Annotated in this window: 53 protein-coding genes (2 of these 53 running past the window's edge); 33 read left to right on the top strand and 20 right to left on the bottom strand. The window is 71.1% G+C overall.

From position 1 onward, the window contains the following. The 3 genes from phoA to AC07DI_RS31620 all read left to right on the top strand — a co-directional run. Nucleotides 1–1,024, top strand: partial view of an alkaline phosphatase gene (gene phoA, locus AC07DI_RS31630; protein WP_478907793.1) — the 3' portion only. The gene continues 365 nt to the left of window position 1, outside the view; the window shows 1,024 of its 1,389 coding nt (coding positions 366–1,389); its start codon lies off the left edge, out of view; it ends in the stop codon at nt 1,022–1,024. A gap of 212 nt (nt 1,025–1,236) precedes the next feature. Beyond that, nucleotides 1,237–2,103 (top strand): aminoglycoside adenylyltransferase domain-containing protein, encoded by an 867-nt coding sequence (locus AC07DI_RS31625; RefSeq protein ID WP_478907791.1) that lies wholly within the window; start codon nt 1,237–1,239, stop codon nt 2,101–2,103. Between the two features lie 304 nt (nt 2,104–2,407). Next, entirely contained in the window at nt 2,408–3,088 is a 681-nt protein-coding gene (locus AC07DI_RS31620) for a DUF4232 domain-containing protein (protein ID WP_478907789.1), read from the top strand. Nucleotides 3,089–3,373: 285 nt separating this feature from the next. On the opposite strand, the gene AC07DI_RS31615 is transcribed toward AC07DI_RS31620, so the two are convergent. Continuing rightward, a complete protein-coding gene (locus tag AC07DI_RS31615) occupies nt 3,374–3,568 on the bottom strand; it encodes a hypothetical protein (RefSeq protein WP_478907787.1) in 195 nt (64 codons plus the stop codon). A gap of 40 nt (nt 3,569–3,608) precedes the next feature. Then, entirely contained in the window at nt 3,609–4,892 is a 1,284-nt protein-coding gene (locus AC07DI_RS31610) for an MFS transporter (RefSeq protein WP_384252202.1), read from the bottom strand. A 235-nt stretch (nt 4,893–5,127) separates the two neighbouring features. On the opposite strand from AC07DI_RS31610, the gene AC07DI_RS31605 reads away from it, so the two are divergent. Together AC07DI_RS31605 and AC07DI_RS31600 are read left to right on the top strand one after the other, a co-directional pair. Then, a complete protein-coding gene (locus AC07DI_RS31605; protein ID WP_478907785.1) occupies nt 5,128–8,703 on the top strand; it encodes an AfsR/SARP family transcriptional regulator in 3,576 nt (1,191 codons plus the stop codon). 1 nt (nt 8,704) lies between these two features. Beyond that, nucleotides 8,705–9,070 (top strand): PH domain-containing protein, encoded by a 366-nt coding sequence (locus AC07DI_RS31600; protein ID WP_384252207.1) that lies wholly within the window; start codon nt 8,705–8,707, stop codon nt 9,068–9,070. Nucleotides 9,071–9,185: 115 nt separating this feature from the next. Here AC07DI_RS31600 and AC07DI_RS31595 read toward each other — a convergent pair whose 3' ends face one another. The 3 genes from AC07DI_RS31595 to AC07DI_RS31585 form a co-directional block, all read right to left on the bottom strand. Beyond that, a complete protein-coding gene (locus AC07DI_RS31595) occupies nt 9,186–9,977 on the bottom strand; it encodes an ABC transporter permease (RefSeq protein WP_478907782.1) in 792 nt (263 codons plus the stop codon). Further along, a complete protein-coding gene (locus AC07DI_RS31590; RefSeq protein ID WP_478907780.1) occupies nt 9,974–10,942 on the bottom strand; it encodes an ATP-binding cassette domain-containing protein in 969 nt (322 codons plus the stop codon). Before AC07DI_RS31590 ends, AC07DI_RS31595 begins: the two co-directional genes overlap by 4 nt. A 132-nt stretch (nt 10,943–11,074) precedes the next feature. Next, entirely contained in the window at nt 11,075–11,743 is a 669-nt protein-coding gene (locus AC07DI_RS31585; protein WP_478907778.1) for a DUF4097 family beta strand repeat-containing protein, read from the bottom strand. Between the two features lie 256 nt (nt 11,744–11,999). Between AC07DI_RS31585 and AC07DI_RS31580 the strand changes: the two genes are divergently transcribed. The 4 genes from AC07DI_RS31580 (at nt 12,000) to AC07DI_RS31565 (ending at nt 15,809) form a co-directional block, all read left to right on the top strand. Further along, a complete protein-coding gene (locus AC07DI_RS31580; RefSeq protein WP_478907776.1) occupies nt 12,000–12,719 on the top strand; it encodes a helix-turn-helix domain-containing protein in 720 nt (239 codons plus the stop codon). 212 nt (nt 12,720–12,931) lie between these two features. After that, a complete protein-coding gene (locus tag AC07DI_RS31575) occupies nt 12,932–14,128 on the top strand; it encodes an abortive phage infection protein (RefSeq protein WP_478907774.1) in 1,197 nt (398 codons plus the stop codon). A 104-nt stretch (nt 14,129–14,232) separates the two neighbouring features. Next, nucleotides 14,233–15,192 (top strand): SGNH hydrolase domain-containing protein, encoded by a 960-nt coding sequence (locus AC07DI_RS31570; protein WP_478907772.1) that lies wholly within the window; start codon nt 14,233–14,235, stop codon nt 15,190–15,192. Between the two features lie 149 nt (nt 15,193–15,341). Beyond that, nucleotides 15,342–15,809 carry a DUF7144 family membrane protein gene (locus AC07DI_RS31565; protein WP_384252222.1) on the top strand — a complete coding sequence of 156 codons (468 nt, stop codon included), beginning with the start codon at nt 15,342–15,344 and terminating at the stop codon, nt 15,807–15,809. Nucleotides 15,810–15,856: 47 nt separating this feature from the next. Here the strand turns inward: AC07DI_RS31565 and AC07DI_RS31560 are convergent, their stop codons facing one another. Further along, nucleotides 15,857–16,765 (bottom strand): LysR family transcriptional regulator, encoded by a 909-nt coding sequence (locus AC07DI_RS31560; protein ID WP_478907770.1) that lies wholly within the window; start codon nt 16,763–16,765, stop codon nt 15,857–15,859. 165 nt (nt 16,766–16,930) lie between these two features. Between AC07DI_RS31560 and AC07DI_RS31555 the strand changes: the two genes are divergently transcribed. Then, nucleotides 16,931–18,283 carry an SGNH/GDSL hydrolase family protein gene (locus AC07DI_RS31555; RefSeq protein WP_478907768.1) on the top strand — a complete coding sequence of 451 codons (1,353 nt, stop codon included), beginning with the start codon at nt 16,931–16,933 and terminating at the stop codon, nt 18,281–18,283. Nucleotides 18,284–18,328: 45 nt separating this feature from the next. Here the strand turns inward: AC07DI_RS31555 and AC07DI_RS31550 are convergent, their stop codons facing one another. Both AC07DI_RS31550 and AC07DI_RS31545 read right to left on the bottom strand, forming a co-directional pair. Next, nucleotides 18,329–18,751, bottom strand: a complete 423-nt coding sequence (locus AC07DI_RS31550) for a hypothetical protein (protein ID WP_478907766.1) — start codon at nt 18,749–18,751, stop codon at nt 18,329–18,331. Nucleotides 18,752–18,860: 109 nt separating this feature from the next. Next, the gene (locus tag AC07DI_RS31545) at nt 18,861–19,289 is read right to left on the bottom strand and encodes an SH3 domain-containing protein (protein WP_478907764.1); all 429 of its coding nucleotides are present in this window, start codon (nt 19,287–19,289) and stop codon (nt 18,861–18,863) included. A 134-nt stretch (nt 19,290–19,423) separates the two neighbouring features. Between AC07DI_RS31545 and AC07DI_RS31540 the strand changes: the two genes are divergently transcribed. Beyond that, nucleotides 19,424–20,332 carry a hypothetical protein gene (locus tag AC07DI_RS31540; RefSeq protein WP_478907762.1) on the top strand — a complete coding sequence of 303 codons (909 nt, stop codon included), beginning with the start codon at nt 19,424–19,426 and terminating at the stop codon, nt 20,330–20,332. 14 nt (nt 20,333–20,346) lie between these two features. Here the strand turns inward: AC07DI_RS31540 and AC07DI_RS31535 are convergent, their stop codons facing one another. Continuing rightward, nucleotides 20,347–20,763 carry a MarR family winged helix-turn-helix transcriptional regulator gene (locus AC07DI_RS31535; protein ID WP_384252233.1) on the bottom strand — a complete coding sequence of 139 codons (417 nt, stop codon included), beginning with the start codon at nt 20,761–20,763 and terminating at the stop codon, nt 20,347–20,349. A 305-nt stretch (nt 20,764–21,068) separates the two neighbouring features. Here AC07DI_RS31535 and AC07DI_RS31530 point away from each other — a divergent pair, with 305 nt between their 5' ends. From AC07DI_RS31530 to AC07DI_RS31520, 3 genes are all read left to right on the top strand, one after another. Then, nucleotides 21,069–21,437 (top strand): VOC family protein, encoded by a 369-nt coding sequence (locus AC07DI_RS31530; protein ID WP_478907760.1) that lies wholly within the window; start codon nt 21,069–21,071, stop codon nt 21,435–21,437. A gap of 126 nt (nt 21,438–21,563) precedes the next feature. After that, entirely contained in the window at nt 21,564–22,595 is a 1,032-nt protein-coding gene (locus tag AC07DI_RS31525) for an endonuclease/exonuclease/phosphatase family protein (RefSeq protein ID WP_478907758.1), read from the top strand. Nucleotides 22,596–22,639: 44 nt separating this feature from the next. Beyond that, nucleotides 22,640–24,679 (top strand): FUSC family protein, encoded by a 2,040-nt coding sequence (locus AC07DI_RS31520; RefSeq protein ID WP_478907756.1) that lies wholly within the window; start codon nt 22,640–22,642, stop codon nt 24,677–24,679. A gap of 107 nt (nt 24,680–24,786) precedes the next feature. Here AC07DI_RS31520 and snpA read toward each other — a convergent pair whose 3' ends face one another. Next, the gene (gene snpA, locus AC07DI_RS31515) at nt 24,787–25,464 is read right to left on the bottom strand and encodes a snapalysin (RefSeq protein WP_478907754.1); all 678 of its coding nucleotides are present in this window, start codon (nt 25,462–25,464) and stop codon (nt 24,787–24,789) included. 220 nt (nt 25,465–25,684) lie between these two features. Between snpA and AC07DI_RS31510 the strand changes: the two genes are divergently transcribed. Both AC07DI_RS31510 and AC07DI_RS31505 read left to right on the top strand, forming a co-directional pair. Next, a complete protein-coding gene (locus AC07DI_RS31510) occupies nt 25,685–26,659 on the top strand; it encodes a LysR family transcriptional regulator (RefSeq protein ID WP_478907752.1) in 975 nt (324 codons plus the stop codon). Between the two features lie 196 nt (nt 26,660–26,855). Continuing rightward, on the top strand, nt 26,856–27,893 hold the full coding sequence (locus tag AC07DI_RS31505; RefSeq protein ID WP_478907750.1) for a hypothetical protein: 1,038 nt from the start codon (nt 26,856–26,858) through the stop codon (nt 27,891–27,893). 63 nt (nt 27,894–27,956) lie between these two features. Here the strand turns inward: AC07DI_RS31505 and AC07DI_RS31500 are convergent, their stop codons facing one another. After that, nucleotides 27,957–30,074 (bottom strand): PhoX family protein, encoded by a 2,118-nt coding sequence (locus AC07DI_RS31500; RefSeq protein WP_478907748.1) that lies wholly within the window; start codon nt 30,072–30,074, stop codon nt 27,957–27,959. A 578-nt stretch (nt 30,075–30,652) separates the two neighbouring features. On the opposite strand from AC07DI_RS31500, the gene AC07DI_RS31495 reads away from it, so the two are divergent. Next, complete coding sequence (locus tag AC07DI_RS31495) at nt 30,653–32,068, top strand: VWA domain-containing protein (RefSeq protein WP_478907746.1); 1,416 nt, start codon at nt 30,653–30,655, stop codon at nt 32,066–32,068. Nucleotides 32,069–32,333: 265 nt separating this feature from the next. Next, nucleotides 32,334–33,962 (top strand): methionine--tRNA ligase, encoded by a 1,629-nt coding sequence (gene metG, locus AC07DI_RS31490; RefSeq protein ID WP_478907745.1) that lies wholly within the window; start codon nt 32,334–32,336, stop codon nt 33,960–33,962. Between the two features lie 87 nt (nt 33,963–34,049). Here metG and AC07DI_RS31485 read toward each other — a convergent pair whose 3' ends face one another. Next, complete coding sequence (locus AC07DI_RS31485) at nt 34,050–34,964, bottom strand: hypothetical protein (RefSeq protein WP_478907743.1); 915 nt, start codon at nt 34,962–34,964, stop codon at nt 34,050–34,052. Nucleotides 34,965–35,229: 265 nt separating this feature from the next. Here AC07DI_RS31485 and AC07DI_RS31480 point away from each other — a divergent pair, with 265 nt between their 5' ends. From AC07DI_RS31480 to AC07DI_RS31465, 4 genes are all read left to right on the top strand, one after another. Then, nucleotides 35,230–35,475 carry a Scr1 family TA system antitoxin-like transcriptional regulator gene (locus AC07DI_RS31480; protein WP_478907741.1) on the top strand — a complete coding sequence of 82 codons (246 nt, stop codon included), beginning with the start codon at nt 35,230–35,232 and terminating at the stop codon, nt 35,473–35,475. A gap of 8 nt (nt 35,476–35,483) precedes the next feature. After that, complete coding sequence (locus tag AC07DI_RS31475; RefSeq protein WP_478907739.1) at nt 35,484–35,672, top strand: DUF397 domain-containing protein; 189 nt, start codon at nt 35,484–35,486, stop codon at nt 35,670–35,672. Next, nucleotides 35,669–35,857, top strand: coding sequence for a DUF397 domain-containing protein (locus AC07DI_RS31470; RefSeq protein ID WP_478907737.1), 189 nt, complete (start codon nt 35,669–35,671; stop codon nt 35,855–35,857). Before AC07DI_RS31475 ends, AC07DI_RS31470 begins: the two co-directional genes overlap by 4 nt. A 109-nt stretch (nt 35,858–35,966) precedes the next feature. Further along, a complete protein-coding gene (locus AC07DI_RS31465) occupies nt 35,967–36,875 on the top strand; it encodes a hypothetical protein (RefSeq protein WP_478907735.1) in 909 nt (302 codons plus the stop codon). Between the two features lie 39 nt (nt 36,876–36,914). On the opposite strand, the gene AC07DI_RS31460 is transcribed toward AC07DI_RS31465, so the two are convergent. Continuing rightward, nucleotides 36,915–37,514: a TetR/AcrR family transcriptional regulator gene (locus tag AC07DI_RS31460; protein ID WP_384252265.1), complete on the bottom strand. Its 600-nt coding sequence runs from the start codon at nt 37,512–37,514 to the stop codon at nt 36,915–36,917. Between the two features lie 122 nt (nt 37,515–37,636). Here AC07DI_RS31460 and AC07DI_RS31455 point away from each other — a divergent pair, with 122 nt between their 5' ends. From AC07DI_RS31455 to AC07DI_RS31445, 3 genes are all read left to right on the top strand, one after another. Next, entirely contained in the window at nt 37,637–38,548 is a 912-nt protein-coding gene (locus AC07DI_RS31455; RefSeq protein ID WP_478907733.1) for an NAD(P)-dependent oxidoreductase, read from the top strand. Nucleotides 38,549–38,714: 166 nt separating this feature from the next. Beyond that, the gene (locus AC07DI_RS31450; protein WP_478907731.1) at nt 38,715–39,416 is read left to right on the top strand and encodes a TetR/AcrR family transcriptional regulator; all 702 of its coding nucleotides are present in this window, start codon (nt 38,715–38,717) and stop codon (nt 39,414–39,416) included. Between the two features lie 92 nt (nt 39,417–39,508). Continuing rightward, a complete protein-coding gene (locus AC07DI_RS31445; protein WP_384252272.1) occupies nt 39,509–39,688 on the top strand; it encodes a hypothetical protein in 180 nt (59 codons plus the stop codon). Between the two features lie 149 nt (nt 39,689–39,837). On the opposite strand, the gene aspS is transcribed toward AC07DI_RS31445, so the two are convergent. Beyond that, nucleotides 39,838–41,616 carry an aspartate--tRNA ligase gene (aspS, locus tag AC07DI_RS31440; protein WP_478907728.1) on the bottom strand — a complete coding sequence of 593 codons (1,779 nt, stop codon included), beginning with the start codon at nt 41,614–41,616 and terminating at the stop codon, nt 39,838–39,840. Nucleotides 41,617–41,779: 163 nt separating this feature from the next. On the opposite strand from aspS, the gene AC07DI_RS31435 reads away from it, so the two are divergent. Beyond that, complete coding sequence (locus AC07DI_RS31435; RefSeq protein WP_478907726.1) at nt 41,780–43,996, top strand: SpoIIE family protein phosphatase; 2,217 nt, start codon at nt 41,780–41,782, stop codon at nt 43,994–43,996. Between the two features lie 170 nt (nt 43,997–44,166). Here the strand turns inward: AC07DI_RS31435 and AC07DI_RS31430 are convergent, their stop codons facing one another. The 3 genes from AC07DI_RS31430 to AC07DI_RS31420 form a co-directional block, all read right to left on the bottom strand. After that, nucleotides 44,167–45,216: an AI-2E family transporter gene (locus AC07DI_RS31430; RefSeq protein ID WP_384252280.1), complete on the bottom strand. Its 1,050-nt coding sequence runs from the start codon at nt 45,214–45,216 to the stop codon at nt 44,167–44,169. Nucleotides 45,217–45,287: 71 nt separating this feature from the next. After that, nucleotides 45,288–46,244, bottom strand: coding sequence for a pirin family protein (locus AC07DI_RS31425; RefSeq protein WP_478907724.1), 957 nt, complete (start codon nt 46,242–46,244; stop codon nt 45,288–45,290). A gap of 255 nt (nt 46,245–46,499) precedes the next feature. Continuing rightward, nucleotides 46,500–46,991 (bottom strand): SseB family protein, encoded by a 492-nt coding sequence (locus tag AC07DI_RS31420; RefSeq protein ID WP_055563227.1) that lies wholly within the window; start codon nt 46,989–46,991, stop codon nt 46,500–46,502. A gap of 131 nt (nt 46,992–47,122) precedes the next feature. Here AC07DI_RS31420 and AC07DI_RS31415 point away from each other — a divergent pair, with 131 nt between their 5' ends. From AC07DI_RS31415 to AC07DI_RS31395, 5 genes are all read left to right on the top strand, one after another. Continuing rightward, entirely contained in the window at nt 47,123–48,949 is a 1,827-nt protein-coding gene (locus AC07DI_RS31415; RefSeq protein WP_384252290.1) for an acyl-CoA dehydrogenase, read from the top strand. Between the two features lie 133 nt (nt 48,950–49,082). After that, nucleotides 49,083–49,694, top strand: a complete 612-nt coding sequence (locus AC07DI_RS31410) for a Uma2 family endonuclease (protein ID WP_478907721.1) — start codon at nt 49,083–49,085, stop codon at nt 49,692–49,694. A 42-nt stretch (nt 49,695–49,736) separates the two neighbouring features. Continuing rightward, nucleotides 49,737–51,035 carry a M18 family aminopeptidase gene (locus tag AC07DI_RS31405; RefSeq protein WP_478907719.1) on the top strand — a complete coding sequence of 433 codons (1,299 nt, stop codon included), beginning with the start codon at nt 49,737–49,739 and terminating at the stop codon, nt 51,033–51,035. Nucleotides 51,036–51,152: 117 nt separating this feature from the next. Beyond that, complete coding sequence (locus tag AC07DI_RS31400; RefSeq protein WP_384252296.1) at nt 51,153–51,380, top strand: DUF6458 family protein; 228 nt, start codon at nt 51,153–51,155, stop codon at nt 51,378–51,380. 139 nt (nt 51,381–51,519) lie between these two features. Beyond that, a complete protein-coding gene (locus AC07DI_RS31395) occupies nt 51,520–52,017 on the top strand; it encodes an LURP-one-related/scramblase family protein (RefSeq protein ID WP_478907717.1) in 498 nt (165 codons plus the stop codon). Nucleotides 52,018–52,154: 137 nt separating this feature from the next. On the opposite strand, the gene AC07DI_RS31390 is transcribed toward AC07DI_RS31395, so the two are convergent. Further along, entirely contained in the window at nt 52,155–52,961 is an 807-nt protein-coding gene (locus AC07DI_RS31390) for a carbon-nitrogen family hydrolase (protein WP_478907715.1), read from the bottom strand. Between the two features lie 134 nt (nt 52,962–53,095). Here AC07DI_RS31390 and AC07DI_RS31385 point away from each other — a divergent pair, with 134 nt between their 5' ends. Further along, a complete protein-coding gene (locus AC07DI_RS31385) occupies nt 53,096–53,920 on the top strand; it encodes a maleylpyruvate isomerase family mycothiol-dependent enzyme (protein WP_478907713.1) in 825 nt (274 codons plus the stop codon). A gap of 109 nt (nt 53,921–54,029) precedes the next feature. Here AC07DI_RS31385 and AC07DI_RS31380 read toward each other — a convergent pair whose 3' ends face one another. Both AC07DI_RS31380 and AC07DI_RS31375 read right to left on the bottom strand, forming a co-directional pair. After that, nucleotides 54,030–55,340, bottom strand: coding sequence for an MFS transporter (locus AC07DI_RS31380; RefSeq protein WP_384252306.1), 1,311 nt, complete (start codon nt 55,338–55,340; stop codon nt 54,030–54,032). Further along, nucleotides 55,337–56,068, bottom strand: a complete 732-nt coding sequence (locus tag AC07DI_RS31375) for a GntR family transcriptional regulator (protein WP_478907710.1) — start codon at nt 56,066–56,068, stop codon at nt 55,337–55,339. The genes AC07DI_RS31380 and AC07DI_RS31375 overlap by 4 nt, the downstream gene beginning before the upstream one ends. A 169-nt stretch (nt 56,069–56,237) precedes the next feature. Here AC07DI_RS31375 and AC07DI_RS31370 point away from each other — a divergent pair, with 169 nt between their 5' ends. Further along, nucleotides 56,238–56,306, top strand: partial view of a D-alanyl-D-alanine carboxypeptidase family protein gene (locus AC07DI_RS31370; protein ID WP_384252312.1) — the start only. Its footprint extends 825 nt past the window's final position; 69 of the gene's 894 nt are visible here — the first part of the coding sequence; the start codon lies at nt 56,238–56,240; its stop codon lies off the right edge, out of view.

The following is a 56,306-nucleotide window of genomic DNA, read 5'->3' as shown; positions in this document are numbered from 1 at the left end:
CGGGCGGATATCGAAGACGCCGGGCAGCGACAAGGCCGTGCCGACCATCCTGGAGCTCGCCCAGAAGAAGGGGTACGCGACCGGATCGGTGACCACCGCCGAGCTCACCGACGCCACCCCCGCCGTCCTCGCCTCGCACGCCACCGACCGCAGCTGCCAGGGTCCGGCGGACATGGCCAAGTGCCCGGCCGACACCATCGCCAAGGGCGGCCCGGGGTCCATCGCCGAGCAGAGCGTCAACCACAAGGTCGACGTCCTTCTCGGCGGCGGAAAGCAGCGCTTCGACCAGAAGGTCACCGACGGCAAGTACAAGGGCCTCACGGTGACGGAGCAGGCGAAGCGGCTCGGATACCAAGTCGTCAGCAATGAGCGGGAGTTGAAGGCGGTCAAGTCCGTCAAGGGCGGCAAGCCGGTCCTCGGGCTCTTCGCACCCGGCAACGTACCCGTCGAGTGGACCGGCAAGGCCGCCGCCAAGGGCGGCACCGACCCGCAGCGCTGCACCACCTCCAACCCGGGCCGCCCGGCCGGCACGCCCGCCCTCGACGACCAGGCCGCCAAGGCCATCAAGCTGCTCGAGGCCAAGCAGCGGAGCGCGAAGGGCGGCAAGAGCAAGCAGGGCTTCTTCCTCCAGGTCGAGGGCGCCTCGATCGACAAGCAGGACCACGCCGCCGACCCGTGCGGTCAGATCGGTGAGACCGCGGCGTTCGACCGTGCCGTGAAGGTCGCCCGTGACTACGCCGCCAAGCACCCCGACACGCTGGTCGTCACCACCGCCGACCACGCGCACACCAGCCAGATCGTGCCGCTGGACGCGCAGCCGCCGGGCCTGTCCTCCACGCTGGTCACGGACGAGGGCCAGCAGCTGAAGGTCAACTACTCGACCAACACGCCGGGCGCCTCGCAGGAGCACACCGGTACGCAGGTGCGGATCGCGGCGCAGGGCCCGCAGGCCTACCGCGTACTCGGCGTCACCAACCAGACCGACCTGTTCACGACGGTGCGGGAGGCGCTGCGGCTGCGCTGAGTGTGCGCGGCGGGGGCCGGTGGGGTGGCGGAGTTCGGCCGGGCGACGGGGGCCGTCCGGGTGGCAGGGTCCGTCCCGGGGGCGGGGCCCGTCCCGGTGGCGGGGTCCTTCGGGGGGACGGAGTCCGTCGGGGGGACGGAGTCCGTCGGGGGGACGGAGCATCCAGCTGAACCACCACCGCGGCTCAGAACGCGGCACTAGCCTGACCGGCGATGGACACACTGATCTCTCCGCTTCTCGAACACCTGGACCGGGAGAGGCCCGGGGATCTTCTCGGGGTCTACCTCTACGGCTCCGCCAGTACCTCGGGGCTTCGGCCGGACAGCGACATCGACCTGCTCATGCTCACCCGCCGCTCCCTGAGCATGTCCGAACGCGCCGCACTGGTCTCGTTGTTGTCCGGTATCTCCGGGTGGCGCGGTCACGCCGAACGCTTTCCCGACGCGGCGCACCGTCGGCCCATCGAGCTGACGAGCATCGTCGTCGACGAGATTCGGGGCGGGGTGCGGGACGAGACCCGGGACGGGATGCGGGCCCGGATCGACCTCTTGGGTGGGGGCGCGCCTCGTCGCGACTTTCAGTACGGCGAGTGGCTGCGCGCGGAGCTCGCCGAAGGGCGCCTTCCGCAGCCTGTGGACGACCCCGATGTCGTCGTCCTCCTGGCCACCGTTCGCTCGGGGCACCGGGTGCTCCGTGGCCCCGCCTTCGGTGACGTCGTCGCCGCCGTTCCGAGCGGGCTGCTCAGGGACGCCGTGCTCGCCGTCGTCCCGGCCGTCCTGGAAGAGATCGAAGGCGATGAACGCAACGCCCTCCTCACCTTGGCGCGCGTCCTCGTCACGCTCGACACCGGCCGGATCGTCTCCAAGGACGCCGCCGCAGAGGCGGTCGCGCGCACGCTCGCACCGGCCGACCGCCGGCTCCTGGAGCATGCCCGGGCCGGCTATCTCGGGACGGTCGCCGACGACTGGACCGGCCTCGCCTCGCGGGTGACCGCGCTCGCCCACGTACTGGCGGACCGGGCCCGGCGTCACCATGACGGGGCCGGTCCACCCGTCGGCGGCGCAGACGCTGCGGAGTGACAGTCCGGGGTGGGTTGGGGCCAACGTACGGCGGGGCCCGGGGTGGCGGCAGTGGGACGTCAGCGGCACAGCAGCGGGACGTGAGCGGGCGCGGGCAGAGTAGTGGATGTCAGCAGGTCAGGCGCTGGATGTCACAAGGCGCGGCGCTGGTTGTCACAGACCGGGCAACCGCCGCGCCACGTTTCTCGCGATCACTCACGTCATCACCGGCCGCTCGCGCCATCACCGGCCATTCGCTTCATCGCTGACTCGCTCACGTCATCACCGACTCTCGCTTCGCGTCATCACCTCCGGGGGAAGTTCCATGGGTACGTTCCGCAGCCGCCGCTCCACCGTCCTCGCCGTCACCGGCGCCGCCGTCTTCGCCCTGTCTCTCACCGCCTGTGGCGGGAGCGACTCCGACGCGAAGCCCGCCGCCACCTCCAAGTCCATCGGCTCGGCCCAGTCCGACGGCTCGGCCGAGCCCAATACCTCCGGCGAGACCATCAGCTCGGGTCAGTCCGCGCAGGGCGGCTCCGACGCCACGAAGGCCTCCGCCTCCCGGGACAAGAAGACGGTCGCGATCGCGCCCGCCTGCACCACCAAGGACGTGGCCATCAGCGCCGCGCGCCAGGACGGGCCGCCGTACACCCACATCGTCCTGACCGCCAAGAACACCTCGGGACGCAGCTGCACGATGACCGGCTTCCCGGAGATCCAGTTCCTGGAGAGCCACAAGCAGAACGTGCCGGCCGTCGCCAAGAGCAAGCCCGCCGCGCCCGTGGTTCTGAAGGCCGGTGCACCCGCGTACGCGCTGGTCAAGGTGTCGGACGGCGGGGTGGACGAGACCAACGAGCCCGTCTCGGCGTTCTCGGTGACGTTGCAGGGCGGCGGCGGTATGGCCGCGGTCCGGGCGCCGGGCAGCGGCGGCATCGCCGTCGACCCGGCGAAGGCGCTGACCGGCTACTGGACGTACCAGCTGCGCAACGGCGCCGACGACTTCTAGGCCACAGCCCTTTCCGGCCGGCACGGTGGTCGCGGGAGTGCCCGCCCGGGTCATCAGGACGATCGACTGAGCTCGGCCGGGCCGCCGGCCCGGCCGAGCAGCACCTCTAGCGGCCTGGTTCGGACGTGCTGCTGTTCCGCAGCGGAGACCAGCACCCCGTGCTGACCGCGCTACGCGATCATCTGCGCGCCACGGCCCCGCGAACCCCGCACGACGTATGGGCACCGGACTGGGTAGCCGGCTGACCGGACGAGCGCAGCAGGAGACCAGACACGCCACAGGTTCTCAGTCCGAGCCGCTGCCCGAACCGTTGCCGCGTCGTCGGTCCGACTTGGCCGCGGACGCGACCGCTTCCGCGCAGACCATCGTCACCTTCGCGACCCCGTGGACCCAGCGCGGGCCGCCCCGCGCCGCCCAGACCACCGCGGCCAGGCCCACCGCCGCGACCGGCACCGCGATGCCGAGCAGCACGATCACCATCGCCTCTCCCCCTTCCTCCGCACAGGGAGAGGCGATTTCCTCAGGCCGGGTTCCGTGCCGGGAAGCCGTGCCTGCGGGCCGCGACCACGGTCAGCAGGACGGGGGCCAGGAGCAGCAGGATCGTCCACGGGAAGGACGAGGTGCCGACGAGGCCGAGCAGGACGCCGCCGAAGACGCCGCCGCCCGCCATGGCGACGTTCCACAGGGTGACAAGCATGGCCTGAGCGGCATCCGCCGTGCCGCCCCCTGCATCACCATTCGCGTCACCCGCGGCGCCCGCGGCCGTCTGCAGAAGTGTGGGGGCGCCGCCCCAGCCCAGGCCCCACAGCGCCACGGCGACGTACACGAGGGCCGGGGTGTCGGAGAAGGCAGCGAGGACGGCGGCGGCCACCCCGATCAGGAGCACGCTCGCGAGCGTCAGCGCGCGCAGCCCTCGGTGGATCAGTGCGCCGGTGATCCAGATGCTGACCAGGGACGCGGCGCCGAAGAGGAGGAGCACGAGGTCGGTCGAACCGCCCATGCCGAGCGCGTCGAGGAACGTGGCGATGTACGTGTACAGGACCGTGTGCGCGAGGACGAGGAGCAGGGTGACGAGCAGGACCGGTGCCACGCCGGGTACGCGCAGGGTCCGCAGCATCGGGGTCTTCGCGCCACCCGGTTCCTGCCCGGGGAGGTCGGGGACGAGGGCGGCGATCCAGCCGAGCAGGCCGACGGTGAGGCCGGTCATGACCAGGAACGCCACCTGCCAGCTGAGCACCTTGCCGAGGAACGTGCCTGCCGGTACCCCGAGCGACAGCGCGACCGGGATGCCGGCCATCGCGACGGCGATCGCCTTGCCCTGGAGGTGGACGGGCGCCAGGCGGCGTGCGTACCCGGCGAGCAGCGCCCAGGCGAGGCCCGCGGCGACACCGGCGACGAAGCGGGCGCCCATCGTGAGGGTGTAGTTCCCGGAGACCGCGGTGACGGTGTTGGCGGCGGCGAATCCCGCCATCGCCACGAGCAGCAGCCGCTTGCGCCGCCAGCCCGCGGTGGCCGCGGTCAGCGGTATCGCGGTGAGTGCGGTGCCGATCGCGTAGACGGTGACGGTCTGCCCGGTCGCCGACTCGCTGACCCCGAGGTCGGCGCTCATCGCGGGCAGCAGGCCCGCGGGCAACGTCTCGGTGAGGCTGGTGATGAAGACGGCAGTGGCCAGGGCGAGGAGGGCCGGGAGGGGGAGCCTTTGGGGCGGGGTGGGGATGAGAGTGGGGGTGGGGTGATTCGGCGGTCGGGTGGGGGTGAGGGTGGCTTTCGCCGGGCTCTTCGCGGGGGCTCCTGGGGTGCGCATGGGGTGGGGTCCTTTTCAGTACGGGGGTTTCAGTACGGGGGTGGGGGCGGGTACGGGTACGGGAGGGGTACGGGTACGGGTACGGGAGGGATACGGGAGGGGTACGGGTACAGGTGGGTGTGCCGGGCCTCCGCTGCTGACGGGGACGACTCTGCTCGCGGGCGCTTCGGGATCGCTGACGGTCCGCTGACGGCCGTCGGACCCCGTGCGCGCGGCGGTGTGTACGGTGATCCGCATGCGGTTCGGGGTGCTGGGTCCACTGACGGTGTGGGACGGCGAGGGGGAGCCGGTCAGGGTTCCCGAGGCGAAGGTCAGGGCGCTCCTCGCCGACCTTCTCGTGCACGAGGGGCGGCCGGTCTCCGCCGACCGGCTCATCGACGACCTGTGGGGCGATGCCCCGCCCGGCAACCCCGCCAACGCCCTCCAGGCCAAGGTCTCCCAGCTGCGCCGCGCGCTCGGCCGCGACCGCGTGGTGCACCAGGCTCCCGGCTACCGGCTGCGCGTCGACACGGCCGCCGGTGACGAGATCGACGCCGACCGTTTCCGCTCCCTCGTCGACAGCGCGCGAGCCGGGGCCGACCCTCGCGCGCGGGCCGACATCCTCACCCGCGCCCTGGAGTTGTGGCGCGGGCCCGCCTACGCCGACCTCCGCGACGAGGAGTTCGTACGCGCGGCGGCCGACCGGCTGGCCGAGCAGCGGCTCGCCGTACTGGAAGAGCAGGCCGAGGCGCGCATCGCCGCAGGCGACCACACGTTGCTCATCGGGGAGCTCGCGGATCTTGTCGCCCAGCACCCGTTGCGGGAACGGCTGCGGGCCGTGCAGGTGCGCGCGCTGTACCTCGCGGGCCGTCAGAGCGAGGCGCTCGCCTCGTACGGGGCGCTGCGCGAGCGGCTGGCGGAGGAGTTGGGGGTGGGCCCCGGGCCTGAGCTGGCCGCGTTGCACGGGGCGATCCTGCGACAGGACCCGGCGTTGACGCATGTCGGGGGCTCAGGGGCTCGGGGCGTGGGGATCGGAGTCTCAGGCCCCGGGGGCTCGGGACCAGCCACCTCGGCACCCCCTGCTTCGCCCTCTCCTCCCTCTCCTCCCCCTGCTCCCTCTCCTCCCCTCACCCCCCGTACCAACCTGCCCGCCCAGCTCACCCCGCTCGTCGGGCGTGCGCACGCCGTGGCGGAGATCGGCGGGCTCCTCGCCTCCGCGCGCCTCGTCACGCTCACCGGACCCGGCGGTGTCGGCAAGACGCGCCTTGCGGTGGAGGCGGCGGTACGGCAGGCGGATACGACGTCGGCCACCACAGCGGTGCCCGGGGTGACGGAGAGGGGCGGGACGCCCGACGGGGTCTGGCTCGTCGAACTCTCCGGTCAGCGCGGCGGAAGCGGCGTCGACGACCTCGCCCAGGCCGTCGCCACGGCCCTCGGTCTGCGCGACGAGACACCCTCCGGGACGCTCTTGGACCACGTCACCCCGGCCACCGCCCCCACCGAACGCCTCGCCGCGACGCTCCGCGACCGCCGCACGCTCCTCGTCCTCGACAACTGCGAGCAGGTCGTCGAAGAGGCAGCCGAACTCACGGACGTACTCCTGCGTGCCGCGCCCGGCCTCCGCGTCCTGGCCACCAGTCAGGAGCCGCTCGGGCTCACCGGCGAGGCGGTGTTCCTGGTGGAGCCGCTCCCGGCGGCCGACGCGGTCGGCCTCTTCACCGCGCGCGCCGCCGCGGCGGCCCCCGGCTTCACGGTCGACGACCCCGCGGACGCGGCGGCCGTCGCGGAGATCTGCCGCCGCCTCGACGGCATTCCGCTCGCCCTGGAACTCGCCGCGACGCGGGTACGCGCCCTGGGCGTAGAAGAGTTGGCCGACCGGCTCGGCGACCGCTTCCGGTTGCTCACTTCGGGGCAGCGTGGCGCACCGGCACGGCAGCAGACGTTGCGGGCGATGATCGACTGGAGCTGGGAGCTGCTCAGCGTGCCCGAGCGCATCGTGCTGCGTCGCCTCGCCGTGCACCGCGACGGCTGCACGCTGGAGGCGGCGGAAGCGGTGTGCGCGGGGGAAGGGGTGACCCGGGACGAGGTGCTGGATTTGGTCACGCGCCTCGTCGACCGTTCGCTGGTCGTCATGGCACCTGGTCCCGCCGGGACGGCGCCGCGCTACCGCCTCCTGGAGTCCGTCGCCGCGTACGCCATGGAGCGGCTGCACGAGACGGAGGATCCGGCCGACGTCCGCGAACGGCATCTGTGCCACTACCTGGACCTCGCCGAACGGGCCGAGCCCCGGCTGCGCGACAGCGGCCAGTCCCGCTGGCTCGCCCGCCTGGACGCCGAGGCGGCGAACCTTCGCGGGGCGCTGGACGAAGCGGTACGCGGCCCGTTCCGGCCGGAGGCGGTCCGCCTGGCCACGGCACTGGCCTGGTGGTGGCTGCTCCGGGGCCGCCTGACGGAGGCACGCCGCGCGCTGACGACGACAGCGGGAGTGGTGTTCGGCGCGGCGTCCGGGGGTGCGGTGGGGCCCGGCGCCGGGTCCGACGACGTGGCGCCCGGCGCCGTGTCCGACGTGACTCCCGGCGCCACGCTCAGCGCCGAGGGCGTCACCCCGTCCGGCACCACGCCTGACGCCACATCTGCCGCCACCCCGTCCGACACCACCCCCAGCGCCACGCCCAACACCACCCCCGACCCCTCCGAACTCCTCGCCCTCCGCGACGCCTTCGCCCTCCTGACCGGTGAGCGGCCCACCCCCATACCCGCCGGTGAAGCCACCACCCACCACCCCCGCACCCTCTGGCTCACCGCCTACGGGCTCTTCTGCGCAGGCGACCCCCGCGCCAGTGAGGAGGTCAACGCGCGAGCCCTCCACCGTGCCGCCGAGACCGGGGACCGGTGGAGCACCGCCGCCGCGCTCGCCCTGCGCGCGATGCTCGCCCTGATCCGCGGGGACCTCGGCGCGATCGGCGACGACGGGCCGCGCGCCGCCGCGCTCTTCGCGGAACTGGGCGACCGCTGGGGCGAGTTGCAGACCGTCGCGCCGCTCGCCGTGCTCGCCGAGATCAAGGGGGACTACGACGAGGCCGCGCGCCGCCAGGCGGAAGGCCTGGTCATCGCCCGTGAGCTCGGGCTTCGGGCGGAGGTCGCGGCACGGCTCTCCGGGCTCGGCCGCCTCGCCCTCCTCACCCGGGAGTGGGAGCGGGCACGCGAACTCCACGAGCAGGCAAGGACCTTGGCGGCCGAACAGGGCTACCGCTACGTCGAGATCCACGCGGAGATGGGCCTCGCCCTCGGAGCCCGCCGCTCCGGCGACCTGGCCGCGGCCGAAACGTATCTGCTCCGCATCCGCGACCGCCACGCCGACGTGTCCTCACCGGCGGGCGACCACCTCCACCACGCCGAACTGGGCTTCATCGCCGAGCTCCGCGGTGACGGGCCCGGCGCCGAGGCCCACCATCTCCTGGGCCTCAAGGCCGCCCGCGCACTCGCCGAACCGCGCGCCCTCGCCCTCTCCTTGGAAGGTCTCGCGGGCGCGGCGGCCGTCTCCGGCAAGGCGGAACACGCCGCCCTGCTGCTCGGCGCGGCCGACGCGGCCCGGCGCGGCGCGGGGGCCCCGCTGCCGCCCGCCGAACGCGGTGACGTCGACCGGATCACCGCCGTGGCCAAGGCGGCGCTGGGAGAGCCTGCCTTCGCCGAGGCGTTCACGCGGGGCGGCACGGACCCGACACCGGACGAGCTGGCCCACCTTCGCCCCCCGGATACAGTGGCAAGATTCCGCGCTTCACCACTCATTACGTCCGCGGAGCACGGGAACGCATCCACAGGGGGGACCTGACATGGCACTGTTCGGCAACGCTCACACCGTCGACCCGGCCAAGGCGCAGAACGAGTACGCGCGCCTCCTCGGGCACGGCGAGCAGGTGCACGCCGCGTACACGCTGATACGCGACACCATGCTGTTCACCGACCGTCGGCTGATCATGATCGACAAGCAGGGCATCACCGGCAAGAAGGTCGAGTACCACTCGGTCCCGTACCGCAGCATCACGCACTTCGCGGTGGAGACGGCCGGGCACTTCGACCTCGACGCGGAGCTGAAGATCTGGATCTCCAGCAACCCGACGCCGATGCAGAAGACGTTCACCAAGGGCGTCGACATCTACGAGGTGCAGGCGATCCTGACGCAGTTCGTCGCCCGCTGAGCAGCGGCTGACGCCGAAGAGGGGCCGCTCACCGGGAGAACCCTCTCCCGGCCGGCGGCCCCTTGCTTCGTACCTCGTGCCCCGTGCCCCGCACCTGCGCCTGCACCCGCACCCGCTACTTCGGGTCCTTGTTGAACTTCGACGTCGACCAGAAGTAGCCGAGCACCGCCAGGCCCACGCACCAGCCGACGGCGAGCCACCCGCTGTTGCCGATCTCCGTGCCGAGCAGCAGGCCCCGCAGGGTCTCGATGGCCGGGGTGAACGGCTGGTACTCGGCGATCGGCTGGAACCAGCCCGGCATCGAGTCGACCGGGGTGAACGCGCTGGACAGGAGCGGGAGCAGGATCAGCGGCATCGCGTTGTTGCTGGCCGCTTCGACGCTGGGGCTGATCAGGCCCATGCCGACCGCGATCCAGGTGAGCGCCAGGGCGAAGAGCGCGATGAGGCCGAACGCCGCAAGCCACTCAAGGACCGTGGCGTCTGTGGACCGGAAGCCGATGGCCACACCGACCGCGCCCACCAGGACCACGCTCAGGACCGACTGCAGCACGCTGCCGATGACGTGCCCGACAAGCACCGACGGGCGGTGGATGGCCATCGTGCGGAAGCGGGCGATGATGCCCTCGTTCATGTCGTTGGAGACGGACACCGCGGTGCCGATCACGGTGCTGCCGATGGTCATGAGGAGCAGGCCGGGGACGACGTACGCGATGTAGTCGGAGCGGTCCGCCCCGCCGCCGGCGACACCCGTGCTCATCGCGTCGCCGAAGATGTAGACGAAGAGCAGCAACAGCATGATCGGGGTGAGCAGCAGGTTCAGGGTGAGCGACGGGTAGCGGCGGGCGTGCAGGAGGTTGCGGCGCAGCATCGTGGCCGAGTCGCGCAGGGCGAGGGAGAGGGTACTCATCGGACGTTCTCCTTGGGCTGGTCGGGGATGCCCGCGGTGGCCGGGCCTGTGAGGGCGAAGAACACGTCGTCCAGGTCGGGGGTGTGCACGGTCAGTTCGTCCGCCTCGACGCCGGCCGTGTCCAGCCGGTCGAGGAGGGAGCGCAGCGCGCGCTGGCTTCCGTCGCTGGGGATCTGGAGGGTCAGCGCCTCGTCGTCCCCGGTGACCTCGCGCACCGCGGAGGCAGCCGCCCGGTAGGCGGCCGGGTCGGTGAAGCGGAGCCGGACGTGCCCGCCGGGGATCAGCCGCTTCAGTTCCTCCGCGGTGCCCTGCGCCACGATCCTGCCGTCGTTGAGGACGGCGATCCGGTCGGCGAGTTCGTCGGCCTCGTCCAGGTACTGGGTGGTGAGGAAGACGGTCACACCGCCCGTGACCAGCTCCCGGATGATCTGCCACATGTTGTGCCGGGACCGTGGGTCGAGGCCGGTGGTCGGCTCGTCGAGGAAGATGATCCGCGGGTCGCCGACCAGGGTCATGGCGATGTCCAGGCGGCGCTTCATGCCGCCGGAGTAGGTCGAGGCCGGCTTCTTCGCCGCCTCCACCAGGTCGAAGCGCTCCAGGAGTTCGGCGGCGACCCGTCGCCCCTCGCTCTTGGGCAGGTGGTGCAGGTCCGCCATCAGGAGCATGTTCTCCTCACCGGTGATGAGGCCGTCGACGGCGGAGAACTGGCCGGTGACGCCGATCGCCGCGCGTACCGCCTGCGGGTCGGCGGCGAGGTCGTGGCCGCCGATGTGGATGCCGCCGGTGCCCGGGTCGGCGGAGATCAGGGTGGAGAGGATCTTCACGGCGGTGGTCTTGCCCGCGCCGTTCGGGCCGAGCAGGGAGAAGACCGTGCCTTCCGGGACGGCCAGGTCGACGCCGTCGAGCACGACCTTGTCGCCGTACGACTTGCGCAGCCCGTTCGCCGCGATGGCCAGGTTGGTCATGAGAGGTGCTCCTTCAGAGCTGCGGGGTGGGGGAGTTGACGGAGTTGACCGGGGGCCGTTCCGACACGGGGCCCGGTACAGGGCCCGACGGGGGGCCCGATGCAGGGCCCGTCACAGGACCCGTCACAGGGCCTAGAGGCTGCGGGCCACGATGTTGCCGTACGAGGTGGTCGCGTGGATGGCGAGGGCCGCCCCGGCGCCTTCGCTGTTCTTGAGGGTGTTGCTGATCCGGCCGTAGCTGGTGCCCGCGTCCAGCGAGGCGGAGACTCCACGGGCCGCGCCCACCGAGATGTCGCCGGCGTCGGTACGCAGCTCGACCGCGCCCCGCGCGGCCTCGTCGATGCGGATGGCGCCCTTCTTGACGCTGATCTCCGCCGGGCCGCCCAGGCGGCCGACCGAGATGTCGCCGTCGAGGAGGGCGATCCGCGCGCTCGCGGTCTCGTCGAGCTTGACCGGGCCCTGCGCCGCCTCGAAGACGACGTCGCCGAGCCGTCCGACGCCCCGGAGTTCGGCCCCGGCCGCCTTCGCCTCGACACGGGAGCCGGTGGGCAGCTGGACGGTCACCTCGACGGCACCGGAGGCGCCGAGCAGCTGGTTCTTCGCCTCGGCCTTGATCCGCAGGACGCCGTCGCCGTACTCGACCGCGGTCTGCTCGGCCGCCTTCACGTCGCGGCTCTTCGAGGCGTCCGCGGGCAGGACCTCGACCGTGGTGTCGGCCCGGTCGGCGGCGATGAAGCGGATGCGGCCCGCGGGGATGTCGATGGTGGCGGCGACCGGGGCGGGGGTGGCGAACTTCTGCATGATGTCTTCCTTCGGCTTGTCGTGCTTGTTTCTGATGACGTGAACGCTACGTTGCGTTCGCGTGCTCAGCAATATGCTTGTTGCATTGCGGCACGATTCCCGCAGGTCACCAAGCATATTTCGTTGCAACGGCTGGAAATCTAATGCAACAACATCCCTGAGCTTCGTTGCAATGGATGAGAAATGAACGCTATGCTGGGGTCAACGACGACCGCACGCGACGCCACATCAGGCAGTGCAACGTAGGGAGACCGCGGTGCCCGGAGGCAGGCTCACCCAGCAGGAACGCCAGCAGATCGCGCAGGGGCTGGCCGACGGCCTCGCCTACGCGGAGATCGCCAGACGGCTCGACCGCCCCACCTCGACGGTCACACGCGAGGTGATGCGCAACGGCGGCCCCACCGGCTACCGCGCCGACCTGGCCCACCGCGCCACCGAACGCCGCGCCCACCAGCGCAGGTCGGCCGCGCCGAGGGGGCGGCGGACGGCGGCCCCGCAGACCGGCGGGCGGGACCCCGAGGCCGTCCGCGAGTACGAGGAGACGTTCACGACGCTCCTCATGCAGGCCGGGCTGCCCAAGATGATGGCTCGGGTCCTGACCTGCCTGTACACCACCGACGCGGGCAGCCTCAGCGCGTCCGAACTCGTCCAGCACCTCGAGGTCAGCCCGGCGTCCGTCTCCAAGGCGGTCACCTTCCTGGCGGGCCAGGGCCTGATCCGGCGGGAGCGCGACGAACGCCGCCGGGAGCGCTATCTCGTCGACAACGACGTCTGGTACCAGTCGATGACCGCCGCCGCCCGGTCCCACGCCGAACTCGCCCGCACCGCGCGGCAGGGCGTCACCCTCCTCGGCCCCGAGAGCCCGGCCGCCGTCCGCCTCGAAAACATCGCCCGCTTCGTCGATTTCGTCGGCGAGAGCATGCTGCGCGCCGCGGAGCAGGCCCGCGAGGTCCTGTATACGAAGCCGACCGCTTGAGCGGCCCGGCCTGCTCGCCCACTCGACCGGCCCGCTCGCCCGCTCAACCGGCCGGCTCGCCTACTTAAGTAGCGCCGCCGGTACGGAAGTTCGGGCCGACGTCGGCCCCCCGTGGACCAAAGACCGATGACCGTACCCCCGGCCCCTCACGATCCTTGACGGCGTGCGGCGGCGCCTGGGCCGTCGTCTGGTCACTGGGTACGGGAGGCGCCATGCGGCACGAGGGCATCAGCAGGCAACGGTTTCTGGCGGGCGCGGGCGCGAGCGCCATGGGAGCGGTGGCGGTGGGCGCCGGGCTGATCGGAGCGGGGCGGGCAGGGGCCGCACCGGCCACCGCCCCGGCCCCCGCCACCAACCCGGCCCCGGCCCCGGCCCCGGCCCCGGCCCCGGCGAAGGGACTCACCTACCGAGGTGTCGGCTACGAGGTCATCGACGGCGAGTCCCCCGCGACCGGCTGGAACGCCGCCCGGATGCGCCGCGACATGCGGGCGATCCGGCACGAGCTGCACGCGGACACCGTCTCCGTATTCGGCACCGGCGTCGAACGGCTCGCCGCGAGCGCGGACGACGCCGCCGGGCGCGGCCTGCGCGTCTGGCTGCAGCCCCGCCTCGCCGACGTACCGCACCACGAGATCCTCGACCACCTCGCGGAGACCGGACGGCACGCCGAGCGGATGCGCCGCCACGGCGCGGACGTCCACCTCAGCGTCGGCGCCGAGTTCGTGCTGTTCGTCCCTGGGATCGTGCCCGGCGCCAACACCTTGGAGCGCGTCGAGAACCTCCTCAAGGGCAACTTCGACCCCGAGAAGATGGTCCGGCGGCTGCACGCCTTCATCGAACGCGCCGCGAGGACCGGACGTTCCGTCTTCCACGGCCCCCTCACCTACGGCGCCGCGCAGGACGACGACGTCGACTGGTCCCTCTTCGACGTCGTCAGCGTCAACTACTACGCGTACCACCGAACTCGGTCCGCGTACGTCAAGGAGCTCACGCCCTACCGGCGGTGGGGGAAGCCCGTGGCGATCACCGAGTGCGGCTCCTGCACGTACGCCGGGGCACCCCAGGACGGCGGCATGGGCTGGCACGACGCCGTCGACTACACCAAGGAGCCCCCGGAGATCGTCGGCGGCCTCCGGCGCAGCGAGCGTACGCAGGCCGCGTACCTGCTCGACGTCTTCGACGTCTTCGAGTCCATGAACCTGCACGCCGCGCTGGTCTACGACTTCGTCACCCCGGACGCCCCGCACCGCCCCGGCGATCCGCGCCACGACCTCGACATGGCGAGCTACAGCATCACCAAGACGCTCAAGGACCGGCCCGACGACCCGGACTCGGGCTGGCACTGGGAGCCGAAGGAGTCCTTCCACGCGCTGGCCCGCCACTTCCGACGGGCGTCGGCCCGCCGCTGAACCCGCCCGGCGCCCGCCCGACTTGGCGCCCCGATGCCTTCCGCCGTCCGCGCGGGTGTGCTTGCCTGGTGGCCATTTCGGCTGTCTGGGGCGGGAGTTGCCGCATGCGGAAGCGGACGCGGGAGCGGAATGTGTGGAGCGCCGGGTTACTGGCCGGGGTGCTGCTGCTCGGCGCGTGCGGGGACCCTGGCTCCGGGGACGCGGCGCCCGCCGACCTCCCGGACGCCCCCCACAGCGCGGCGCCGCCCGACCCCGGCGCGTCACCCTCCTCCGCCCCGCCCTCCGCCACGACCCGGCGGCGCGTCGCCGGGAACGATCCGGCCGAGGCACCCAAGGTGCTCTACCTCGGCGACTCCCTCGCCATGGAGAACCAGACGGTCCTCGGCGCACACCTCCGCGACGCCCTCGGCGCCCGCTACCGCAGCGCCCCCTACTCCGGCACCACCCTCTGCGACTACCTCGAAGGCACCGGTGAGGACTCCCTCGTCCCGGACAAGGACAAGGCCGCCGCCCTCGTGAGGGCCCAGCGGCCGGACTACGTCGTGCTGCAGTTCTGGGGCAACGCGTGGGGCTACACGCCGTGCATGGACGGCATCACGTACGACAAGCAGCGCGAGAAGTACTACGACCGGTACGCGGCCGACGCGCGGCGCCTCACCGCGCAGATCCACGGGGCGGGCGGGGCGCGCGTCGTGTGGGTCCTGCAAGGCCCCGACCCCATCACGCCCGACCGCGTCCGGGGCGTCAACGACATCTACGAGGCGCAGGCCAAGGCCTCGGACGACATCGTCGCCGACGCGGGCCGTTCGGTCGCTCCCGCGTCCGGCCGCTATACGTGGGTCGACACGTTGCCCTGCACGGCGTACGAGAAGGCCCACTCGGCGGCGTACTGCCGCGCGGGCCGCGCTGCCCTGCACCGGGGCAGGGAGGACTACCTGCACTTCTGCCTGGCGCCCACCACGGCCAAGTCCCGCCCCTGCCCGGTGCGTTCGCCGGGTATCCGGAGGATGGTCTCGGCGATCGCCGGGAGGATCAGCGCGGATCACGCGACTCCGCTCGGCTGAGAGCCTGTGGGGAGACGTGCGGGCCCACGCGGCCGGAACCGCTTCACCCGTTCGGCCCCACCCCGCTCGCCACCCCGTACGCGCCGCCGGACGCTGTGAACCAGCCTCCGGACAGGCCGGCAACCAGTCTCCAGAGAAGAGGGGTGGCCATGAGCAGCAGCGCGACCACGCCCGGCACGCCGGACCACGGCACACCCGGGCACGGGAAGCCGGACCACCACGGGACGAGGGCGCAGAGCCCGTGGGCGGCCGGCGGGACCATGTTCGCCGGTGTCCTGATGCTGGTGAACGGCATCCTCGGCATCTTCGAGGGCATCGCGGGCATCGCCAAGGACGACGTCTACGAGCGGATCGGGGACTACGTCTACAAGTTCAACCTCACCACGTGGGGCTGGATCCACCTGGTCCTCGGCATCCTCGTGGCCGTCGTCGGCTGGGGCATCCTCAAGGGTGCGAGCTGGGCGAAGGGGAGCGGCGTCGCCCTCGCGGCACTGGCGATCGTTGCGCAGTTCCTGTGGCTGCCGTACACGCCCGTCTGGGCCCTCATCTCGATCGCGCTCGGCGTTTTCGTCATCTGGGCGCTGTGCAACGACCGCTCCGACCTGGCCGGCCCCTAGGTCGTGCCCGCAGGCCCGTATGAGCGTAGGACCGCAGGGCCCAAGGGTCAGTACGCCGCCGGGCCGCCGTGCGACGCCACCGTGTCGGCGACGGCCCGGACGAACGCCTGAGAGCGCGCGTCGAGGCCCGCCGTGCGGTGGATCAGCGCCACTTCTGCGTCCGGGACGTCACGCAGAGGGACGAAGACGACGTCGGGCCGCACGTAGTACTTGCTCACGGACGCGACGACCGGCGAGATGCCCTGCCCCGTGCCGACCAGCGTCATCAGCTCCTGGAAGGACGCGACGGCCGGGCCCCGCCGTATCTCGCGCCCCGAGGGCGTGCGCGGCGGCACGTGGAAGTCCCACCAGTACGCGGGCGCGCCGTTGACGACGCCGAAGAACGTCTCGCCCGCCAGCTCCTCCAGAGAGACGGAGGCCCGCCCGGCGAGCCGGTGGCCGAGCGGCACCGCGAGCATGCGGCGCTCGGTGATGACGACCGGGCCGACGGTCAGGTCCGGCTCCCGGACCGGCAGGCAGGTGAAGAGCAGGTCGATCTCGGCGTCGCGCAGCGGGCCCAGCGGATCCTGGTACCGGGTCTCCCGCATCCGCACCTCGACCCCGGGGCAGCGCTCCCTGAACGACGCCAGGACGGGGCCCGTCAGCGTGCCCGCGCCCGAGCCGAGGAAGCCGACGTTCAGCTCTCCCTCGACGCCGCGCGCCGCGTCCTTGGCGCGCGCGACGGCCGCCTCCATGCCCGCGTGGAGCGGCGCCAGATCCTCGTACAGCCGACGGCCGAGCGGGGACATCCGCACCACCCGGCTGGTGCGCTCGAAGAGTGGCGCACCGATCCTGCGCTCCAGCCTCTTCACCGTCTGGCTGACCCGCGCCTGGGAGAGGACGAGACGCTCGGCGGTGCGGCCGAAATGCAGCTCCTCCGCCAGGGTCAGGAAGGTCTCCAGCTCCTGCCGTTCCACCACATACCCCCTGTGACCTGCATCGATAAGCGTGAGCGCGCCGATCGTTTCACGGATCGCCCTTGATGGCCGGTCGGGACCGGCGGATCTTGGAGGAGTCGGCCCGGCGGCCCGCCGGACCGGGCGTCCCCTCCCCGCCACCACCCCAACCCGCAGGAGCCTGTGATGATTTCGCGTGCCCGCACCTCCCTCGTCGCCACCGCGACCGCCACCGTCGCCGCCGCCACCGCGCTCGCCCTGACCACCGGGCTGACCGGCGCCGGTGCCCAGGCCGCCCCCGGCCGCCAGCGGGACGGAAAGGCGGCCGCCTCCGCCGCCGCCTGGACCGCTGCCTGGGCCGCCTCCCCGCAGCGCCCCAGCACCGGCTTCAGGCCCAACTGGTCGGAGGCGGGCTTCACCGGCCATACCCTGCGCCAGGTCGTCCGTGTCTCCGAGGGCGGCGCGAGAGCGCGGATCCGGCTGTCGAACGCGTACGGCGCCTCGCCGCTGCGGATCGCGGGCGCGACGATCGCCCGTACGGCGAAGGGGGCGTCAGTGGAGCGGGGCTCGGTCCGGCGGCTCACCTTCGGCGGGAAGTCGTCGTCCGTCACGATCCCCGCGTACGGGCAACTCTCCAGCGACGCGGTCGGGGTGGACCTCGATGCCTTCGAATCCGTGACCGTCACCCTCCACCTCGCGGGCACCACGGGGCCCGCCACCTTCCACGCCCAGTCCTTCGCGACCAGCTACCGCGCGGACGGGAACCACACCGCCGACGTGGATGGCCGGGCCTTCGACGAGTCGACCGAGTCCTGGTACTACCTCGCGGGCGTGGACGTCAGCGGCGGACAGCCCGCCCGGCACGACGGGCAACGGCAGGGGCAGGACCGGAAACCGCGGGGGCGCGCGGGCATCGCCCTCTTCGGCGACTCCATCACCGACGGCTTCGCCTCCTCCACCGACCGCAACCGCCGCTGGTCCGACGCCCTCGCCGAACGCCTCGCCAAGGCGGGCGACCGGCGTCCTGTCCTCAACGCGGGCATCGGCGGCAACCTCGTCCTCAACGACTCGGCCTGGTACGGCGAGCGCAGCGCCAACCGGTTCGCGCGGGACGCCCTCGACCTGCCCGGCGTCGGCACGGTCGTCGTCCTCGAAGGCGTCAACGACATCGGCTTCAGCGAGACCGACAGCCCCACGTACAAGCCGGCCCCGGTCGTCTCCGCCGCCGAACTCATCGACGGGCACCGGAAGTTGATATCGCAGGCCCGCGCCAAGGGCGTCCGCGTCGTCGGCGCCACGCTGATCCCGCTCGGCGGCTCCGACCACTACGGCAAGCACGCGGCCGCCGTCAGCGACGCGTTCAACCGGTGGGTGCAGACCTCCGGCGAGTACGACGCGTACGTGGACTTCGACAAGGCACTCGCCGACCCGGAGGACCCGGAGCGGATCGCGCCCGCGTACGACAGCGGCGACCACCTGCACCCGAACGACGCGGGCTACCGGGCGATGGCCCGCGCGGTCGAACTGGACGCCCTGTGAGCGGGGCGCCGCGGCGGCGGCACACCCGCTCACTCGCGCACCGGATCACTCCGTCGTGTAGTACCGGTAGAAGACCATCACGAACACCCCCGCGCCCACCACCAGGCCCAGGACAACCGACCACAGCACGCTGGAGCCGGTCAGGCTGTGCAGGAACCCGATGGCGATCCCCGTGAACGCCATCCAGGACAGTGCGCGCAGTTCGCGGGGGAGCGCGGGCGCCGTCCGGTGCAGGGCGAAGAAGACGACGGCGAAGATGACGCCGGTGACGACGCCGAGGACGACGTTGCCGGTGGTGATCGGGCCGCCGTCGCGGCGTATGCCGGAAGCCCAGATGCCGTAGACGACGCCCAGGAGCAGGGGAAGACCCGCCCAGAGGGCGCTCGTGCCGGAGCGGTGGGCGGAGTGGGTGGGGTGGGCGCCGGAGCCGGGCGCGGGTGCGGGGTAGGCGGGTGCGGCGTGTGCCATGACGGGGTCCTTCCGTAGGGGACGCGGCGGCCTGAGGGGGCATACAGGGGCATGGGCGGCGGGTCGGCGCCCGTGACCCCGGCGGACCCGTGGCCTCAGAGGCTGTGGCTCAGCGGTGGTCCTGGTTCCGGTGGTCGCAGGGGTCCTGGTGGCAGTCCCGGTCGCGCCACTGCGGGCACGGGTCCTTGGACGACGCGCAGCCCGGCACGTGCCGGCCGCCGGTGTCGACGTACGCCGCGCTCACCCAGCCGCGGACGCCCTCCAGCCAGTACCAGTGCGGGTCGCCGTGGACCGTGGTACCGGAGACGGCGCACCGGACGCGGTCCTCGCTTCCGTACGGCAGCTTCGCGAGGATCTCGCCGTGGGTGCTCGGCTCGTCCCTGACCTTCAGGTCGGGGCCGGAGACGACGGTGCCCCAGATGACGTCGCCGTGGTGGTGCGCGGGGATGGCCGCGGTCCCAGCGGTGGCCGTGGCGGCGTTCCCCGCCGTCAGCAGCGCCACGGCGGTCGCCGCCCCCAGGCTCAGAGCGATTCGCATGATCGACCTCCTCGCCCCCTCATCCAGGAAACACCCGTTCGGCCGAGCCCTCCACCGGAGCCGTCCCCGGCCCGTTGATCCATATGCAGTCATCCCGCTCGCACCCCGCCTGACCTGGGCCTTGCCTTGGAACCGTGCCGAAAAGCGTCCGCCTCGTCCCCCCTGGCTCCCGCGCCCGAGCCGCCCTGTCCGCCGCCCTCCTCGTCCTCGCCTGCCTCCTGACACCGCTCGGCGCGCTCTCCGCCTGGGCGAAGTTCGAGATCGGCGACCGGGACAGCTACGTCGCCACGATGGCGCCGCTCGCCTCGGACCCGGCGGTGCGGTCGGCGGTCGCGGACGCGGTGACCGGCTCGGTGATGAAGGAGATCGACGTGGGCCCGCTACAGGGCACGGTCGAGTCGTTCGTACGGGACGCGGTGCGGTCGTTCAGCGAGACGGCGGCGTTCAGGACGGCCTGGAACGCGGCGAACCGCGCGGCGCACGACGCGGTGCAGTCGGAGCTGAACAACGACACGAGCGGCGAGGTCACCATCGACCTCGCCCCCATCACCCAGCAGATCAAGCAGCAACTCCAGGACGACGGCGTGCCGTTCGCATCGAAGATCCCGGTGAACCACACCGAGGTGACGGTCCTTCAGTCCAAGGATCTGGGGTGGCTGTGGCGGAGCTTCCACGCGTTGCAGGTGGCCGGCGTCTGGCCCGCGGTGGCGGCGGCCGTCCTGGCCGTCACCGGCGTCCTGCTCGCCGCCCGGCGCCGCAGGGCCGTCGTGGCCACGGCACTCGGCATGGCCCTCGGCGCCGCGGCCCTCCTGATCGCCGTCGCGACCGGCCGCGCCCTCACCCTCGACGACCTCCCGTCCGACATCTCACGCGACGCGGCGGGCGCGGTCTACGACGCGCTGACGGAAACGCTGCGGTGGACGTCCTGGATCATCATCGCGGCGACCCTCGCGATCGCCGTCGGCGTGCGGCTCTCCTCCTTCCGCTCCTTCCGCTTCTTCCGCTTCTTCCGCTTCTTCCGCTTCTTCCATTCGGAACGCTAGGGCGTCGGGAGCCGTCACGTGCCCAGCGCTCGGGCGATGTTGTCGAAGTCCTTCAGGAGTGCTCGCAGGCGGTCGTCGGGGATGGCCTCGATCATGCGGGCCTCGATGGCGTAGACGGCTGCCTGGGCCGCCCTGAGGCGGCGCCGGCCCTCGGGCGTGAGGGTGGTGGGGCGGGCGCGGCCGGTCTCCACGGTGTCGGGGCGGTCGATGAGGCCGTCGCGTTGCAGGCCGCGCAGGACCACGTTCATCGACTGGCGGGTGACGAAGGTGGCGCGGGCGAGGTCGGCGTTGGACAGGCCGGGGCGCACGGCGAGCACTTCGAGGCAGGAGTACTGCGGCACGGTCAGACCGTGCTCGCGCAGCGCCGCGTCCATGGCGCCGCGCAGGGCGGCGTGGGCCTTCTTGAGGCGGTACCCGACGTGGTCGAGCACGTCCTTGGCGGGGTGGGGCGGTTCGTGCGGTGCTTCGTGGGGTGGCTGGTGTGGGGGCTCGTGAGGTGGCTGGTGTGGGGGTTCCACTGGCGGGCTTGCCCTTCGTGTTCGCGTTCGTGCTCGTGCTCGTGCTCGTCCGTACATGTTCGTGCAGGTCGCACATGTTCAGCGCTCGACCCGGAGGCGTCGCACGCCATGCATGTTCGTGCTTTGACATCCCGGTGGACGTGTTCTAGCGTCCACCACAGCCAGTATGTCAAAGTCCTGACATTGCGCCTGGCATCACCGGAACGAGGAGAACTCCCATGTCCGTCAGCATCAGCGGCCCCGACTTCCTGGCCCTTCAGGTCCGTGACGTGGAAGCCGCGGCCACGTTCTGCGAGAAGCACCTCGGTCTTGTCCGCATCCCCGCGAGCCCGCCCGGCGCGGTCGTGTTCGACACCAAGCCCTGCCCCATCGCGGTCCGCGAGCCGCTGCCCGGCACCGACCTCGACGCCGGCTGGCCCGGCCTGGACGTGGCCATGTGGTTCGCCACCTCCGACGCCCACACCCTGCACCGGCAGCTCACCGAGGGCGGCGTCGAGGTCCTCACCCCCGTGGCCGACAGCCCGTTCGGCCCGATGTTCTCCTTCGTCGGCCCCGAGGGCTACGTCCTGACGGCGCACGGAGCCTGACCCGCGCGGTCGCACGGAGTCCTGAGCCCGCGGCCCGCGCAACCGCCCCCGGCCCCGCCCCGTCTTTGAGGGATGATTCGGCAGAGCAGAACGCCGACGCAACACCCCGCGACGAGAGGCCGCCCCTTGGACAGCACGACGGTCACCCGCGACGCCGAGGACGAGGGTGAGGGTGAGGTCGGTGGCAGGGGAGGGCGGCGGCGCGTGGGGCGGGCCGCCGCGTGGGGGGCCGGGCTGCTGCTGGCCGCGGTCAGCGCCGTCCTCGGCTTCCGGATCGCCGACTCCGACGGGTTCACGCCCGTGCCGCAGGTGCTGGCCTTCCTGCCCTGGCTGCTCGTGCCCGCCGTCGCGGGGCTGCTCATGGCCGTGCTCGGGCGGTGGCGGACCGGCATGCTGTGGGGCGTCGTCGTACTCGGGCTGCTCGCCTGGTACATGGAGCCCTACGGGAACACGGACGCGCCGCGCGGGGACGCCGTGGCCGAGCTGCGCGTACTGACGTCGAACGCCGATCACGGCCGCGCCGCCGCAGGGTTGATCAGGGCCGTCCGTGAGGAACGGCCCGATCTGGTGTTCGCCGAGGAGTGCGACTACGCCTGCGCCGCCCTGCTCCGCAAGGAACTGCCGCACGCCGACTACCCCTACCGCGCGTCGGTCGACGCGTACGGCCCCGAGGGCTCGGTCATCCTCGCCAAGACCCCGCTGAAGAGCGCGGACGGCATCAAGGGCACCCTCGGCATGCCCGGCGCCGTCGCCGACGTGCAGGGCCACCCGGTGCGCATCCAGCTCGCCCACCCCATGCCGCCGCTGCCCCGCGGGGTCGGCCTGTGGCGCTCCGAGCTGCGGTCCATCCAGGAGTACGCCGCCGCCGGGGACGGGAAGTCCACCATCATCGCCGGGGACTTCAACGCCACCCAGGACCACGCCGCCTTCCGTTCGATCCTGGACGAGGGGATGCGCGACGCCGCCCGGCTCACCGGGTCCTCGCGCTCCCCGAGCTGGCCCACCGCCGTGCCCGCGCCGCTCGGCGCGCAGATCGACCACGTCCTCGCCACGCCGGACTTCGCCGCACGGGACGCCCGCTTCCTGGACATCGGCGAGACCGACCACCGGGCCCTCGCCATCACACTGATCCTGCACAAACCCGCAACGGAGCGTTGATCCCCGAGCCGGAGCAAGGCACGTAAAGCGCCGATAATGGGCGCATGCCCCGAGAGCCCCGTCCGGCCCGCTCCGCCCCACTGAGCCCGCTCACCCCACCCGACTGGCTGGTCAGGTCCCTCAAGCCGCAGTCCGCGCCCATCCCCTGGGCCGCCGTGGCCCGCGCCTCCGTCGCGATGGCGCTCCCCCTCGCCCTCGGAATCCTCGCGGACCGGCCCTCCTATGGAGCGCTCGCCTCCATGGGCGCCCTCTCCGGAGTCATCGGCGACACCGCGGACGCGTACCGGATGCGGATCTTCAACATCGCCGTGCCGCAGCTCTTCGGCGCCCTCGGCGTCACCCTCGGCACCCTCGTCTTCGGACACGGCTGGGTCGCGGTCGCCGCCGTCACCTTCGTCGCGCTGATCTCCGGGATGATGTCGACGATCGGCGCCGTCGCCTCCGTCGCTGGCCTGCTCCTGCTGCTCAACTCCGTGGTCGGCGCCGGGCTTCCGATGCCGGGGCAGTGGTGGCTCGCCCCGCTCCTGATGACCGGCGGCGGCCTCCTCGTCCTCGCGCTCGGCCTGCTCGCGTGGCCGCTGCGCTCCGGCGTCCCCGAACGCGCCGCCGTCGCCGCCACCTACCGTTCCGTCGCCGCGCTGCTCGACGCCGCGGGCACGGACGCGTACGGCGAGGCGCGGACCGCCGTGACGGCCTCGCTGAACCAGAGCTACGACCTCGTCCTCGCCCGGCGCACCCGCGACCACGGCCGCAACCCCGACCTGGTCAGGCTCGTCGCCCAGCTGAACGCCGTCACACCCATCGTCGAAGCGGCCCCCGCCGCCGACCAGGCCGCCCGGCACGCCTGCGTACGGCTGCCGCCCGAAGTCCCCGACGCGGTCCGCGCGCTGGCGGACGCGGTGGAGCGGGGCGAGAACGCGGTGGGGCGGGGCGAGAACGCACACGCACACGCGCCCGCCCACGGGAGCGGCCCCGGCGCGCGGGCCGCCGCCCGCATCCCCGAACCCCAGGACCACGCCGCCCGCGCCCTGGACCACGCTGTACTGCACGCCGCGGAGACCCTCGCCGACCCCGACCCGCTCGGTGTCATCGAGACCGAGGACCGCCTCGGCCGCCCCGCCGCACTGCGCGTCCGCGCCCGCCGCGCCGCCCGCAACGTCATCCTGTCCGGCGCCTCCTGGCGCTACGGCCTGCGCCTCGCGCTCTGCATCGGCATCGCCCAGGCCCTCGTCTCGCTCATCGACGTACCGAGGTCGTACTGGGTGGCGCTCACCATCACGTTCGTCCTCAAGCCGGACTTCGGCTCGGTCTTCTCGCGCGCGATCCTGCGCGCGCTCGGCACCGCGGCGGGCCTCGTCGTCGCCACCGCCGTCCTCAGCGAGGTGCCGCACGGCTGGTGGGACGTCCCGGTGATGATGCTGCTCGCACCGCTCATCCCGGCGCTCACCACGCGCGGCTACGGCTACCAGACGGCGGCGATCACCCCCGTCATCCTGCTGCTCTCCGACATCCTCAACCACCAGGGCCTCGGCCTCGTCGTGCCGCGCCTCCTCGACAGCCTGATCGGCTGCGGCATCGCGCTCGTCGCCGGATACCTGCTCTGGCCGGAGAGCTGGGGCACGCGGATCGGCGACCGGCTCGCCGACGCGGTCGCGGACACCGCGCGGTACGTGGAGTGCGCGTTCGGCGCCACGGGGGATCCCGCCGCCCGCGCCCGCATGCGCCGCGGCCTCTACCGCGACCTGTCCGTCATCCGCTCCGAGTTCCAGCGCGCCCTGACCGAACCACCGCCGACCGGCACGCGCGCGGCGGCCTGGTGGCCCCTGGTCGTGGCCGTGGAACGCATCCTGGACGCCACGACGGCGGCAAGGGTCCGCATCCGCCACGGCGCTCCCGGGCCGACCCCGTCCGAAGTGGCCGAGGTAGCCCAGGAACTGAACGCCCTGGCAGGCCGCCTACGCACGTCGGTCCTCCTGCAGAAGGGCCACGTGAATTTCACCCACGACGACAAACACAGCGTCCTGGAACCGCTACGCCAGGAGGTAAGCGCAGCAAGAACGATCGCGTCCCCGAAGGCGCCGTAGAAGGGGCGCGGGGAACTCCGCAAGAAAAGGGGCGCGGGGAACTGCGCGACCAGCCACAACCGGCCCGCAGCTCCCCGACAACCACTGAATCCCTTACGGCACCGCGCCTAGCGGCCCGCGGCGTTGACCTTGTGCAGCGCCTTGGCGAGCCCGTTCGCCCAGAGCTGCTCCACCTGCCCCCGCTCCGCGGCATCCGGCTGCGAGTTCGTGCAGGAAGGACCGGGCCCGCCCCCGGACATCAACTGGCTGCAAGGCCCGTCATACGTGTCCGGCAGCCCCAGCACGTGCCCGGTCTCATGCGCCGTGACACGGGTCGAGTCGTACTCCTGGTTCTGCGCGTAGTCCAGGAAGATGTAGCCGCTGCCGTGCCCGTCCGTGCTCGCGTACGAGCCGCGCGGGTCGTTGCCCTCGCGGTACTCGAAGCTCGCGCCGGAACTGCCCTCCTGCAGCTTCACGTTGGAGACGGCGCTGTTCCATATGGACGTGGAGCCGGCTATCTGCTGGGCGAAGGTGGGCGCGCCGGACGCGTCGTAGACGACGGTCACGGACTTCGCGCCGGGGTTGGCCGCCCGCTTCTCGGCGACCGCCTTCACGACGGCCTCGAAGAACGCCTTGTTGGCCTTGGCCTCCGCGGCCGAGCCCTGGTACCGGCCGGCGTACGAGGAGGTGGCGGCCGCGGACGAGGCGGCATCGTGCGTGGCGGTCGAGGCCGACGCCGAGGTCGCGCCGAGGCCGGTGACGGCGAGGCCGAGGACGGCCGCGACAGAGAGGTAACGCTTGTTCATGTGTGGGGGGCTCCCTACTCGTTCCACGACCGCGTGGGGCAGTCGATGAAAGGTGAACGGTTCGGTAGCTGTGAGTGTCGGGGAGCGTGAGGCGCGTGGGAATGATGGCAACTCGCGATAGCTCCGGGCTATCACCCGGACCCGCCCCGCCCAGAACGGCCGGTTCTCATGGGGTTTGAGCGTCTGGTGCGGCGGCCGTACCGGCTCTACGCTCACGGCCATGGAGCTCGACGTCAGGCACCTCCGCGCGCTGTGCGCCATCGCCGACACCGGCAGCCTGCACAAGGCGGCGCGCCAGCTCGGCATGAGCCAGCCGTCCTTGACGACCCAGCTGCGACGCATCGAGCACGCGCTCGGCGGCCAGCTCTTCTCCCGCGAGCGCACCGGTTGCCGCCCCACCCAGCTGGGCCGGGTCGTCCTCAGCCGCGCCCGCCCCCTCGTCACGGAGATGCGCGCCCTGGTCGCCGAGACGAGGGCCGCCGCCGCCCGCACCGCGGAGGGGCCGCAGCTGCGCATCGGCTCCACCGCGAGCCGCGCCATACCGGGATGGCTGCGCAGGCTGCGCGCACGGCTGCCCGGGACGGAGATGTCGCTCCAGATGGACGTCTCCGCGAACGCGCTGCTCCGCATGGTGGCGACCGGCCAGCTGGACATCGCCTTCGTGCACGAGGTGGAGGGCTGCCCGCTGCGCATGCCCGAAGCGCTGCGAAGACGCGTCCTGCTCGACCGGGAGCCGCAGTTCGTCTCCCTCGCCGCCGACCACCCGGCGGCGGACCGCCCCGTCGTCCGCCTCTCCGACCTCGCGGACGACCGCTGGATGGTGGACCCCACGGTCGACGGCGAGTGGGACGGCCTGCGCCGAGTCCTGACCGCGGCCGGTCTCAACCCCCGTGTCCTGCACGGCGATTACCTCACCGCGGCCTCCCTCGTCGCCACCGGCGAGGTCGTCGCGCTCTGTCAGCCCACGTCGCGTGGCAGGCCCGACATGGCCGTACGCCCCTTGTACGGCGACCCCCTCGGCGTACGCCTCATGCTGGTGGCCCGCGAGGAGGACGAGCTCGACGCGGTGTACGGCGAGCTGGAGGCCGCCTATTGGGAGGCCGCGCGCCAGGCGACCGCCTACACGGAGTGGCTGCTGCGGACCGGCGACGCGCGGGGGAGCACCGGCGGGACGTTGGTCCCGGCCAGCCGGTGACGTTCGACGCGCCCCTCACTCACCCCCTCTGACCTGCCCTTTTGCCCGTTTTACGGCACTGGGTCACACCCTGCGGCCACTTGTTACATTTCCTACGGATGGCGCACACATGGCGCCCGTAACTTCATGTCTGTTGCCACCGCAAAGGGGCACGAAAACGGACAGCTCGTTCAGCAGCCACGAGGGAAGTCACACCATGCGCGCCACCCGCCGTACGTTCCGTACCGCCGCCATCGCCACCGGAGCCATCGCCGCGCTCGCCGTCCCGGCCACGGCCGCGTTCGCCGCGGACGCGCCGTCGACGCCGCAGGACCGGCAGACCGCGCAGACCGCGCAGACCGCGCAGGACGACCGGACCGACAAGGACCAGAGCCGCGACCAGAGCCGGGACCAGGACAAGACCGCCCCCGACGACGGGACGAAGCCGGACGAGACCGGCAAGGACAAGGGCACGGACCCGGACAAGGGCACCGACAAGGGCACGGACAAGGACAAGGACCCGGTCGTCGGCGGCTGGGAGTCCAAGGGGACGAAGGACCTCGGCAAGGGCTGGACCGCCAAGGTCGACGTCAACGCCTCCGCCCGTACCGCCAAGGCGACGATCAGCAAGAACGGCGCCCCCAAGGACTCCCTCACCGCGTACAACAAGTCGGCGACGACCAAGATCGACGGCAACACCTTCACCCTCACGCCCGGCGGCGCCGTCACCATGCAGGCCGGGCCGACCCCGCCGAAGCCGGAGCCCAAGCCGAAGCCGAAGCCGGACAACAAGCGCGTCTTCGTCCGTGAGTACAAGAACCTCGGCGGCAGCGGATTCGACGCCAAGGTCTACAAGGTCAGGAGCGGCTACGAGGCCGACATGATCGCCAAGGCCCCCGACAGCGGAAGCAAGACCGTCTGGGACACCCTGAAGCAGACCGGCGACAAGCCGGCGTACGGCCAGCACAACGGCGCGCACTTCGTCCTCAACCCCGACGGCACGATGAAGGGCTGGATGGAGGGCAAGACCGACAACAACAACAACACGCACCACCACAAGAACGACGGCACCAAGCCGCAGCCCCGGTACGACTCGAACCACCAGGTCGTCCCGAAGGGCGGCGTGAAGGCCGGCGCCGACGGCGTCACGCCGACCGCCACCGACGCGCCCCTGATCGCCGCGGGCGGCGGCATGGCGGCCCTCGGCGCGGCAGGCCTCGGCTTCGCGATGTACCGCCGCAAGCAGAACGACTGACAGCCGTACGTGTAGGGGGCGCCCCGCAGCACCATGCGGGGCGCCCCCTACGGCTGCGTACGGTCAGACCCCGATGTCGCGGCCGTCCTCGCGCCACACCGCGACGACCGACGGACGGACGATCTTCCCGGGACCGTCGGGCCAGGCGCTCGCCGGCTTCTCCACCGACGCCCCGTCGACCTCGCCGGGGTGCTGCACGGAGACGAGCACCCGCCGGTCCTGGACGAGCGGCCCGCAGGTCTCCGCGCCCGTCGGCATGGTCAGGAACTGCTTGAGCTCACCGCGCCGCTCCCCGCGCGTGGCGACGCCGAACAGGCCGTCGTGCGAGCCGAGTTGGTTGCCGTCGGTGGAGATCCACAGGTTCCCGTGCGGGTCGAAGGCGACGTTGTCGGGGCAGGAGATCGGCGAGACCCGGTCCTTGGGGAAGCCCGCGAAGTACGTCGCGGGGTCGTCCGGGTCGCCCGCGACGAGGAAGAGCGACCAGCCGAAGGTGGTGGCGTCCGCGCGGCCCCGGCGCTCGGTCAGCTCCAGGATCTGCCCGTGCTTGTTGAGGTTGCGCGGGTTGGCCTCGTCGACACCGGCCTTGCCCGCCTTGCCCCGGTCGGAGTTGTTCGTCAGGGCGACGTAGACCTTGCCGGTGTGCGGCGACGGCTCGATGTCCTCGGGCCGGTCCATCTTCGTGGCACCGACCTTGTCACCGGCAAGACGCGTGAAGACGTACACCTCCTCGGCGCTCATGCCCTCGACGTGGCTGACGGCCTTGCCGCCGGGCCCGGCGGTGGCGAGCGGAATCCACGTGCCGCTCCCGTCGAACTCGCCGTCGGCGGGGAGCGTGCCCTTGCCGTCGATCTCTCCGGCCGGGGAGTCACCGGTCAGCCTGGCGACGTAGAGGGTGCCCTCGTCGAGCAGGCTCAAGTTGTGCTCGTGGGCGGCGCGCGACGTGCCCTTGGCGACGCGCTTGCTGCTCACGAACTTGTAGAAGTAGTCGAACTTCTCGTCGTCACCCATGTAGACGACCGGGCGGCCGTCGTGCGTGAGGCGCGGCTGCGCGGCCTCGTGCTTGAAGCGGCCGAGCGCGGTGCGCTTGCGCGGGATCGAGTCCGGGTCGTACGGGTCGAGTTCGACGACCCAGCCGAAGCGGTTGGCCTCGTTGGGCTCCTGCGCCAGGTCGAAACGGCGGTCGAACCGCTCCCACTTCCGCTCGGAGGCGGCGCCGGTGACGCCGTACCGCTTGAGGCGCGCGGCGGTCGTCGGGTCGGTGACCTTCGCGGCGTTGGCGAAGTACTGGTTGAAGTTCTCCTCGCCGTGCAGGGTCGTGCCCCAGGGGGTGGTGCCGCCCGAGCAGTTGTTGAGGGTGCCGAGGACGGTGGTGCCGCGGGGGTCGGCCTCGGTGCGCAGGAGCTCGCTGCCTGCGGCGGGCCCGGAGAGGCGGAACCGGCTGGTGGCGGTGAGCCGCCGGTTGAGGTGGTGGCGGGGGACGGCGCGCAGCTTCCCGCTCCGCCTCTCCCCCTCGACCACGACGACCGACAGGCCGTGGGCGGCCCACGCGATCTCGACCTGCTCGCGGGTCGGGTTCTCGGGGTCGTACCCCTCGAACATCAGGATCTCGTCGGTGTACTCGTGGTTGGCGACGAGAAGCTGACGCCCGTGGCCGTGCCCATGCCCGTATCCGTGCTCGCTCCCCAGCGGGAGCAGGCTCAAGAAGTCGTTGTTGTACCCGAACTGTCCGGCCTGGGCCTTGGCCGTCTGCTTCTGCGCGTCGAAAGCGGGCGCGCCGCGCAGGATGGGCTCACCCCAGCGGATGACGAGGTTCTGCTCGTACCCGGCGGGGATCGTGACGGTGTCGGCGGTGTTGGGGGCGACAGGCGTGAACCTGAGCCCGCGCGCCCCCTTGCTGCCGTGTCCACCGGTACGTTCCGTGGGTACGGCGGCGACGGCCTCCGGGGCGCCCGGACCGGCTATGACGGCACTGCCCGCGGCGGCGGCGACCGTCACGACGGCGGCGGCACGCATCATCGAACGGCGGCTGAGCGCACCGGCGATGACGTCACCGACGTACGCGTTCTCGCTGGTGTTGGGCACCTCGCCGAAGCACGCGTCACCGCAACGGAACCGGCAGGTCAGGGCGGAACGGCCACCGCTCCCCTGATGCGAGCTGATGATCGGCAGCAGTGTGCGCACGGGTCCTCCGTCGTTGTGGCATGCCTCGGTACGTGGCTCTGTACGTGGCTTGATTCCGCCGTGAGGCTAGGCGCGGGTTCCGGCAGGGCGGCGGCCTACGGGTGAACGGAGGGTGAATCCGTGACGCCTGGGGCGGAGTTGCCGCGGGGCCGGAGCCGGGCAGGCGACGGAACTGGAAGGCGGGCCGGGCGCGTGTTCCGGGGCGAAGTTCTGGCGGCGGTCCGGGCGGGTGGTTCGCGCGGGTGACGGAGGGCGCGACCCTGCCCAAGATCACGTACGGCGGCGGCTAACCTTACGTGTCCGCCCTGGCCAGGGATTATCGGAATCAACTCACGCGAAGGGTTGCGCACATGGGCATTCTGAACCGCCTGCGGAACGCGTTCGGACGATCACGCAAGGAGAGCGTTCCGGAGGCTCGGGAGCCTGAGCGTGCGACTGCGCCGGAGCGGGAGGGGTCGACGCTCCCGGAGTCGACGTCCCCGGACTCGACCTCCCCGTACTCGACGTCCCCGAACTCGACGTCCCCGGACTCTGTGCCCTCGGGTTCGACGCCGCCGGGATCGACGTCTCCGGAATCGGTGGCGCTCCCCTCCCCCTCGTCCGAGCCGACCCCGGACCCCCCGCGCAAGGCCTCCGTCCCCTCCCCGAGCCAGGAGCCGACACCGTCGGCCCTGGACGACCTGGTGGCAGCGGCCTTCGACAACGTCACGGTCCCGTCCCCGTCCCCGGAACGGAACCCGTCTCCGGAGCGGGAAGCGGAGGCGGAAACCGAGCCCACGCCCGAGCCGAAGGCTGAGGTAACGGCCGAGGCCGAGCCCACGCCAACGCCCACGCCTGAGCCGAAGCCCGAGGTAGCGGCCGAGGCCGACGCCCCCACCGCTCGCGCGCCAAAGGCTGAGGTAGCCGAAGCCGAGGCCGCCACCGCTCCCGAGCCGAAGGCTGAAGTAGCGGCCGAGGCCGACGCCACCACCGCCCCCGAGCCGAAGCCCGACGCCGCTCCCGCTCCCGCTGTGGGCAAACGTCCCGCCGGGCGGGACGGGTGGGCACAGCCCCCGGTGCCGGGCAACGATGAAGACGGCACCCGTGAGCCCGAGCCGCAGGCTGAGCAGACCCCTGCGGCCGACCCCGAGCCGCAGGCTGAGGCACCCGCTGAGGCCGACGCCCGCACCGCGCCCGAGCCGCAGGCTGAGCAGACCCCTGAGGCCGACCCCGAGCCGAAGGCTGAGGTCCCCGCCGAGGCCGACCCCGAGCCGAAGGCTGACGTAAGCGAGACCAAGGCCCCCACCAGCCCCGAGCCGAAGGCCCCCGCGGCAAAGCCCGCCACCCCCGCCACCCGCATCCGCACAACCGCCCCCACCCTCGCCCCCGCCTACAAGGCCGCCGCCGCCACCCTCAAGAAGCGCGGCCTCACAGGAACCCGAGCCCAGGTCTACCTGGTCCTCGACCGCTCAGGATCCATGCGCCCGTACTACAAGGACGGCTCCGCCCAGAGCCTCGGCGAGCAGGTCCTCGCCCTCGCCGCGCACACGGACCCCGACGCCACCGTCCACGTCGTCTTCTTCTCGACCGACATCGACGCCACCGGCACCCTCACGCTCTCCGAGTACGAGGGCCGCATCGACGAGCTGCACGCGGCAGCAGGACGCCTCGGCCGCACCAGCTACCACCGCGCGATCGAAGAGGTCGTGGCGCAGCACGAGAAGTCGGACCACGCGGACGAACCCGCCCTGGTGATCTTCCAGACGGACGGCGCCCCGGACGCGAAGGGCCCGGCGACCCAGGCCCTGAAGGAGGCCGCCGCGCACCCCCTCTTCTTCCAGTTCGTCGCGTTCGGCGAGCACGAGAACAAGGCCTTCGACTACCTCCGCAAGCTGAAGGCGGACAACGCGGCCTTCTTCCACGCGGGCCCGACCCCGCGCGAGCTCACGGACAAGGAGCTGTACGAGGGCATCCTGTCGGCCTACCCCGAGTGGCTGTCCCACCGCACACCCTGACCGTCACCGTCGGCCAGGGCGTCAACCCCCCCCTCCCCCCAAGGTGTTGCCACACACCGGCACACCAGGGGGCCGCCGGGAGAACACCCTCAGGACCACCCAGCGCGTCACCCTCACCCTGAAACCGCGCGGCCGGAGCGTCGGGGACGTAGCCATCGGCGACTGGGAGGAGTGACCGGGGGTCCAGGGCGGGGCCGGGGCAGGTCCACGCCGGGGGCCGTAACCGATGTGAGTCGATCTTCTTCCGGCCGTTAGGATTTCGACCATGGCGGCCACTGGATCCGAGAAGCAGGGAGCGGGCGAGAACGCGAAGGCGTTCTACGTCTCGACCCCCATCTACTACGTTAACGACGCTCCTCACCTGGGCCACGCCTACACGACCGTTGCAGGGGACGTGCTCACGCGCTGGCACCGTCAGCGCGGCGAGAAGGTGTGGTACCTCACCGGCACGGACGAGCACGGTCAGAAGATCATGCGCACGGCCGAGGCGAACGACGTCACGCCCCAGGAGTGGTGCGACAAGCTCGTCACCGAGGCCTGGAAGCCCCTCTGGGAGCACCTGAACATCGCGAACGACGATTTCATCCGTACGACGGAGAAGCGTCACACCGACCGCGTGCAGGAGTTCGTCCAGGATCTCTACGACAAGGGCGAGATCTACAAGGGCGGCTACGAGGGCCCGTACTGCGTGGGCTGCGAGGAGTACAAGCTCCCCGGCGACCTGATCGAGGGCGAGGGCGAGTTCTCCGGACAGAAGCTCTGCCCCATCCACAAGAAGCCGGTGGAACTCCTCAAGGAGGAGAACTACTTCTTCAAGCTCAGCGAGTACGGCGACAGGCTGCTGGCCCTGTACGAGGAGAACCCGGGCTTCATCCAGCCGGAGTCGGCGCGCAACGAGGTGGTGAACTTCGTACGCCAGGGCCTCCAGGACCTGTCCATCTCCCGGTCGACGTTCGACTGGGGCGTGAAGGTCCCCTGGGACGACAAGCACGTCATCTACGTCTGGGTCGACGCGCTCCTGAACTACGCGACGGCGGTCGGCTACGGCGCGAACGAGGAGAAGTTCACCTCGACCTTCCCCGCGAACGTGCACCTTGTCGGCAAGGACATCCTCCGCTTCCACGCGGTGATCTGGCCCGCGATGCTGCTCGCGCAGGGCCTGCCGGTGCCCGGCAGGATCGCGGCCAACGGCTGGCTGATGGTCGGCGGCGAGAAGATGTCGAAGTCGAACCTGACGGGCATCAAGCCGCAGGACCTGACCTCGCACTTCGGTGTGGACGCGTACCGCTGGTACTTCCTGCGGGCGATCGCGTTCGGCAGTGACGGCTCGTTCTCGTGGGAGGACTTCACGGCCCGCTACACGAGCGAGCTGGCGAACGACTACGGCAACCTCGCGTCCCGTGTCGCGGCGATGGTCGGCAAGTACTTCGGCGGCGAGCTGCCCGAGGCGACGGCGTCCGGCGACGCCGAGCAGGCGGTCAAGGACGGCCTCGCCAAGGCCGTCGCGACCGCCGACCGCGCGATCGGCGAGGAGCTGGACTTCCAGGGCGGCATCCTGGCGATCTTCGACTTCGTGAAGCAGGTCAACGGCTACATCACGGAGCAGGAGCCGTGGAAGGTCGCGAAGGACGACAGCCCGGAGGGCAAGGCCCGCCTGGCCACGATCCTCTACACGGCGGCGGAGTCGCTGCGCGCGGTGGCGGTCCTCCTCAACCCGATCATGCCGGACACCTCCCAGAAGCTCTGGGACTCCCTCGGCGCGGAACCCCTCCTGGGCGCCCTCGCCGACCAGGACGTCCGCGCCGCCGCGACGTGGGGCACGCTCCCCGCGGGCGCGACGGTGACGAAGGGCGCGGTGCTGTTCCCCCGCCTGGAGGAGAAGCCTGCCGCGTAACGGCACGCAACGGATGACGGGAGAGTCCCGGTGCCGACCCCTGATTCAGGTGGCGGCGCCGGGACTCTCCCTGTCGGGGGCGCTACGTCAGCCTTCGCCACCGTCGAACAGGTCGTCCGCCCCTGCCGCGTGGACCGCCCGCTCCGACCAGACCTTGAGCTGGTCCAGGTCGGTGCACGCGGTGACCCGTGCGCGAACGGCGGGAGGCACATCGATGCCCCGCCACGAGAGAATGTTCAGGACCGTGTCGGCACGCTCCTCGGCCCGGCCTTCTTCCCGGCCTTCTTCCCGGCCTTCGGCCCGGCCCTCTTCCCGCTCCTTCTCCGCGAACGGGTGGTCGAAGAAGTACTTGGTCGCCGTCATCAGTTCCTCCCAGATCTCCTTCGCCCGGGGGTCCACCAGACCGGACCGGGTGAGCTGTGCGAACATTCCCGCCGCTTCGCGGTCGATGGTCTCCAGAGCCGCAGCCAGTGCCCCCAGTATGGCGGCGGCGCCCGGCCCCCTTCCATGGGTAATCGCCGAGAACACCGCAAGGGGAACGTCCCTCTCGGCCTCATGCCGGTCCGTGATCACCGGCACGTTGTCCGGCCCCAGGACCAGCGGACGAACGGTGAGCGAGGACCAGCCCGGCAGCCCGAACTGGATGGGCCTGGCAGCCCACCGGGCCGTCGCCGCGCTCTGCGTCACGACGATCAGCACGGGCTCGCAGTGGTACTTCTCGTAGAGATACGAGAGGTAGTACGGCCAGCTGCCGCGTTTGGCCTCGTCCTTCTTGCCCTGCGACTCGATGACGAACAGATAATTGCCGTCATCGGTGTCGACCCGTAACAGGGTGTCGCAGCGGCGCTCGACTGGTTCGATCTCCGTGAGGTCCACATCGAGGGTCATGATGTCCCGGGGCTCCGGAAAAGGGACATGGAGCAATCGCTGGAGGGAGCGGACCAGCAGAGCCGTGTCCTTCTGGAAGATCCGGTGCATCGCTTCGTGTGACGAGCTGACCATCGGTTCTCCTTTCTGTTCGGCATGATCAACGAGCTATGCCGCATTTAGTTCACACCAGACGTGCTTGCCAGGTTGCGAGGCCCCCGGGTACCAGCCCCAGCCGTCGGCACAGGCCCGCACGAGGTCGAGGCCGCGGCCTCGCTCGGCCCCCGCGTCGGCGATGCGTGGAGGCGGCGCGGGTGGCGTCGGATCCGCGTCCCACGCCCCGATCCGCAGCACCCCGTCGGCATACCGGACGCGGAGGGCGGCGGGCCCCTTGGTGAGTGTGACCATTCGGGTCATCCCGTTCGATCTGGACGGGTTCGCCGGGTCTAGCAGCGCGATGGTGTACGCAGGGGGCCCGGTTTCCCGGCTGGATACCGTCGTACGGGATGCTCCGCACGGCACCGGCTTCCTGGACTCCCAAGCCCAACTCGACCGCTTCCGCACACTTTTCCGTAGGGTGGAGGAGCTGGCGCTCGATCCCGAGCGGTCAAGGGATTTCATCCACAAGGCGGTGAAGGAACTGTGAGGCCCGCCATGACCACCTCCCTGCATTGGCAGAAGTCCACCTTCTCGGGAGGCGGTGACGGCAACGCTTGCGTCGAACTGGCGAGCACCGGCAACCACATCCGCCTCCGCGAAAGTGACGAGCCTGGCGTCGAACTGGCAACTGTTCCCGCATCCTTGGCCCGCCTCCTGCGTGCCATCAAGCAGGGCGAACGATGAGCGCCACCGTCTGGCAGAAGTCGTCCTTCTCCGGTGGAGGCGACGGCAACACATGCGTGGAACTGGCCACCAGCGGCGGCACCATACGTCTCCGCGAAAGCGACGCACCCACCACCGAACTCACCACCACCTCTGCCACCCTGTCGAACCTCATACGCACCCTCAAGGCCATCGGCGAGGGGTGAACCCCACCGACCAGGGCCCGGAACTGCGCGAACATTTCATCCGCACTCGAAAGAGTGATCACCCCCGTGAGCCCGCACTTCCAGCCGCCGGGGCGCCTACGTTCCTCACATGGTCACATCGCAACACGAGGCCTCGCACAGGATCTTCCAGGACCGCCCCGAGCTCCTGCCGCCGGTCTTCCGGCTCCTGGGCGTCGCGCTCCCCGAGAATCCGACCGTCGAGGTGATCACGCCGGACGTTACCGAGACCCGGCCCATCGAGCGCCGCGTCGACACCCTGCTCCGGATCAGCGCGCCGAACGGCCGCGCGTTCCTACTGGTCGTGGAGGCTCAGCGCCGCCGGGACCCGGAGAAGGCGCTGAGCTGGGGGTACTACCTGTCGTACCTCTACTCGAAGTACCACATCCCCGCCCTGCTCCTGGTCGTCTGCCAGGACAAGGCCACGTCGACCTGGGCACTGGGCCCCTTCCGGATCGGAGTGGAGGGCTGGACCGCCCTGAGCGTGCATCCCCTGGTCCTCGGCCCCGACAACGTACCGCTGATCATCGACCCCGAAGAGGCCGCCCAGGACCTGCCCTTCGCCGCTTTGTCCGCGTTTACGCATGCGCGTAGCCCGGAGCACAAGGCCATACTGGAGGCGCTGGTCACCGCCCTGGGATCGACCGGCGACCGAAAGACGTTCGACCACTACTGGCAATTGCTGGACGTAGGCCTGGGCGACACCACGGCCCGAGCCGCCTGGAAGGACTTGGTGAAGATGGCTGCGGATATCTACTTCCCCGGACAGGGCACCCTCGCCGAGGAAAAGTTCCTCGAAGGCAAGGCGGACGGCAAGGCGGAGGCGATCCTCCGGTTCCTGGAGCTGCGCGACGTCCCCACCTCCCACACCGCCCGCGAACGCATCGCCACCTGCACCGACCTCCCCACCCTCGACCGCTGGCTCACCCGCGCCGTCACAGCAACCACCGCAGACGACCTGTTCAGCGACACGGAGCACCCTCAGGAGCAGGGCGAGTAAGCCCAGGCGGACGACCACGTACGGGGCCGGGCCGGGGCCTCACGCCCCGTACGTACCCACCAGCCGGGCCAACTGCCGGCCCGCCGCCCGCAACGGCTCCTCGCTGCGGGCGACCTGCGCCGTCACCTCCGCGCCCTCCAGCGCGCTGATCACCGTCGTCGCCACCTCCCGCGCATCGGCCGGACCGAAGCCCGACGCGAGCAGCTTCTCCTCGACGATGCCCTCCCAGCCGCGCAGCGCCCGCGCGCACACCCGCTGGATCTCGGAATCCGTGCCCAGCGTCTCCAGCGCGGCGGCCGTGACGGGGCACCCGTCGGTCCAGCCCGACTCCCGCAGCGCGACGGCGAGTTCAGCCGCGCAGCCCTCGATCGCCGCCCCCGGGTCCGTCTCCCGCGCCAGCGCGTCCCGCAGCAGCGCCGCGAACTCCTCGTCGCTGTACTTGATCGCGGCCACCGCCACGGCCTCCTTCCCGCCAGGGAAGAAGTGGTAGACGGAGCCGAGCGTGGCCTCCGCCTCCTTGGCGATCTGCTTGATGCCGGTGCCCACATACCCCTGGCGCTGGATGAGGCGTGCGGAGACGGCGACGATCCGGTCGCGGGTGCCGAGCACCGCGCCGGGCTCCGAGGTCTTCTGGGCCATGCCTCCCACTCTACCCAGCCAGTAGCTAGAGCGTTCGTTCTAGCGGCGTGCTACGTTCTTGCCACGCGCTAAATAGAGCGATCGTTTTAGCGGCCTGTCAGCCCAGCCCACTGGAGTTCCGCATGCCTTCCGCACCGCAGCCCGCAGCCGCCCCCACCCCGGCCCCCACCTCCGTCACCGTCATCGGCCTCGGCCCCATGGGCCAGGCCATGGCCGCCGCCTACCTCGACCGCGGCTACGACGTCACCCTCTGGAACCGCACCCCGTCCCGCGCGGACGCCCTCGTGGAGCGCGGCGCGCACCTCGCCGGGAGCGCCGAGAAGGCCCTGCTCGCCAATGAGCTGGTCGTTCTCAGCCTCACCGACTTCGACGCGATGTACGCGATCCTGGAGCCCGCCAGGACCGCCGTCGCGGGCCGCACCCTCGTGAACCTCAGCTCGGACACCCCGGAGAAGGCACGGGCCGGCGCCCGCTGGGTGACCGACCTCGGCGGGACGCACCTGACCGGCGGCGTCCTCTGCCCGCCGCCCCTCATCGGCACCCCGGACACCTCGACGTTCTACAGCGGCCCGCGCGAGGCGTACGACACGCACCGCGCCGCCCTCGAAGTGATCACGGGGAAGTCCGACTACCGGGGCGAGGACCAGGGGCTCGCCGCGCTCATGTACCAGCTGAACATGACGATCTTCTGGCCCGCGATGATCGCGTTCTGGCAGACCGCCGCCATGGCCGGAGCGCACGGCCTCACGGCCCGGGAGATCGCGCCGTACGTCACGGAGAACTTCGCCGGCATGGGCCACTTCGTCGACTTCTACGCGTCCCGCATCGACGCGGACAACCACGCGGGCGACGTCGACCGCACCGCGATGGGCCTGGCCAGCATGGAGCACGTCATCCACACCGCGTCCGACGCCGGGGTGGACACGGCGTTCCCGCAGGCGGTCCACGACGTCTTCCGAAGGCTGGTGGAGGCGGGCCACGGCGCGGACAGCTTCTCGCGGGCCGTGGAGCTCATGAGGGGTCCCTCCGCCTGAGAACAGCCGGTCTTTGCCCGCCGCGCCCCAGGTCTGACCCCGCGCTCTCGTCGCGAACGCTGTACGCAGCAGGAAACCTTGTGCGCAAGCCGCGTACGTCGTGCGCTACCGTGAGAATCGCCCTGATGGCCCGCACCGACCGCACCGACCGCACCGAGGAGCCCGCATGTCTGCCGCCGAGAAGCCGATCGCCTCCGTGTGGACCCGGCCCCGCAAACAGCGCGAACAGCTCAGCCGGGAGCAGATCGTGGCCGAGGCCGTCCGCCTGCTGGACTCGGACGGGCTCGAAGCGCTCAGCATGCGCAAGCTCGGCACCCGGCTCGACGCCGGCGCCACCTCGCTCTACCGGCACGTCGCCAACAAGGACGAGCTGATCGAGCTGGTCGTCGACGAGGTCTACGGCGAGTTGGCCGTCCCCACCGCGGAGGGCGCCGCCGACTGGCGCGACGCCGCCGCGCGCAGCGCGTACAGCCTGCGAGCGATGATTCTGCGCCACCCCTGGGTCGCCTCCGTGCTCGGTCAGGTCGGCCTCATCCACCTCGGGCCCAACGTGACGAAGATGTCGGAGCGCATGGCCGCCGTGTACCGGGCGGCCGGATTCCCCGCGGACGAAACCGAACTGGCCCTGAGCACCGTCATCTCCTACGTCATCGGAATGGCCACCAGCGAGGCCGCGTACCTCTCGCTGATCGCCCGAAGCGGCAGGTCCGAACGGGAGTTCGCGGAGAGCCTGCGGGGCGGGGAGGAGGCCGGGAAGCGCGGGGCGCACGCCGGTGACCCGGCGCGGGAGCGCGAGGAGACCTTCGACTACGGGCTCCAGCGCGTACTGGACGGTCTGCAAACCCGGCTCGGCGAGACTGCCCACTGAGACGGTTGCCACACATCACGGTGAGCTAAGTCATGCGGAGAGACGGCTTGAATTGACGCCGCCTTCACACCCGCCTACGTAAGCTTCACGACATGGCCACGACTCCCTCCCCCGACCGGCGACGCACCGCCGACGAGGTCAATGAGGAAATCCGTGCGCTATGGCTGCGCGCGGGTGGACGCCTCCGCCCCGACGAACGCCTCGTGTACGAGGAGTTGGTCACCGAGTGGGCAGAGGCAGAAGCGAACTCCTCCCCCACACAGTCGGTATAGCCCTAAGGGCCCCCAGGAGCGCGGGGAACTGCGCTGCACGCTTAGCCACAACGCACGAACACCAGACGACGAACCAGAAAAGGCCCCGGAACCAAAGGTTCCGGGGCCTTTCACGCGACGTCACCCCGCCGCCGGGGAAACCGCTACCGCTACTGCGCCGCGGGCTTCGGCGCCGCAGGCTTGCGCACCGAGATGTTCAACTCCCGCAGCCGCGCCTCGTCAAGCACCGTCGGCGCACCCATCATCAGGTCCTGCGCGTTGCCGTTCAGCGGGAACGCGATCGTCTCGCGGATGTTCGGCTCGTCGGCGAGGAGCATCACGATGCGGTCGACGCCGGGGGCGATGCCACCGTGCGGCGGAGCGCCGAGGCGGAACGCGCGCAGCATGCCCGCGAACTCCTGCTCGACCGTCTCCGCGTCGTAGCCCGCGATCTCAAAGGCCTTCAGCATGACCTCGGGCTCGTGGTTGCGGATGGCGCCGGAGGACAACTCGATGCCGTTGCAGACGATGTCGTACTGCCAGGCGAGGATGTCCAGCGGGTCCTTCTCCTCCAGGTCCTTCATGCCGCCCTGCGGCATCGAGAAGGGGTTGTGGGAGAAGTCGACGCGACCCGTCTCCTCGTCCTTCTCGTACATCGGGAAGTCGACGATCCAGCAGAACCGGAAGACGCCCTCCTCGAAGTGGCCCGCACGCTTCGCGGCCTCGACGCGCACCGCGCTCATGATCTTCGAGACCTCGTCGAACTCGCCCGCGCCGAAGAACACCGCGTGGCCGGGGGCCAGCGACAGCCGCTTCGTCAGCTCCTCGACGTTCGCCTCCGTCAGGAACTTCGCGATCGGGCCCGTCAGCGAACCGTCCTCGGCGACGCGCACCCAGGCCAGGCCCTTCGCGCCCTGCTCGACCGCGTAGTCACCGAGGCCGTCGAAGAACTTGCGGGACTGCGACGCCGTGTCCGGCACCGGAAGCGCGCGCACGTGCTTGCCGGCGAAGGCCTTGAACTCCGAGCCCTCGAAGATGTCCGTGATGTCGTGCAGTTCGAGCTTCGCGCGCAGGTCCGGCTTGTCGTTGCCGTACTTCAGCATCGACTCGCGGAACGGGATGCGCGGGAAGGGGGAGGTCACCTCGCGGCCACCGCCGAACTCCGTGAACAGCTCCGTCATCAGCTTCTCGATGGGCTGGAAGACGTCTTCCTGCTCCACGAAGCTCATCTCGACGTCGAGCTGGTAGAACTCGCCCGGCGAGCGGTCCGCGCGCGCGTCCTCGTCGCGGAAGCACGGCGCGATCTGGAAGTACCGGTCGAAGCCCGAGATCATGAGCAGCTGCTTGAACTGCTGCGGAGCCTGCGGAAGGGCGTAGAACTTGCCCGGGTTCAGGCGGGAGGGGACGACGAAGTCGCGGGCGCCCTCGGGGGAGGTCGCCGTGAGGATCGGCGTCGCCATCTCGTTGAAGCCGAGGGCCACCATCTTCGAGCGGATCGAAGCGATCACGGCGCTGCGCAGCATGATGTTGCGGTGCATGCGCTCGCGGCGCAGGTCGAGGAAGCGGTACTCCAGGCGCCGCTCCTCGTTCACCCCGTCCTCGGCGTTGATCGTGAAGGGCAGCGGGCCCGCCTCGCCGAGCACCTCCACCTCGGCGGCCTCGATCTCGACCTCGCCGGTGGGCAGCTCCGGGTTCACGTTCTCCGCGCCGCGCGAGACGACCTTGCCGTCGACGCGGACGACGGTCTCCTTGGACAGCTTGTCCAGGACCTCGGCGGCCTTGGTGCCCGGGCGGGCCACCAGCTGCGTGATGCCGTAGTGATCGCGGAGATCGATGAAGAGAATGCCGCCCAGGTCTCGGCGATTGTGCAGCCAGCCGCTCAGCCGGACGTCGGTGCCGACGTCAGAGGCGCGGAGCTCGCCGCAGGTGTGGGACCTGTACCGATGCATCGTCGTTCATCCAGTCTTCGCGAATAGGGGAGAGAGCAGACCTCACAAGGCTACCGTCCGGGCGAAGATCGGTTTCCGGATATCCGCGGCGGTGCCCCTTGCGGGGGCCGGGGCCGACGGTGCTCAGTGGCGGCGGCCCCCTACATCTTCCTAAAGTGGGTCAATGCGCACCGACGATCCCCTGCCGCAAGTGGGGGACGACTCCGTAGGGGACGACTCCCTGCCACCCGTACGGGACGTCCTGACGGCCATCGCGACCGGACTGTGGCGCTGGGACAACGCCTCCGGGACCGTCACGGTCGACGCCGAGGCGGCCCGGCTGCTCGGGCTGCCCCCGCGCGCCCAGACCCTGACGGAGGGCGGTGTGCGGTCCCGCTTCCACCCCGTCGACTGGAATGAGATCTACGGGACCGTCCAGCTCGCCGTCGCCGAGGGCACCCTCGCCGAGGCCCGGCTGCGGATCATGGATGAGACGGGGCGGCGCGTCCTGCGCACCGTACGCAGCCGCTCCAAGCCCGTGCTGCACGACGCGACAGAGGCGTACGAACTGGTCGGCACTCTGCAAGAGGTGACCGAGCCCGCGCCGGGCACCGCCGCCCGCACCCCGGTCACCGGCGACTGGCGCCGCTCCCGCGAGGCGTTCCTGCTCGACGCGGGGCGCGCGCTCGCCGAGGCACGCTCCACGGAGGAGGTGCTCAGGGTCGCCGCGGGGCTCTCCATGCCGGGTTTCTCGCCGGACGGGCTCGCGGTCTTCGGGGTGGCGGGCGAACGGCTGACGATCATCGGGCACCACGGCCACCAGCCCGGTGACGACGGCCCCTTCTCCGCGATGCCGCTGGACACGGACTACCCGGCCGCGGAAGTGGTGCGCACCGGCCGCGCCGTCTACCTCTCCACCCCGGAGGACTACCGCAGGCGCTACCCCGCCGCCTGGCCCCTGGCCAGCCGCTTCGAACGACAGTCGTGGGCGTTCCTGCCGCTGACCGTCGCGGGCCGCACGATGGGTGCGTGGATGGCGGCCTTCACGTATCCCGTCTCGTTCACGCCCGACGAGCGGTCCGTCCTGACGACGGTCGCGCGGATGCTGGCGCAGGCCCTCTCGCGGGCCGGGGTCGCGGAGTCCGAGCGGGAGCTGACGGAGGGCCTGCAGCGCTCGATGCTGCCGATGCTCGGCCCGCAGATCCCCGGGCTGTGCGTGGCCGCCCGCTATGTGCCGACCGGCGGCGGACTTCAGGTCGGCGGCGACTGGTACGACATGATTCCGCTGCCCAGCGGCCGCATCGCCTTCGTCATCGGCGACGTGCAGGGCCACGACGTGCGGGCGGCGGGGCTGATGGGGCAGTTGCGGATCGCCCTGCGCGCATACGCCTCCGAGGGACACCGCCCGGACGCCGTGCTCTCGCGCGCCACCCGCTTCCTGTCGGGGATCACGGAGTCCATCACCTACGGGTCGAGCGACACTGGCACCCAGGGGCCCGGCTCCACCGGCGCCCCGCAGGCCATGGAGTACGACCCGCGCTTCGCGACCTGCCTGTACGTGGAGGCCGACCCGGCGACCGGCGTCCTGGAGATCGCCCGCGCGGGCCACCCCGAGCCCGCGATACGCATGAGTGACGGAACGGTTCTGCAGCGCCCCACCGCGGGCGGTCTGCCGCTCGGCATCGACCCGGACGCGGACTACCCCACGACCCGTCTCGTCCTCGAAGCCGGCGAGACCATGCTGATCTGCACCGACGGCCTCATCGAGACCGGCGGCCACGACCTGGACAGCGGCTGGTCACGGCTCAGGACGGTCCTGGAGGAGTTCCCCGGCCAGGGCGAGCCCGACGCCCTGGAACGGCTCGCCGACTCCCTCGTACAGGCCGTGCACGGCCTGTCCTCGCACCACACGACGGGACCGCTCGCGGACCGCCGCGAGGACGACATAGCGGTACTCCTGCTGAGCCGCGCGAGCCGCCCCGAGCAGCGCACGGACGCCCGCCGCACCGTCCTGACCGTCGCCCAGGCCGAACCGGAGCGGGTCGCCGGGGCCCGACGTCACCTGCGGGAACTGCTGCACGACTGGGCGGACGACGACCAGGTCGACTCGGCGGTCCTGATGGTCTCCGAAATGCTCACCAACGTCCTCGTGCACACGGACGGCGACGCCCTGATGGTCGCCGAGGTCACCGGCGAGCCGGGCACGCGGCGCCTGCGGGCGGAGGTCGCGGACGGCAGCGACGACCTGCCGCACAAGCGCCGCCCCGGCGAACTGGCCTCGTCCGGCCGCGGCCTCGTCCTGATGGAGCTGCTGGCCGGGGCGTGGGGCGTGGACCCGCGAGGCGACGGGAAGAGCATTTGGTTCGAGCTGTACGAGGGCGCCGGCGGTGGGGCGGAGTAGGGGGTGCGTCTCTGGCTGGGTGCGGGCCCGCTGTGGCTGAGCACGCAGTTCCGCGCCCCTGGGACGACCTCCGGGGCGCCCCGCAAGGGGCGGTTCAGGGGCGCGGGGAACTGCGCGACCAGCCCAGAACCGGCCCGCTGAGCCCGCGGACAGAGTCGAACGTCCATCCTCTACACCCGGTCCCCACCCCCAGGCGGGAGCCGAAGCCGCAGCTCCGAAACGACCCCGAACGCCGCCGCCGTCAGCGGCACCGCGAGCAGCATGCCGAGGATCCCCGCCACCGACGCACCCGCCGTGATCGCCAGCATCACCACCGCGGGATGCATCTGCACGGTCCGGCTCTGGATCATCGGCTGGAGGAGGTGGCCCTCGATGACCTGGACGGCCAGGACGACGCCGAGCGTCCACAGCGCGATGGCGAAACCCCGGTCGGCGAGGGCGACCAGGACGGCGACCGCGCCGGACAGGAACGCGCCCAGGTACGGGATGTAGGCGCCGACGAAGACCAGCGCGCCGAGCCCCCAGGCACCGGGCACACCGAGGATCAGCAGCCCGACGGTGATGCACAGCGCGTCGATGAACGCGATGATCGTCGTGCCGCGCATGAAGCCCTCGATGGCCTCGAAGGCGCGGCGCGCCATAGACTCGACGGTGTCGGCGCTGTCGCCGGGGGAGAGCGAGCGCAGGCCGCGCATCGCCTGCTGCGAGTCGCGCAGGAAGAAGAAGACGAGCAGCAGGGCGAGGACGGCCATGGCCATCATCTCGCCGACGGTGCTGATGCCACTGATCACCCCGGACGCGGCGGTCCCGCCGAACTTGCCGAAGAGCTCCTTGGCGTTGGACGCCATGTCGTCGAGCGAGGTCCCGGCCGCCCCGAAGTACTTCGACAGGTCGGTCGCGGCCTGCTTGAGGGAGGCGATGATCTGGTCGCCGCTGTCGATCAGCGCCTTGACCACGATGTACGCCGCACCGCCGACGACGGCGACGACGGCCGCGCAGGTCAGCCCGGCCGCGAGGGACCGCTGCACCCTCATCCTGAGCAGCCGCCGGTAGAGCGGACCGAGGAGCGCGGTCCCGAGCAGCGCGAGCAGGACGGGCGTCACGGCCGTCTTGAAGGTGACGCAGAGCCAGATCCCCACGGCGGCCACACCGGTGACGAGGAGCACGACGACACACCAGGCGGCGACGCGCCGCGCGGGCTCGGGCAGGAGGCTACTCACCCCTCCCACCCGAACACGACCTCACCGGCGCCGCACATTATGTACGGCTACATGTACGGCTACGTGTACGACTACATGCCGTGCACAGCCGGCACCTTGCCGAGCAGCCCCTTCTGGAAGTCCTCGAAGGCCTGCTGCAACTCGGCCCGGCTGTTCATCACGAACGGCCCGTAATGAGCCATCGGCTCCCGGATCGGCTGTCCGCCGAGCAGCACGACCTCCAGGTCGGGGGCGTGCGCGTCCTGGCGTTCGTCCGCGCGGACGGTCAGTGAGGACCCGGTGCCGAAGACCGCCGTCTGCCCCATGTGGACGGGGCGGCGCTCGGCGCCTACGGTGCCGCGCCCGGCGAGGACGTACGCGAGTCCGTTGAAGTCCTCGCGCCAGGGCAGCGTGACCTCGGCGCCGGGGCGCACGGTCGCGTGGATCATCGTGATCGGCGTGTGCGTGATGCCGGGGCCCTCGTGCCCGTCGAGCTCACCGGCGATGACGCGGAGCAGCGCGCCACCGTCGGGGGTGGAGAGCAGCTGGACCTGACCGCCGCGGATGTCCTGGTAGCGGGGGTCCATCATCTTGTCCTTGGCGGGCAGGTTCACCCACAGCTGGAGGCCGTGGAAGAGGCCGCCGGACATGACGAGGGACTCGGGCGGCGCCTCGATGTGCAGCAGGCCGGAGCCCGCCGTCATCCACTGGGTGTCGCCGTTGCGGATGGTGCCGCCGCCACCGTTGGAGTCCTGGTGGACGAAGGTGCCGTCGATCAGGTACGTGACCGTCTCGAAGCCGCGGTGGGGGTGCCACGGGGTGCCCTTCGGCTCGCCCGCCTCGTACTCCACCTCGCCCATCTGGTCCATCATGATGAACGGGTCGAGGTACTTGTAGTTGATCCCCGCGAACGCCCGGCGCACCGGGAATCCCTCGCCCTCGAAGCCGCTCGGCGCGGTGGTCACGGCGAGCACGGGGCGCGCCGTCGCGTCGGCGGACGCCGCCACTCGGGGCAGGGTCAACGGGTTCTCGACAGTCACTGCAGGCATGGTCGGTACCTCCTCGTACACTCACGTTAGTTGAACGTAGAACTTTCTGCCACTCACAACGAACGGCGCCCGGAGGCAATTCCCTCCGGGCGCCGAGAAGGCCAGAAACGATCTACGAGCCCTCAAGGGGCACGAGGAACGGCGCGAGCAACCAGTACGCGCCCGCAGAACAAGGGGCGCGGGGAACGGCGCGACCAGCCACGATCCACCCGCAGCCGAAAGCCGGCCGACCCCCGCCCAAGGCCCAGGGGCCGGCTACCCGTACATGCGACGCATGGCGAAATCCACCATCTGCTCCACGGCCTTCGCATCGAAGACCATCCGGTGCTCCCCCTCCATGTCGAGGACGAACCCGTACCCCGTGGGCAGCAGGTCGATGACCTCCGCGCCGGTGATCACGAAGTACTTGGAGTCCTTGCCCGCGTACCGGCGCAGCTCCTTGAGGGAGGTGAACATCGGGATCACGGGCTGCTGGGTGTTGTGCAGCGCGAGGAAGCCGGGGTTGTCGCCGCGCGGGCAGTACACCTTCGACGTGGCGAAGGCCTGCTGGAAGTCCTCGGCGGACATCGACCCCGTCGTGAAGGCGCGCACCGCGTCCGCGAGGGACGGCGGCGAGGGCTCGGGGTAGAGCGGAGGCTGCTGGCCGTAGCCACCGCCGGGCATGCCCTGCATCTGCTGCGGCGGCGGCTGCGCGCCCGGCGGGGCGTACTGCTGCTGGGCGCCGGGGTTCTGGTCGTAGCCGTACATGAGGCGAAGCCTACTGAGTCACAGATGGGCGGTTAGGGGTTGCATCTTATTACCGACGGGTAGCATCATCGTAGCTACTTGCTGGTATTCACCTTGGGTACTTTCCCTCTCCTGCTTACGGAGCCTTCGCCATGGGCCACTACAAGTCGAATCTCCGCGACATCGAGTTCAACCTCTTCGAGGTGCTCGGCCGCGACAAGCTGTACGGCACCGGCCCGTTCGCGGAGATGGACGTCGACACCGCCAAGAGCATCCTCGACGAACTCCGCCGCCTCTCCGAGAACGAGCTGGCCGAGTCCTTCACGGACGCCGACCGCAACCCGCCCGTCTTCGACCCGGAGACCAACACCGCCCCCGTCCCCGCGTCCTTCAAGAAGAGCTACCAGGCCTTCATGGACTCCGAGTACTGGCGGCTCGGCCTGCCCGAGGAGATCGGCGGCACCACCGCGCCGCGCTCCCTGATCTGGGGCTACGCGGAGCTGCTGCTCGGCGCCAACCCCGCCGTGTGGATGTACTCGTCGGGTCCCGCGTTCGCCGGCATCCTCTTCGAAGAGGGCAACGAGGCGCAGAAGAAGGTCGCCGAGATCGCCGTCGAGAAGCAGTGGGGCTCGACGATGGTCCTGACCGAGCCGGACGCCGGATCGGACGTGGGCGCGGGCCGCACGAAGGCCGTGCAGCAGGAGGACGGCTCCTGGCACATCGAGGGCGTGAAGCGCTTCATCACGTCCGGCGAGCACGACATGTCGGAGAACATCCTCCATTACGTCCTCGCCCGCCCCGAGGGCAACGGCCCCGGCACCAAGGGCCTCTCCCTCTTCCTCGTACCGAAGTACGAGTTCGACTGGGAGACCGGCGAGCTGGGCGAGCGCAACGGCGTGTACGCGACGAACGTCGAGCACAAGATGGGCCTCAAGGCCTCGAACACCTGCGAGATGACGTTCGGCGACCGGCACCCCGCCAAGGGCTGGCTGATCGGCGACAAGCACGACGGCATCCGCCAGATGTTCCGCATCATCGAGTTCGCCCGCATGATGGTCGGCACGAAGGCGATCGCGACGCTCTCCACGGGCTACCTCAACGCCCTGGAGTACGCCAAGGAGCGCGTGCAGGGCCCGGACCTGGCCCAGTTCATGGACAAGACCGCGCCGAAGGTGACGATTACCCACCACCCGGACGTGCGCCGCGCCCTGATGACGCAGAAGGCGTACGCGGAGGGCATGCGCGCCCTCGTCCTGCACACCGCGGCCGTCCAGGACGACATCCAGGTCAAGGAGGCGGCGGGCGAGGACGCGTCGCAGCTCCACGCCCTCAACGACCTGCTCCTGCCCATCGTGAAGGGCTACGGCTCGGAGAAGTCCTACGAGCAGCTGGCGCAGTCGCTCCAGACGTTCGGCGGCTCGGGGTACCTCCAGGAGTACCCGGTCGAGCAGTACATCCGGGACGCCAAGATCGACACCCTCTACGAGGGCACCACGGCGATCCAGGGCCAGGACTACTTCTTCCGGAAGATCGTCCGTAACCAGGGCGCCGCGCTGAACGGCCTCGCCGAGGAGATCAAGAAGTTCCTCGCCGTCGGCACGGGCGGCGAGGCGCTCGCCGGCGCCCGCGAGGAGCTGGCCAAGGCCGCGGTCGATCTTGAGGGCATCGTCGGCGTCATGCTGACGGACCTCGCGGCCACCGAGCAGGACGTGAAGTCCATCTACAAGGTGGGCCTGAACACGACCCGCCTCCTGATGGCCTCGGGCGACGTCGTCGTCGGCTACCTGCTGCTGCGCGGTGCCGCGGTCGCCGCGGAGAAGCTGGAGACGGCCTCCGCCAAGGACAAGCCCTTCTACGAGGGCAAGATCGCCGCCGCCAAGTTCTTCGCCACGAACGTCCTGCCGGGCGTCGCGAAGGAGCGGAAGCTCGCCGAGGGCGTGGAGCTGGACCTGATGGAGCTGGACGAGGCGGCGTTCTAGTTCGACCTGGTTCGACCAGATTCCTCTCGCACGTCAGCGCGATGCCGCCACCTGATTCTTTCGGGTGGCGGCGTTGTCGTATGGGCTGGGTACGCTGAGTCAACGGCCGAGAATCCCGTCCATGGGAGGAACCATGACCGCCGAGCCCCGCACCGAAGCGCTGCACGCACTCCAGCCCGATGGCTCGGCATGGCCGATGCCGCCTCAGGACGGCTACACGACGGACGAATTCTTCAGCCTCGACCTCCCGCCACACACAGAACTGATCGACGGGAGCCTGGTTTTCGTGAGTCCGCAGCGCAAGTTCCATACGCTGGCGATCGACCTCTTGGTGCACGGGGTGCGGGCCGCCATCCCCGAGCACCTTCGCGTCCGCCGCGAAATGGCCGTGGTCCTTGGCCGCAGGCAGGTACCCGAGCCCGACCTCGTGGTCGTCACCGCAGAAGCCGATGCCGACGACTGCATGACTCGATACCAGGCCGCGGACGTCCTCCTCGCCGTAGAAGTCATCTCTCCCGACTCCGAAGAGCGCGACCAGGACACCAAGCCCCGCAAGTACGCCGCAGCGGGCATCCGGCATTACTGGCTGGTCCGGATGGACGAGAACAAGCGGCCCGCCGTCTACACCTACGAACTGGACCCGCACACCGGTGTCTACGCGCCCACGGGCGTCCATCACGACCGGCTGAAGCTCGCCGTACCGTTCACGATCGACATCGACCTCACCGAGTACCACCGTCTCTGAGCCCCCCGCCACCCGCACGGCGACGCCATTAGGCTGACAGCCATGCGCACACCCTCCGGCCCCTTCGACCGTGGCCACACCGAAGACCTCATGTCCTTCCTCGCGGCAAGCCCCACGCCGTACCACGCCGTGGCGAGCGCCGCGGAGCGTCTGGAGAAGGCCGGTTTCCGGCAGCTGGAGGAGACCGACGCCTGGGACGGCACGACCGGCGGCAAGTACGTGCTGCGGGGCGGCGCCATCATCGCCTGGTACGTGCCGGAGAACGCCTCCGCGCACACCCCGTTCCGCATCGTCGGCGCCCACACCGACTCCCCCAACCTGCGCGTGAAGCCGCAGCCCGACGCGGGCGCCCACGGCTGGCGCCAGGTCGCCGTCGAGATCTACGGCGGCCCGCTGCTCAACTCCTGGCTCGACCGCGACCTCGGCCTCGCCGGACGCCTCTCGCTGCGCGACGGCACCACACGGCTCGTGAACATCGACCGACCGCTGCTGCGCGTGCCCCAACTGGCCATCCACATGGACCGTTCCGTGCACACCGACGGGCTCAAGCTCGACAAGCAGAAGCACATGCAGCCCGTCTGGGGGCTCGGCGGCGACGTCCACGAGGGCGACCTGATCCGCTTCCTGGAGGAGGAGACCGGCCTCGGCGAGGGCGACGTCACCGGCTGGGACCTCATGACGTACTCCGTCGAACCGCCCGCCTACCTCGGCCGCGACCGCGAACTCGTCGCGGGCCCCCGCATGGACAACCTCCTCTCCGTGCACTCCGCCACGGCCGCCCTCGCGTCCGTCGCCGCCCAGGAGGACCTCCCGTACATCCCCGTACTCGCCGCCTTCGACCACGAGGAGAACGGCTCGCAGTCCGACACCGGCGCCGACGGCCCGCTGCTCGGCGGCGTCCTTGAGCGGTCCGTGTTCGCGCGCGGGGGCTCGTACGAGGACAAGGCCCGCGCCTTCGCCGGGACCGTCTGCCTCTCCTCCGACACCGGCCACGCGGTGCACCCCAACTACGCCGAGCGGCACGACCCGACGCACCACCCGCGCGCCAACGGCGGACCCATCCTCAAGGTCAACGTCAACAACCGCTACGCCACGGACGGTTCGGGCCGCGCGGTGTTCGCCGCAGCGTGCGAGAAGGCGGGCGTGCCGTTCCAGTCGTTCGTCTCCAACAACGCGATGCCGTGCGGCACGACGATCGGCCCGATCACCGCGGCCCGGCACGGCATCAAGACCGTCGACATCGGCGTCGCGATCCTGTCCATGCACAGCGTGCGCGAGCTGTGCGGCGCGGACGACCCGTACCTGCTCGCCAACGCGCTGGTGGCGTTCCTGGAGGGCTGAGAGGACTGAGGGGCCGTGCCGGGGTGAGCGGAGGCTCGGCCGCCGAATGTCTGTGTGGCTGCGAAGGACCCGGGTACCCGGTGACTTCGTAGCCACTACAGCAGGGAGGCGGTCCTCATGGGCCTGGGCGGATGCATCATTCTGATCGCCGCGGGTGCCATCCTCACGTTCGCGACCGACTGGAAGATGGAGGGGGTCAACCTCACCGTCGCCGGAGTCATCATGATGCTCGTGGGACTCATCGGCGTCGCCGTCTTCACCAGCATCGCGCGCCGCAGGCGGGCCGTGGTGCCGCCGGTCGCCCCGACCGCGGTCGACCCCGACCCGCAGCGCCGCGGCTACTGACGCCGTCCGGCGCGTGATGTTCAGCGCGCGAGGGCGGGCGCGTGAGAGCGGGCGCGTGAGCGTCCGGCGCGTGAGGGCTGGCGCGTGAGGGCTGGCGCGTGATGTCCGGTCTGCGGCGCTTCGGGGTAGTCATGACGGCATGAGACTTCTCGTACGCGACCGCGTGTTCGGCATCGGCGACGACTACTGGATCGAGGACGACCGGGGCCGCAAGGTCTTCCTCGTCGACGGCAAGGCGATGCGCCTGCGCGACACCTTCGAGCTGAAGGACATGCAGGGCAGGGTCGTCATCGACATTCACGCCAAGATGCTCGCCCTCCGGGACACGATGGTCATCGGACGGGCGGGCGAGACGCTCGCCACGGTGAAGCGCAAGCGCCTGTCACTGCTGCGCAACCACTACCGCGTCGACCTGGTCGACGGCACCGAACTGGACGTCAGCGGCAAGATCCTCGACCGTGAGTTCGCCATCGAGTACGACGGCGAACTCCTCGCCGACATCTCCCGCCGCTGGTTCCGCGTCCGCGACACCTACGGCCTCCAGGTAGTACGCGAGGACGCCGACCCCGCGCTGCTGCTCGCCGTAACCGTCTGCGTGATCCGCCTGGCGGAGAAGGAGCGGGGGGACGAGGACTGAGGAGGGGTTGGCGGGGCCGAGGAGGGCTGCGGCGAAGCCGCACTCAAGGGACGCGGGGAACTGCGCGACCAGCCACGACGCCCCCGCGCCGGAAAAGAACACGGGCCCGGCACTAAACGGCCTAGGCACCGCACGCCTCAGCGCCGTACCGCCCCCCGCCCCAGCACCCGGTCCTTCAGCGCCGGAAACTGCTCCCGCGTCTCCACGACCCGCGAAGGATCGACGTCAACCGTAAGGACCTCCTCGCCCTCACCCGCCTCCGCAAGCACCGCCCCCCACGGATCAACGACAACGCTGTGCCCAGCCTGCGGCACGCCCCCGTGCGTCCCACCCGTCCCGCACGCCAGCACGTACACCTGGTCCTCGACAGCCCGCGCCCGCGCAAGCAGCGACCAGTGCTCCCGCCGCCGCGCCGGCCACCCCGCGGGCACCACGAACATCTCGGCGCCCGCGTCGACGAGCCCCCGGAAGAGCTCGGGAAAGCGCAGGTCGTAGCAGGTGGCGAGGCCGAGCGTGGTGTGGGGCGTGCGGACGGTCGTCAGCTCGGATCCTGCCGCCATCAGCACGGCCTCACCCTTGTCGAAGCCGAAGCGGTGGATCTTCCGGTACGAGGCGGCGAGCTCACCGTCGGGCGAGAAGACGAGCGAGGTGTTGAACAGAGACCCGTCGGACACGGCCCGCTCCGGAATCGACCCCGCGTGCAGCCACACCCCCGCGTCACGCGCCGCCCGTGCCATCGCCTCGTACGTCGGCCCTTCCAGGGGCTCCGCCTCGCTCGCGAACGAGTCGTACGCGAAGGCGCCCGTCGTCCACAGCTCGGGAAGAACGACCAGATCCGATCCCTCCCCGGCACTCACTTCCCGTACCAGCGAAGCGACGCGCCGCCTACGGGAATTGACCGGTTCGTCCTCGTCTACGGCGATCTGGATGAGGGAGGCGCGCACACTACCACCGTCCTGGCATTCGAGCCGTTGACACGGCCTACGATCGTCACACGAAAGCACTGCCGGGGTGCCTGCGGGCAGCGTAACTTAACGTCTCAGACACCCACCGCCCGCGTACAACCGCAAGGGGTCCCGTGAGTCTCCATCCCAGCCTGCAAACCTACGCCGATGCCTGGACGCATTCCGTGGAAGCGATATCCGAGCTGGTGTCGCCGCTCGCCGAGGGGGAGTGGAACCGGGCCACCCCCTGCCCGGGCTGGTCGGTGCGCGACATCGTCTCCCACGTCATAGGTCTTGAGTGCGAGATGCTGGGCGACCCGCGACCGATCCACACCCTGCCCCGCGACCTGTACCACGTACAGACGGAGGGTCAGCGGTACATGGAGGTGCAGGTCGACGTGCGGCGCCACCACACCGCGCCGGAGATGACCTCCGAGCTGGAGTACACGATCATCCGCCGGTCGCGGCAGCTGCGGAACGAGTCGCGGGACCCCTCGACGAAGATCCGCGGCCCGCTGGGCACCGAACACACGCTCGAACTGGCCACGCGGCTGCGGGCGTTCGACGTGTGGGTCCACGAACAGGACCTGCGTACGACGCTGCACGCGCCCGGGAACCTCGACTCCCCGGGGGCGTACGTCGCCCGGGACATGCTCCTCGTCGGGCTCGCGAAGGTCGTCGCGGACAAGGCGGGCGCGCCCCCGAACTCGGCGGTCGTCTTCGACGTGAGCGGCCCCGTCGAGTTCCTGCGCACGGTCCGCGTGGACGCCGAGGGCAAGGGCACCGTGGACAACGCGCCCTCGCTGGGCCCGCTCGCCACCCTCGCCCTCGACTGGGAGACGTACTTCAGGCTCGCGTGCGGCCGTGCGACGTACGCGTCCGTCGCGGACCGCATCAAGAGGGAGGGCGACCACGAACTGGCGGAGGCGATCCTGCGAAACTTCGCGGTGACGCCGTAGCCGAGCCGGGCCAACTTCAAGCCCGTCCGGCGATTGAGGACCGGGGGCCCGGGGGCAGAGCCTCCGAACCAACCTCAGCCCCGCCCCCCCCGCCCAGCCAGGCGCAGCCTCACGCAGGGACATGCACAGCCTCCACCCGGCTGGCAACGAACCGCTCCCGCTCCCTGCGCACCGCCCGCGACTTGAGCCGCAGAATCTGCCAGACCCCGAGCGCCTCCAGGACGAACACCGCGGAGAACGCCACGCGGTAGTTCTGACCGGTCGCGTCGAGCAGCACACCGATCGCGAGCAGCGTCGTCATGGAGGCGACGAAGCCGCCCATATTGGTGATGCCCGACGCCGTGCCCTGCCGCTCCGGCGGATTGGCGGGCCGCGCGAAGTCGAAGCCGATCATGGAGGCGGGCCCGCAGGCGCCGAGCACCACGCAGAGGACGACCAGCAGCCACATCGGGGCGTGGTTCCCGGGATGGGCGAGCGTGGCCGCCCAGGCCGTGGCCGTCGCCCCGATGGTGCCGAGCGCCAGCGGGAGCCGGGCCGCGTGGTGCCGGGCCACGATCTGCCCGTAGACGAGGCCGATGACCATGTTGGACAGGACGACGAGCGTGAGCAGCTCACCGGCGCTCGCCCGCGACAGGCCCTGCGCCTCGACGAGGAACGGCAGGCCCCACAGGAGCAGGAAGACCATCGCGGGGAACTGCGTGGTGAAGTGCACCCACAGCCCGAGCCGGGTGCCGGGCTCCTGCCAGGACAGGGTGATCTGCCGCCGTACGTGGGCCGCTCCGCTGTGCGTGGCCGGCTGCGGCTCGTGCCCCTCGGGGTGGTCCTTGAGGAACAGCGTCATCAGGACGAGGACGACGACACCGCAGAGCGCGCTGCCCGCGAAGGCCTGGGTCCAGCCGAGGGAGTGCAGCAGCCGGGCCAGGACGAGGGTCGAGACGAGGTTGCCCGCCATGCCGATGAGCCCGGCGAGCTGGGCGACCATCGGGCCGCGCCGCGCCGGGAACCAGCGGGTGCCGAGCCGCAGGACGCTGATGAAGGTCATCGCGTCACCGCAGCCGAGCAGGGCGCGCGAGACGAGCGCCGTCTCGTACGAGGGGGAGAAGGCGAAGCCGAGCTGTCCGACCGTGAAGAGGACGACCCCGATCGTCAGCACCTTCTTGGTGCCGAGCCGGTCGACCATCAGACCGACGGGTATCTGCATGCCCGCGTAGACGAGCAGTTGGAGTATGGAGAAGGTCGAAAGGGCGGACGCGTTGACGTGGAAGCGGTCCGCGGCGTCGAGTCCGGCGACGCCGAGGGACGTCCGGAAGACGACGGCGACGAAGTAGACGGCGACCCCGACCGACCAGACCAGCACGGCCTTGCGACCGCCAGGGGGATCACCGGGCAGCGCGACGGGGGCGGAACCCGCGGAACTCATCGGACGTCACCCCGGGCCAGGTTCTGGAACCAGCCGACGTGCCGGGTGACCACGGCGACCGCCGCTTCCGCGTCGCCGCGGCGCAGCGCGTCGAGGATCTCCTCGTGCTCGGCGAGGGTCTTCGCGATCCGGTCGGGGTGGGAGTGCAGCACGGCGACGCCCATCCGCAGCTGCCGGTCCCGCAGCTGGTCGTAGAGGCGCGCGAGGATCTCGTTCCCGCCGCTGCGCACGATCTCCGCGTGGAAGCACCGGTCGGTGACCGCGGCCGCCGCGAGGTCACCGGCGCCCGCCTGCTGCCGCTGCCGGTCAAGGAGCTCCTCAAGGCGGCCGATCAGGCCGGACGGCGCAGGCACCGCCTTGCGCACCGAGTGCGTCTCGACGAGCAGCCGCGTCTCGACGACGTCCGCGATCTCCTGCGCGGAGACGGGCAGCACGAGTGCGCCCTTCTTCGGGTAGAGCCGCAGCAACCCCTCCACCTCCAGCTTCAGGAGCGCCTCGCGCACCGGGGTGCGGGACACCCCCACGGCCTCGGCGAGCTCGCCCTCGGTGAGGAGCGTGCCGCCCTCGTAGCGGCGCTCCAGGACGGCCTGCTTCACGTGGGCGTAGACGCGTTCCGCGGCGGGCGGACGCTTGGCGGCGGGGAGCGGAGCGGCCGGAGCGACGGAAGGAGTGACAGGCGAGTCAGGCGAGGCAGGAGTGATGGGAGAGGCGGGAGCGGTGGCTGGCATGCGCACAGCATAGATACAACAGGTATACGACGGAATCCCCCGTCCATATGCCGGGCACCTCTACGGAATTAATGGGCTTTACGGCACATCCATCGGCCCCCCTCACTCGTCTACTGAGTGGGCGGCATCCTCATGCAGCCGCAGTCCAGGGGCATTTGGAGTATCCAACTTGAATACCGGCATTAAGGGCGTACGTCGCACATCGGCCGTTCTCGTCACCGCGAGCGCGATGCTGGCC

The sequence above is a fragment of the Streptomyces sp. NPDC044106 genome (genome assembly GCF_056433985.1).
This window is presented reverse-complemented; position numbering and strand designations above follow the sequence as displayed.

Bases quoted from the DNA above. Each gene is read 5' to 3' on its own strand.
- AC07DI_RS31625 (WP_478907791.1), top strand. From the start codon at position 1,237: ATGGACACACTGATCTCTCCGCTTCTCGAACACCTGGACCGGGAGAGG.
- AC07DI_RS31620 (WP_478907789.1), top strand. From the start codon at position 2,408: ATGGGTACGTTCCGCAGCCGCCGCTCCACCGTCCTCGCCGTCACCGGC.
- AC07DI_RS31615 (WP_478907787.1), bottom strand. From the start codon at position 3,568: ATGGTGATCGTGCTGCTCGGCATCGCGGTGCCGGTCGCGGCGGTGGGC.
- AC07DI_RS31610 (WP_384252202.1), bottom strand. From the start codon at position 4,892: ATGCGCACCCCAGGAGCCCCCGCGAAGAGCCCGGCGAAAGCCACCCTC.
- AC07DI_RS31605 (WP_478907785.1), top strand. From the start codon at position 5,128: ATGCGGTTCGGGGTGCTGGGTCCACTGACGGTGTGGGACGGCGAGGGG.
- AC07DI_RS31600 (WP_384252207.1), top strand. From the start codon at position 8,705: ATGGCACTGTTCGGCAACGCTCACACCGTCGACCCGGCCAAGGCGCAG.
- AC07DI_RS31595 (WP_478907782.1), bottom strand. From the start codon at position 9,977: ATGAGTACCCTCTCCCTCGCCCTGCGCGACTCGGCCACGATGCTGCGC.
- AC07DI_RS31590 (WP_478907780.1), bottom strand. From the start codon at position 10,942: ATGACCAACCTGGCCATCGCGGCGAACGGGCTGCGCAAGTCGTACGGC.
- AC07DI_RS31585 (WP_478907778.1), bottom strand. From the start codon at position 11,743: ATGCAGAAGTTCGCCACCCCCGCCCCGGTCGCCGCCACCATCGACATC.
- AC07DI_RS31575 (WP_478907774.1), top strand. From the start codon at position 12,932: ATGCGGCACGAGGGCATCAGCAGGCAACGGTTTCTGGCGGGCGCGGGC.
- AC07DI_RS31570 (WP_478907772.1), top strand. From the start codon at position 14,233: ATGCGGAAGCGGACGCGGGAGCGGAATGTGTGGAGCGCCGGGTTACTG.
- AC07DI_RS31565 (WP_384252222.1), top strand. From the start codon at position 15,342: ATGAGCAGCAGCGCGACCACGCCCGGCACGCCGGACCACGGCACACCC.
- AC07DI_RS31555 (WP_478907768.1), top strand. From the start codon at position 16,931: ATGATTTCGCGTGCCCGCACCTCCCTCGTCGCCACCGCGACCGCCACC.
- AC07DI_RS31550 (WP_478907766.1), bottom strand. From the start codon at position 18,751: ATGGCACACGCCGCACCCGCCTACCCCGCACCCGCGCCCGGCTCCGGC.
- AC07DI_RS31545 (WP_478907764.1), bottom strand. From the start codon at position 19,289: ATGCGAATCGCTCTGAGCCTGGGGGCGGCGACCGCCGTGGCGCTGCTG.
- AC07DI_RS31530 (WP_478907760.1), top strand. From the start codon at position 21,069: ATGTCCGTCAGCATCAGCGGCCCCGACTTCCTGGCCCTTCAGGTCCGT.
- AC07DI_RS31520 (WP_478907756.1), top strand. From the start codon at position 22,640: ATGCCCCGAGAGCCCCGTCCGGCCCGCTCCGCCCCACTGAGCCCGCTC.
- snpA (WP_478907754.1), bottom strand. From the start codon at position 25,464: ATGAACAAGCGTTACCTCTCTGTCGCGGCCGTCCTCGGCCTCGCCGTC.
- AC07DI_RS31510 (WP_478907752.1), top strand. From the start codon at position 25,685: ATGGAGCTCGACGTCAGGCACCTCCGCGCGCTGTGCGCCATCGCCGAC.
- AC07DI_RS31505 (WP_478907750.1), top strand. From the start codon at position 26,856: ATGCGCGCCACCCGCCGTACGTTCCGTACCGCCGCCATCGCCACCGGA.
- metG (WP_478907745.1), top strand. From the start codon at position 32,334: ATGGCGGCCACTGGATCCGAGAAGCAGGGAGCGGGCGAGAACGCGAAG.
- AC07DI_RS31485 (WP_478907743.1), bottom strand. From the start codon at position 34,964: ATGGTCAGCTCGTCACACGAAGCGATGCACCGGATCTTCCAGAAGGAC.
- AC07DI_RS31475 (WP_478907739.1), top strand. From the start codon at position 35,484: ATGACCACCTCCCTGCATTGGCAGAAGTCCACCTTCTCGGGAGGCGGT.
- AC07DI_RS31470 (WP_478907737.1), top strand. From the start codon at position 35,669: ATGAGCGCCACCGTCTGGCAGAAGTCGTCCTTCTCCGGTGGAGGCGAC.
- AC07DI_RS31465 (WP_478907735.1), top strand. From the start codon at position 35,967: ATGGTCACATCGCAACACGAGGCCTCGCACAGGATCTTCCAGGACCGC.
- AC07DI_RS31460 (WP_384252265.1), bottom strand. From the start codon at position 37,514: ATGGCCCAGAAGACCTCGGAGCCCGGCGCGGTGCTCGGCACCCGCGAC.
- AC07DI_RS31455 (WP_478907733.1), top strand. From the start codon at position 37,637: ATGCCTTCCGCACCGCAGCCCGCAGCCGCCCCCACCCCGGCCCCCACC.
- AC07DI_RS31450 (WP_478907731.1), top strand. From the start codon at position 38,715: ATGTCTGCCGCCGAGAAGCCGATCGCCTCCGTGTGGACCCGGCCCCGC.
- AC07DI_RS31445 (WP_384252272.1), top strand. From the start codon at position 39,509: ATGGCCACGACTCCCTCCCCCGACCGGCGACGCACCGCCGACGAGGTC.
- aspS (WP_478907728.1), bottom strand. From the start codon at position 41,616: ATGCATCGGTACAGGTCCCACACCTGCGGCGAGCTCCGCGCCTCTGAC.
- AC07DI_RS31435 (WP_478907726.1), top strand. From the start codon at position 41,780: ATGCGCACCGACGATCCCCTGCCGCAAGTGGGGGACGACTCCGTAGGG.
- AC07DI_RS31425 (WP_478907724.1), bottom strand. From the start codon at position 46,244: ATGCCTGCAGTGACTGTCGAGAACCCGTTGACCCTGCCCCGAGTGGCG.
- AC07DI_RS31420 (WP_055563227.1), bottom strand. From the start codon at position 46,991: ATGTACGGCTACGACCAGAACCCCGGCGCCCAGCAGCAGTACGCCCCG.
- AC07DI_RS31415 (WP_384252290.1), top strand. From the start codon at position 47,123: ATGGGCCACTACAAGTCGAATCTCCGCGACATCGAGTTCAACCTCTTC.
- AC07DI_RS31410 (WP_478907721.1), top strand. From the start codon at position 49,083: ATGACCGCCGAGCCCCGCACCGAAGCGCTGCACGCACTCCAGCCCGAT.
- AC07DI_RS31405 (WP_478907719.1), top strand. From the start codon at position 49,737: ATGCGCACACCCTCCGGCCCCTTCGACCGTGGCCACACCGAAGACCTC.
- AC07DI_RS31400 (WP_384252296.1), top strand. From the start codon at position 51,153: ATGGGCCTGGGCGGATGCATCATTCTGATCGCCGCGGGTGCCATCCTC.
- AC07DI_RS31395 (WP_478907717.1), top strand. From the start codon at position 51,520: ATGAGACTTCTCGTACGCGACCGCGTGTTCGGCATCGGCGACGACTAC.
- AC07DI_RS31380 (WP_384252306.1), bottom strand. From the start codon at position 55,340: ATGAGTTCCGCGGGTTCCGCCCCCGTCGCGCTGCCCGGTGATCCCCCT.
- AC07DI_RS31375 (WP_478907710.1), bottom strand. From the start codon at position 56,068: ATGCCAGCCACCGCTCCCGCCTCTCCCATCACTCCTGCCTCGCCTGAC.